53 protein-coding genes and 3 pseudogenes (1 of these 56 only partly in view) are annotated in these 57,171 nt (G+C 57.4%); 20 read left to right on the top strand and 36 right to left on the bottom strand.

Going from position 1 to position 57,171, the window contains the following annotated elements; translation table 11 throughout:
• The 7 genes from PH552_RS09115 to PH552_RS09085 all read right to left on the bottom strand — a co-directional run.
• A protein-coding gene (locus tag PH552_RS09115) for an ABC transporter permease (RefSeq protein WP_113249595.1) crosses the window boundary here: on the bottom strand, window positions 1-643 show its 5' portion. Its footprint begins 284 nt before the window's first position; the window shows 643 of its 927 coding nt (coding positions 1-643); its start codon is at window positions 641-643; its stop codon lies beyond the left edge, outside the window.
• Entirely contained in the window at window positions 640-1,686 is a 1,047-nt protein-coding gene (locus tag PH552_RS09110) for an ABC transporter permease (protein WP_432421998.1), read from the bottom strand. The genes PH552_RS09115 and PH552_RS09110 overlap by 4 nt, the downstream gene beginning before the upstream one ends.
• A gap of 42 nt (window positions 1,687-1,728) precedes the next feature.
• Window positions 1,729-3,369, bottom strand: a complete 1,641-nt coding sequence (locus tag PH552_RS09105) for an ABC transporter substrate-binding protein (RefSeq protein ID WP_183761596.1) — start codon at window positions 3,367-3,369, stop codon at window positions 1,729-1,731.
• A 48-nt stretch (window positions 3,370-3,417) separates the two neighbouring features.
• The gene (locus PH552_RS09100) at window positions 3,418-4,476 is read right to left on the bottom strand and encodes a dipeptidase (RefSeq protein ID WP_183761599.1); all 1,059 of its coding nucleotides are present in this window, start codon (window positions 4,474-4,476) and stop codon (window positions 3,418-3,420) included.
• A 187-nt stretch (window positions 4,477-4,663) separates the two neighbouring features.
• Window positions 4,664-5,689, bottom strand: coding sequence for an ABC transporter permease (locus PH552_RS09095; protein WP_113249592.1), 1,026 nt, complete (start codon window positions 5,687-5,689; stop codon window positions 4,664-4,666).
• Window positions 5,690-5,721: 32 nt separating this feature from the next.
• Window positions 5,722-7,263, bottom strand: a complete 1,542-nt coding sequence (locus PH552_RS09090; protein ID WP_113249591.1) for a sugar ABC transporter ATP-binding protein — start codon at window positions 7,261-7,263, stop codon at window positions 5,722-5,724.
• 73 nt (window positions 7,264-7,336) lie between these two features.
• Window positions 7,337-8,266, bottom strand: a complete 930-nt coding sequence (locus tag PH552_RS09085; protein WP_113249636.1) for a sugar ABC transporter substrate-binding protein — start codon at window positions 8,264-8,266, stop codon at window positions 7,337-7,339.
• Between the two features lie 374 nt (window positions 8,267-8,640).
• Between PH552_RS09085 and PH552_RS09080 the strand changes: the two genes are divergently transcribed.
• Window positions 8,641-9,147, top strand: a complete 507-nt coding sequence (locus PH552_RS09080) for a DUF1993 domain-containing protein (protein WP_112341625.1) — start codon at window positions 8,641-8,643, stop codon at window positions 9,145-9,147.
• 70 nt (window positions 9,148-9,217) lie between these two features.
• On the opposite strand, the gene PH552_RS09075 is transcribed toward PH552_RS09080, so the two are convergent.
• The 4 genes from PH552_RS09075 to traA all read right to left on the bottom strand — a co-directional run bounded on the left by PH552_RS09075 (window position 9,218) and on the right by traA (window position 17,361).
• On the bottom strand, window positions 9,218-10,786 hold the full coding sequence (locus PH552_RS09075; RefSeq protein ID WP_285165882.1) for an alkaline phosphatase family protein: 1,569 nt from the start codon (window positions 10,784-10,786) through the stop codon (window positions 9,218-9,220).
• On the bottom strand, window positions 10,764-11,747 hold the full coding sequence (gene galE, locus PH552_RS09070) for a UDP-glucose 4-epimerase GalE (protein WP_113231646.1): 984 nt from the start codon (window positions 11,745-11,747) through the stop codon (window positions 10,764-10,766). Before galE ends, PH552_RS09075 begins: the two co-directional genes overlap by 23 nt.
• A 150-nt stretch (window positions 11,748-11,897) precedes the next feature.
• Complete coding sequence (locus PH552_RS09065) at window positions 11,898-12,581, bottom strand: YoaK family protein (protein ID WP_183761606.1); 684 nt, start codon at window positions 12,579-12,581, stop codon at window positions 11,898-11,900.
• Between the two features lie 178 nt (window positions 12,582-12,759).
• Window positions 12,760-17,361: a Ti-type conjugative transfer relaxase TraA gene (gene traA / locus PH552_RS09060; RefSeq protein WP_285165879.1), complete on the bottom strand. Its 4,602-nt coding sequence runs from the start codon at window positions 17,359-17,361 to the stop codon at window positions 12,760-12,762.
• A gap of 192 nt (window positions 17,362-17,553) precedes the next feature.
• On the opposite strand from traA, the gene PH552_RS09055 reads away from it, so the two are divergent.
• Together PH552_RS09055 and PH552_RS09050 are read left to right on the top strand one after the other, a co-directional pair.
• The gene (locus PH552_RS09055; RefSeq protein WP_285165877.1) at window positions 17,554-17,778 is read left to right on the top strand and encodes a TraC family protein; all 225 of its coding nucleotides are present in this window, start codon (window positions 17,554-17,556) and stop codon (window positions 17,776-17,778) included.
• Window positions 17,779-17,827: 49 nt separating this feature from the next.
• On the top strand, window positions 17,828-18,055 hold the full coding sequence (locus tag PH552_RS09050; RefSeq protein ID WP_169645250.1) for a conjugal transfer protein TraD: 228 nt from the start codon (window positions 17,828-17,830) through the stop codon (window positions 18,053-18,055).
• 150 nt (window positions 18,056-18,205) lie between these two features.
• On the opposite strand, the gene PH552_RS09045 is transcribed toward PH552_RS09050, so the two are convergent.
• The gene (locus PH552_RS09045) at window positions 18,206-18,394 is read right to left on the bottom strand and encodes a hypothetical protein (protein WP_112341640.1); all 189 of its coding nucleotides are present in this window, start codon (window positions 18,392-18,394) and stop codon (window positions 18,206-18,208) included.
• A 261-nt stretch (window positions 18,395-18,655) separates the two neighbouring features.
• Here PH552_RS09045 and PH552_RS09040 point away from each other — a divergent pair, with 261 nt between their 5' ends.
• Window positions 18,656-19,942, top strand: coding sequence for a nucleotide sugar dehydrogenase (locus tag PH552_RS09040; protein ID WP_285165876.1), 1,287 nt, complete (start codon window positions 18,656-18,658; stop codon window positions 19,940-19,942).
• Window positions 19,943-19,957: 15 nt separating this feature from the next.
• Here the strand turns inward: PH552_RS09040 and PH552_RS09035 are convergent, their stop codons facing one another.
• A complete protein-coding gene (locus PH552_RS09035) occupies window positions 19,958-20,893 on the bottom strand; it encodes a UDP-glucose 4-epimerase family protein (protein ID WP_285165875.1) in 936 nt (311 codons plus the stop codon).
• A gap of 186 nt (window positions 20,894-21,079) precedes the next feature.
• Here PH552_RS09035 and PH552_RS09030 point away from each other — a divergent pair, with 186 nt between their 5' ends.
• The 3 genes from PH552_RS09030 to PH552_RS09020 all read left to right on the top strand — a co-directional run bounded on the left by PH552_RS09030 (window position 21,080) and on the right by PH552_RS09020 (window position 24,453).
• Window positions 21,080-21,655: a sugar transferase gene (locus PH552_RS09030; RefSeq protein ID WP_285165935.1), complete on the top strand. Its 576-nt coding sequence runs from the start codon at window positions 21,080-21,082 to the stop codon at window positions 21,653-21,655.
• A gap of 133 nt (window positions 21,656-21,788) precedes the next feature.
• Window positions 21,789-23,198: an O-antigen ligase family protein gene (locus PH552_RS09025; RefSeq protein ID WP_285165874.1), complete on the top strand. Its 1,410-nt coding sequence runs from the start codon at window positions 21,789-21,791 to the stop codon at window positions 23,196-23,198.
• Window positions 23,199-23,667: 469 nt separating this feature from the next.
• Window positions 23,668-24,453, top strand: coding sequence for a glycosyltransferase family 25 protein (locus PH552_RS09020; protein ID WP_285165873.1), 786 nt, complete (start codon window positions 23,668-23,670; stop codon window positions 24,451-24,453).
• Between the two features lie 89 nt (window positions 24,454-24,542).
• On the opposite strand, the gene PH552_RS09015 is transcribed toward PH552_RS09020, so the two are convergent.
• On the bottom strand, window positions 24,543-24,758 hold the full coding sequence (locus tag PH552_RS09015; protein ID WP_285165872.1) for a hypothetical protein: 216 nt from the start codon (window positions 24,756-24,758) through the stop codon (window positions 24,543-24,545).
• 115 nt (window positions 24,759-24,873) lie between these two features.
• On the opposite strand from PH552_RS09015, the pseudogene PH552_RS09010 reads away from it, so the two are divergent.
• Together PH552_RS09010 and PH552_RS09005 are read left to right on the top strand one after the other, a co-directional pair.
• Window positions 24,874-25,014 (top strand): annotated as a pseudogene (locus PH552_RS09010) (transposase domain-containing protein); the annotation flags it as partial.
• Between the two features lie 79 nt (window positions 25,015-25,093).
• Window positions 25,094-25,471 carry a hypothetical protein gene (locus PH552_RS09005; protein ID WP_152096692.1) on the top strand — a complete coding sequence of 126 codons (378 nt, stop codon included), beginning with the start codon at window positions 25,094-25,096 and terminating at the stop codon, window positions 25,469-25,471.
• 160 nt (window positions 25,472-25,631) lie between these two features.
• On the opposite strand, the gene virB11 is transcribed toward PH552_RS09005, so the two are convergent.
• From virB11 to PH552_RS08940, 13 genes are read right to left on the bottom strand one after another with little or no spacing between them, the layout of a single operon-like run.
• Window positions 25,632-26,621, bottom strand: a complete 990-nt coding sequence (virB11, locus tag PH552_RS09000) for a P-type DNA transfer ATPase VirB11 (protein WP_285165870.1) — start codon at window positions 26,619-26,621, stop codon at window positions 25,632-25,634.
• 8 nt (window positions 26,622-26,629) lie between these two features.
• Complete coding sequence (virB10, locus tag PH552_RS08995; RefSeq protein ID WP_285165869.1) at window positions 26,630-27,799, bottom strand: type IV secretion system protein VirB10; 1,170 nt, start codon at window positions 27,797-27,799, stop codon at window positions 26,630-26,632.
• Window positions 27,789-28,667 carry a P-type conjugative transfer protein VirB9 gene (gene virB9 / locus PH552_RS08990; protein WP_285165933.1) on the bottom strand — a complete coding sequence of 293 codons (879 nt, stop codon included), beginning with the start codon at window positions 28,665-28,667 and terminating at the stop codon, window positions 27,789-27,791. The genes virB10 and virB9 overlap by 11 nt, the downstream gene beginning before the upstream one ends.
• 5 nt (window positions 28,668-28,672) lie before the next feature.
• A complete protein-coding gene (locus PH552_RS08985; RefSeq protein ID WP_112341650.1) occupies window positions 28,673-29,344 on the bottom strand; it encodes a VirB8 family type IV secretion system protein in 672 nt (223 codons plus the stop codon).
• Window positions 29,344-29,631, bottom strand: a complete 288-nt coding sequence (locus PH552_RS08980) for a hypothetical protein (RefSeq protein WP_285165868.1) — start codon at window positions 29,629-29,631, stop codon at window positions 29,344-29,346. Before PH552_RS08980 ends, PH552_RS08985 begins: the two co-directional genes overlap by 1 nt.
• Before the next feature lie 35 nt (window positions 29,632-29,666).
• Window positions 29,667-30,599 (bottom strand): TrbL/VirB6 family protein, encoded by a 933-nt coding sequence (locus PH552_RS08975; RefSeq protein ID WP_285165867.1) that lies wholly within the window; start codon window positions 30,597-30,599, stop codon window positions 29,667-29,669.
• 3 nt (window positions 30,600-30,602) lie between these two features.
• Window positions 30,603-30,833, bottom strand: coding sequence for an EexN family lipoprotein (locus PH552_RS08970; protein ID WP_169646364.1), 231 nt, complete (start codon window positions 30,831-30,833; stop codon window positions 30,603-30,605).
• The gene (virB5, locus tag PH552_RS08965) at window positions 30,830-31,525 is read right to left on the bottom strand and encodes a P-type DNA transfer protein VirB5 (protein ID WP_285165866.1); all 696 of its coding nucleotides are present in this window, start codon (window positions 31,523-31,525) and stop codon (window positions 30,830-30,832) included. The genes PH552_RS08970 and virB5 overlap by 4 nt, the downstream gene beginning before the upstream one ends.
• The gene (locus tag PH552_RS08960) at window positions 31,525-33,891 is read right to left on the bottom strand and encodes a VirB4 family type IV secretion/conjugal transfer ATPase (protein WP_285165865.1); all 2,367 of its coding nucleotides are present in this window, start codon (window positions 33,889-33,891) and stop codon (window positions 31,525-31,527) included. The genes virB5 and PH552_RS08960 overlap by 1 nt, the downstream gene beginning before the upstream one ends.
• Window positions 33,884-34,222 (bottom strand): VirB3 family type IV secretion system protein, encoded by a 339-nt coding sequence (locus tag PH552_RS08955; RefSeq protein WP_112341654.1) that lies wholly within the window; start codon window positions 34,220-34,222, stop codon window positions 33,884-33,886. Before PH552_RS08955 ends, PH552_RS08960 begins: the two co-directional genes overlap by 8 nt.
• Window positions 34,223-34,226: 4 nt before the next feature.
• On the bottom strand, window positions 34,227-34,529 hold the full coding sequence (locus PH552_RS08950; protein WP_113251520.1) for a TrbC/VirB2 family type IV secretion system protein: 303 nt from the start codon (window positions 34,527-34,529) through the stop codon (window positions 34,227-34,229).
• Entirely contained in the window at window positions 34,526-35,194 is a 669-nt protein-coding gene (locus PH552_RS08945) for a lytic transglycosylase domain-containing protein (RefSeq protein ID WP_285165931.1), read from the bottom strand. The genes PH552_RS08950 and PH552_RS08945 overlap by 4 nt, the downstream gene beginning before the upstream one ends.
• Before the next feature lie 2 nt (window positions 35,195-35,196).
• Window positions 35,197-35,736 carry a hypothetical protein gene (locus PH552_RS08940; RefSeq protein ID WP_285165864.1) on the bottom strand — a complete coding sequence of 180 codons (540 nt, stop codon included), beginning with the start codon at window positions 35,734-35,736 and terminating at the stop codon, window positions 35,197-35,199.
• Between the two features lie 99 nt (window positions 35,737-35,835).
• On the opposite strand from PH552_RS08940, the gene PH552_RS08935 reads away from it, so the two are divergent.
• A complete protein-coding gene (locus PH552_RS08935) occupies window positions 35,836-36,189 on the top strand; it encodes a helix-turn-helix domain-containing protein (protein WP_095436095.1) in 354 nt (117 codons plus the stop codon).
• 74 nt (window positions 36,190-36,263) lie between these two features.
• Here the strand turns inward: PH552_RS08935 and PH552_RS08930 are convergent, their stop codons facing one another.
• From PH552_RS08930 to PH552_RS08910, 5 genes are all read right to left on the bottom strand, one after another.
• Window positions 36,264-37,079 carry a winged helix-turn-helix transcriptional regulator gene (locus tag PH552_RS08930; protein ID WP_285165862.1) on the bottom strand — a complete coding sequence of 272 codons (816 nt, stop codon included), beginning with the start codon at window positions 37,077-37,079 and terminating at the stop codon, window positions 36,264-36,266.
• A complete protein-coding gene (gene fabG, locus PH552_RS08925) occupies window positions 37,066-37,839 on the bottom strand; it encodes a 3-oxoacyl-ACP reductase FabG (protein ID WP_285165861.1) in 774 nt (257 codons plus the stop codon). The genes PH552_RS08930 and fabG overlap by 14 nt, the downstream gene beginning before the upstream one ends.
• Complete coding sequence (locus PH552_RS08920) at window positions 37,836-39,548, bottom strand: acetolactate synthase catalytic subunit (protein ID WP_285165860.1); 1,713 nt, start codon at window positions 39,546-39,548, stop codon at window positions 37,836-37,838. Before PH552_RS08920 ends, fabG begins: the two co-directional genes overlap by 4 nt.
• Entirely contained in the window at window positions 39,545-40,906 is a 1,362-nt protein-coding gene (locus PH552_RS08915; RefSeq protein WP_285165858.1) for an aspartate aminotransferase family protein, read from the bottom strand. Before PH552_RS08915 ends, PH552_RS08920 begins: the two co-directional genes overlap by 4 nt.
• A gap of 97 nt (window positions 40,907-41,003) precedes the next feature.
• Window positions 41,004-41,708 carry a GntR family transcriptional regulator gene (locus PH552_RS08910; RefSeq protein ID WP_112341660.1) on the bottom strand — a complete coding sequence of 235 codons (705 nt, stop codon included), beginning with the start codon at window positions 41,706-41,708 and terminating at the stop codon, window positions 41,004-41,006.
• A 229-nt stretch (window positions 41,709-41,937) separates the two neighbouring features.
• Between PH552_RS08910 and PH552_RS08905 the strand changes: the two genes are divergently transcribed.
• The 6 genes from PH552_RS08905 to PH552_RS33745 all read left to right on the top strand — a co-directional run bounded on the left by PH552_RS08905 (window position 41,938) and on the right by PH552_RS33745 (window position 48,001).
• Entirely contained in the window at window positions 41,938-43,044 is a 1,107-nt protein-coding gene (locus PH552_RS08905) for an ABC transporter ATP-binding protein (protein WP_285165857.1), read from the top strand.
• Between the two features lie 2 nt (window positions 43,045-43,046).
• Window positions 43,047-43,946 carry an ABC transporter permease gene (locus tag PH552_RS08900; protein ID WP_285165856.1) on the top strand — a complete coding sequence of 300 codons (900 nt, stop codon included), beginning with the start codon at window positions 43,047-43,049 and terminating at the stop codon, window positions 43,944-43,946.
• 97 nt (window positions 43,947-44,043) lie between these two features.
• Window positions 44,044-44,796 (top strand): ABC transporter permease, encoded by a 753-nt coding sequence (locus PH552_RS08895; protein ID WP_285165930.1) that lies wholly within the window; start codon window positions 44,044-44,046, stop codon window positions 44,794-44,796.
• A gap of 44 nt (window positions 44,797-44,840) precedes the next feature.
• Window positions 44,841-45,911, top strand: coding sequence for an extracellular solute-binding protein (locus PH552_RS08890; RefSeq protein WP_483315487.1), 1,071 nt, complete (start codon window positions 44,841-44,843; stop codon window positions 45,909-45,911).
• A gap of 669 nt (window positions 45,912-46,580) precedes the next feature.
• Window positions 46,581-47,480: a HEPN domain-containing protein gene (locus PH552_RS08885; RefSeq protein WP_285165855.1), complete on the top strand. Its 900-nt coding sequence runs from the start codon at window positions 46,581-46,583 to the stop codon at window positions 47,478-47,480.
• A gap of 86 nt (window positions 47,481-47,566) precedes the next feature.
• The gene (locus PH552_RS33745; RefSeq protein ID WP_350223712.1) at window positions 47,567-48,001 is read left to right on the top strand and encodes a transposase; all 435 of its coding nucleotides are present in this window, start codon (window positions 47,567-47,569) and stop codon (window positions 47,999-48,001) included.
• A gap of 110 nt (window positions 48,002-48,111) precedes the next feature.
• Here the strand turns inward: PH552_RS33745 and tnpA are convergent.
• The 3 genes and pseudogenes from tnpA to PH552_RS08865 form a co-directional block, all read right to left on the bottom strand.
• Window positions 48,112-48,553 (bottom strand): annotated as a pseudogene (gene tnpA / locus PH552_RS08875) (IS66-like element accessory protein TnpA).
• A 106-nt stretch (window positions 48,554-48,659) separates the two neighbouring features.
• Window positions 48,660-48,898, bottom strand: a pseudogene (locus PH552_RS08870) (IS66 family transposase); the annotation flags it as partial.
• Between the two features lie 202 nt (window positions 48,899-49,100).
• Complete coding sequence (locus PH552_RS08865) at window positions 49,101-50,459, bottom strand: class I SAM-dependent methyltransferase (RefSeq protein WP_285165852.1); 1,359 nt, start codon at window positions 50,457-50,459, stop codon at window positions 49,101-49,103.
• A 994-nt stretch (window positions 50,460-51,453) separates the two neighbouring features.
• Between PH552_RS08865 and PH552_RS08860 the strand changes: the two genes are divergently transcribed.
• The 4 genes from PH552_RS08860 (at window position 51,454) to traG (ending at window position 56,408) form a co-directional block, all read left to right on the top strand.
• The gene (locus PH552_RS08860; protein WP_285165851.1) at window positions 51,454-52,176 is read left to right on the top strand and encodes a winged helix-turn-helix transcriptional regulator; all 723 of its coding nucleotides are present in this window, start codon (window positions 51,454-51,456) and stop codon (window positions 52,174-52,176) included.
• 250 nt (window positions 52,177-52,426) lie between these two features.
• Window positions 52,427-53,686, top strand: a complete 1,260-nt coding sequence (locus PH552_RS08855; RefSeq protein WP_285165850.1) for an 8-amino-7-oxononanoate synthase family protein — start codon at window positions 52,427-52,429, stop codon at window positions 53,684-53,686.
• A gap of 75 nt (window positions 53,687-53,761) precedes the next feature.
• Window positions 53,762-54,214: an SMa0974 family conjugal transfer regulator gene (rctB, locus tag PH552_RS33830; RefSeq protein ID WP_483315486.1), complete on the top strand. Its 453-nt coding sequence runs from the start codon at window positions 53,762-53,764 to the stop codon at window positions 54,212-54,214.
• A 280-nt stretch (window positions 54,215-54,494) separates the two neighbouring features.
• Window positions 54,495-56,408 (top strand): Ti-type conjugative transfer system protein TraG, encoded by a 1,914-nt coding sequence (gene traG, locus PH552_RS08850; RefSeq protein ID WP_285165849.1) that lies wholly within the window; start codon window positions 54,495-54,497, stop codon window positions 56,406-56,408.
• A gap of 119 nt (window positions 56,409-56,527) precedes the next feature.
• Here the strand turns inward: traG and tnpC are convergent.
• On the bottom strand, window positions 56,528-57,171 hold a 644-nt coding region (gene tnpC, locus PH552_RS08845; protein WP_285165848.1), incomplete at its 5' end, for an IS66 family transposase.

The following is a 57,171-nucleotide window of genomic DNA, read 5'->3' as shown; positions in this document are numbered from 1 at the left end:
AGATGATGCGCAGCGGCGAAGCGCCCATGAGCTGCACGGCGGCGATATAGTCCGAACGCCGCACCGTCATCGTTTCGGCCCGCGCCAGGCGCGCATAGGGCGGCCAGGAGGTGATGGCGATAGCGATCACGGCGTTCTCGATGCCGGCGCCGAGCGCACCGGCAAAGGCAAGCGCCAGCACCAGCTTCGGAAAGGCAAGGAAGATATCGGTGATGCGCATCAGGATCACATCGACCCAGCCGCCCAGATAGCCCGACACCATGCCGATGATCAGCCCGATCGGCGCCGAGATGATCGCGACCAGGACGACGATATAGAGCGTCCAGCGCGACCCGTAGATGAGGCGCGAAAGGATATCGCGGCCGAGATCGTCGGTACCGAGAAGATAACCCGGCGTGCCGGGCGGTTTCAGATAGGCATTCGTGAGATCGCCAATGACGGGCGAATGCGGCGCGATCACATCGGCGAGCGCCGCCACAAGCACGAGCGCAACGATGATCAGCAGTCCGATGACGGCCAGGCGATTAGCGGAGAACTGCCGCCAGGTGACATAGGCGCGCCCTAGCCTCGCCTGCCGGCGCGACTGTGGCCGATCGGAGAGCAGCCAGTCCCTCAAGCTGGGTTGGGTGGTCTCGACAGTCATTTACGTCGGGTCCTTGGGTCGAGTGTCCGATACAGAAGATCGGAAATCAGATTGATGCCGATGAACACCGTGCCGACGACGATCGTGCCGCCGAGAACGGCATTCATGTCGGCATTGCGCAGCGAACTGGTGATATAGAAACCGATGCCTGGCCAGGAGAAGACGATCTCCGTCAGCACGGAGCCTTCGAGCAGCCCGGCGTAGGAGAGCGCAATCACCGTGATCAGCGGCACGGCGGCGCTGCGCAATGCATGGCCCCAGATCACCCGCGTCTCGGAAAGACCCTTGGCGCGAGCGGCCACGATATATTCCTGCCCCAGTTCGTTCAGCATGAAGCTGCGGGTCATACGGCTGATATAGGCGAGCGAAAAATAACCGAGCAGCGATGCCGGCAGGATGATGTGGCGGAACACGTCCCAGAAGACGTCCCATTGGCCCTGCATGGCGCTATCGAGCAGGAAGAAGCCCGTGACCGGCGTGAAACTATATTCATAGGCGATGTCGATGCGGCCGGGATAGGCGACCCAGTTCAGCTTCGCATAGAAGATGACGAGCGAGACCATGGCCAGCCAGAAGACCGGCACCGAATAGCCGACGAGGCCGATCACGCGGACGATCTGGTCGATCATGCTGTTGCGACGCACCGCGGCGAGCACACCGAAGGGAACCCCGAACAAGGCGCCGATGATCGTGCCAACGGTGGCGAGCTCCATCGTCGCGGGGAAGACGCGCCTGATGTCATCCATGACCGGATTGGTCGTCAGCACAGACGTCCCGAAATCGCCGCTGAGTGCGCTCAGCAGATAGTAATAGAACTGCAGATAAAGCGGTTCGTCGAGATGCATCTCGCGCCGCAGACGCTCCAGCACCTGCTGCGGCGCGTGATCGCCGGCGATCGCAAGCGCCGGATCGATCGGTATGACGCGCCCGATGAAAAAGGTGACGGCCAGAAGGCCGAGATAGGTGGTGACGGCCACGACAAGGAATCGCAGCAGACCCATGAAAAAGGGAGCGGCACGGCCCTTTTTGGGCCGCACCTGCATTTTCCGTTCGACAGTGCTCAAAGACCTAGTCCTGCCGGATCATCACTTGGAGATCGGCCAGACGAAGTTGTTGTCGAAGCTCGGACCGAGCTTGAAGTCCTTCACGTCCTTGCGATAGCCGGCGACTTCCGTCTGCTGATAGAGGATGATGAAGGGGCTTGCTTCCAGGAATTTCTTCTGGATGTCCTCATACATGGCGCCGCGCTTGGCCGCATCGCCTTCAAAGAGCGCCGCCTTGGCCTGCTTCTCCAGTTCGGGAGAGGTCCAGGTGTTGCGCCACACGAGCGTCTTGTTGCTGCTGGTATCGGAATTGTCGTCGTTGGTGGTGAAGGTATCGGCGTTGGAATGGGGATCCCAATAGTCCGGGCCCCAGTTGCCGAAGTAGATATCGTGGTTGCGGGCACGATATTTGGTCAGCTTCTGCTTACCGTCGCCGGGGATGATCTCCACCTTGATGCCTGCTTGGCCGAGCGTCTGTTGGATCGCGGTCGCGATGCCCGTATCCGGCTCGATGCTGCGCACGTCCATGGTGATCGAGAAGCCATTGGGCAGGCCTGCCTTGGCCAGCAATTCCTTGGCCTTGGCGACGTCAAGCTTGAACGGATTCTCATCCAGCGAGCCGAGCATGCCCTTCGGTTCGAAGGTCTGATGGATCTCGCCGATGCCCTTGATCAGCGTCTTGCCGATGGCATCATAATCGACCAGATATTTGAACGCCTGCTGCACTTCCGGCTTGGCCAGATTGGCGTTCTTCTGGTTGAGGCTCATATAGTAGATGGTGCCCTTCGGCGCGCTGGTCGAAGCAAGCTTCGGGTTCTTCTCGACAGCCTCGAGATCGGTCGGCGACAGGTTGCGGGCGATATCGATATCGCCGTTCTCCAGCGCAAGGCGCTGTGCGGAGCTTTCCTTCATGAAGCGATAGATGACGCGGTTCAGCTTGGTCTTTTCGCCGTAATAGTTGTCGTTGCGCTCCAGCACGACGGCCTCGTTGGCGCGCCATTCACGCAGCTTGAACGGACCGGAACCGGCAAATCCGGTCTTCAGCCAGCTGTTGCCGAAGTCGTTGTCGTATTTGTAATCGGCGGTCGGCGTTGCCGGCTTCACATGTTGCAGGACCAGCTTCTTGTCGACCACTTCGGCAACAGTTGCCGTCAGGCAGTTCAGCACGAAGCTCGGCGCATAGGGCTTGTCGACAGTGAAGGTGAAGGTGTTCGCGTCGGTTGCCTTGGCCTTTTCCGTCACGTTATCGCCGGTGATGCCGAACTGCGTGAGAATGAAGGCCGGGCTCTTGTTTAGCTTGACGACACGCTCGAAGGACCATGCAACGTCTTCAGCCGTGATCGGGTTACCGGACGCGAACTTCAGGCCGGGCTTCAGCTTGAACGTATAGGTCAGGTGATCGTCGGAAACCGTCCAGCTCTCGGCAAGGTCACCCTTGATCTTCGACGTATCGTTGATGTCGAGACGGACGAGCAGGCTATAGGTATTGCCGGTGATTTCGGCAGCCGACAGCTCATAGGCTTCGGCCGGATCCATGCTTAGAATATCGTCGAAGGCAAAGCCCTCGACCAGCGTGTCCTTGGGCGTCGCAGCATATGCGTTCGGCGTCGCCATCAACAGAAGCGAGAGAGCCACACCGGCAGACAGTGCGCGCAAACCGCGGTTCATCTTGGTCATCATCATTATTCTCATTCCCCTCTTAACAAACTTTACGCAATATCGGCACGCACTTTATCGGCTGCCTTCCTTCCAGGCGGACGCCAGGACGCGAAGCCAGTTCTCCCTGCACAGCTTTGCAAGATCGGCCTCACCATAACCAGCACTGCGAAGGGCTTCAATCAGCTTCTGGTTGCCCGCGGCATCGCCGATTTCAGCCGGAATCGTGGCGCCGTCGAAATCCGATCCGAGACCGACGCAGTCGATGCCGACGCGGCCGACCAGATGATCGACATGCCGCACCATCACCTCGAGCGGCGTATCGGCATCCGAGCGCGCATCGTCGCGCAGCATGGCCGTCGCATAATTGAGGCCGACGATGCCGCGGCTTTCCTTGATGGCGTCGAGCTGCTTGTCGGTGAGGTTGCGTGCGACGGGCGTCAGCGCATGCGCGTTGGAATGGCTCGCGACCAACGGCAGATCCGAGGTCTTTGCCACATCCCAGAAGCCTTTTTCGGTGATATGGGCGAGATCGACGAGGATGCCAAGCTGATTGCACGCGCGAACCAGCGCGAAGCCGGCCTCGGTCAGGCCGGGTCCGGTGTCGGGAGAGCTCGGATAAGCAAAGGGCACGCCATGAGCAAAGACGTTGTTGCGGCTCCAGACCGGGCCGAGTGAGCGCAGGCCGGCTGCATAGAAGGTTTCGAGCGCGACGAGATCGGCGTCGATCGCTTCGCAGCCTTCCATATGCATGACCGCAGCGAAAATGTTTTTCTCCATGCAATCACGGATATCTGCGGTGGAACGGCAGAGCTTCCAGGCGCCGGCACGGTCGAGCCGCAGCGCGATCGCCGCCATTTCGAGAGCAATATCGAGGGAAGGCGCACGCTCCAGCGGAACCGCCAAAGGCGTAGCATAATGGCCCTTGCTATCCGGATCGGCAAAGACGAGATCGCCCGACGGAATGTAAATGGCGCAAAGACCGCCGGCCAGGGCGCCGGCACGCGCACGCGGCGCATCGATATGGCCGCTAGACGTCCCGTCCTTGAATTCGGCGACCGGGTCGGCGCCATCGCGCGCGTGATGCCAGAGCCTCAAGAGAACGTCGTTATGACCATCGAATACGGCTTGCATTGTCTATCCCGGATGAAGCGCTCGAGTGAGCGAATGGAAAGCGGGCAGAATAGAAAAGCTGACAGGATTCGCCATACCCAAATGAAAAAAATTTGCATTTGCATGGAACCGTATATTCAAATGGAAAAAGGCGGGGCAAAAACCCCGCCTTGAGAGCATGATAGAACGCTGACGATGTTCGGGCGTTTCAGCGCTTGGCCCGCTTCTTCTGGCGGTAGACGTCGATGGCAACGGCCGCGACGATGATGAAGCCCTTGGCGATTTCCTGGTAATAGGCATCGACGTTGAGGAAGGTGAAGCCGGAGATCATCACGCCGAGAATGACGGTGCCGATCACCGTGCCGGCAATACGCCCGACGCCGCCCGTCAGCGACGTCCCGCCGATGACGGCAGCCGCGATCGCATCCAGCTCGTAGTTGACGCCCATGCCGGCCTGCGCCGTCTGCACCCGGGCGGCAGTAATGATGCCGGCGAGACCGGCGAGAAGCCCGGCAATCGCATAGACCTTGACCAGATGCGCCTCGACATTGATGCCCGATACGCGCGCCGCCTGCAGATTGGCGCCGATCGCATAGGTGAACTTGCCGTAGCGCGTGTAGCGCAGCACGATATGAAAGAGGACCGCGATGATGAGGAAGACGACGACGGGCCAGATGCCGGAGCCGATGAAATTGAACTGGTCGGTGAGGCCCGAGATCGGCTGGCCCTTGGTATAGAGCTTCGACAGGCCGCGGGCCGAAACCATCATGCCGAGGGTGGCGATGAAGGGCGGGATCTTGGTTTTCGTGATCAGCTGGCCGTTGATGTAGCCGGCGAGAAGCCCGATCAGCAGGCCGATGCCGATCGGCACGAAGAAGGGCATGTCGGTCAATGCCGGGTAGACGGCCCTTGCCCATGTCGACGACTGGGCAAAGCTAGCAGCGACCATCGCGGTGAGACCGACGACCGAGCCGGAGGAGAGATCGATACCACCTGTTATGATGACCTGCGTCACGCCGACCGAGATGATGCCGATGACCGAGACCTGCAGGATCATGATCTTCAGGCGCTGCAGGTTCATCAGGAAGCTCTGGCCGACGAAGATCCAGCCGAGAATCTCGCAGAGAAGCGCAATGCCGATCAGCACCAGGAAGATGCCGAGTTCGGGCGGCACACGGCGACGTCTTGGCCGGGTGACTGCCGGGGCGGCCGCCTCTGCAACTTTGCTAACCATGGTTCAATCCTCCCTTGCGATGATTGGCAGCGTCACTGCGCGGCCAGCTCCATCACCTTCACTTGAGTTGCTTCTGCGCGATCCAGGAATCCGGTGACCCGTCCTTCATGCATGACCATGATGCGGTCGCTCATGCCGAGCACCTCGGGCATTTCCGAGGAGATCATGATGACGGCGACGCCGTTGCGTGCCATTTCGGTAACGAGACGATGGATCTCGGCCTTGGCACCGACGTCGATGCCACGCGTCGGCTCGTCCAGGATCAGAATGCGGGGATTGGTGAGCATCCACCGGCCGATCAGTGCCTTCTGCTGATTGCCGCCGGACAGATTTTCGATGCGTTCGTCAAGGTTTGGCGTCTTGACGCGCAACTTCCTAGCCATCTCCTCGCAGGCCTCTTCGATCGCGCCTTCCTGCACGAAGCCGCCGCGCACGAACTTGTCGTGCAGCACGGCCACCTGCATGTTCTCGAGCACGCTGAGGATGAGAAGACAGCCCGTATCCTTGCGGTCCTCGGTCAGGAAGGCCATGCCATGACGAATAGCAGCGGCTGGAGAGGTGATTTCGGTCTTCTTGCCGAACAGCTCGATCGTGCCGGACGAGGCCGGCGTCACGCCGAAGATGGTCTCGGCGACATTGGACCGGCCCGATCCGACAAGCCCGGCCACGCCGAGGATCTCGCCGGCCCTAACGTCGAAGGACACATTGGAGAAGACGCCCTCGAGGCTCAGATCCTTGACCGACAGCACGGTCTCGCCGATCGGCACCTCCTCCTTCGGGAACATCTGCGTGATCTCGCGGCCGACCATCATGCGGATGATATCGTCGCGGGTCACGTCGGTGGAGGCGTGCGTGCCGATATATTTGCCGTCGCGGAAGACCGAAAACTCGTCGGCGATCTCGAACAGCTCGTTCATCTTGTGGGTGATGTAGACGATGCCGATGCCCTGGGCGCGCAAGTCGCGAATGATCTGGAAGAGGTGCGCAACCTCGCGCTCGGTCAGCGCCGAAGTCGGCTCATCCATGATCAGCACGTCGGAATTATAGGAAACCGCCTTGGCGATCTCGACCATTTGCCGGCTCGCGACGGAAAGCTCGCGCACCTGGATTTCCGGATCGATGGAAATGTTGAGGCGCTGGAAAAGCTCCTCGGTCTTGCGGCTCATCTCCGCATGGTCGACGAGGCCGAAGCGGTTTTTCGGCTCACGCCGGATCCAGATATTTTCCGCAACCGTCATGAAAGGCATCAGGTTCAGTTCCTGATGGATCATGGCAATGCCGTTTTCCAGCGCGTCGAGCGGTGACTTCAGCCGGATCTCGACACCCTTCAGCAGCACTTCGCCCTGGTCGGGGATATAAATGCCGGCAAGGATCTTCATCAACGTCGACTTGCCCGCACCGTTTTCGCCCATCAGCGCGTGCACCGTCCCGCGCTTCAGGCGGAAGGAAACGTCATCGAGGGCGAGCACGCCGGGAAACTCCTTGCGAATGCCTTCCGCGCTCAACAGGTAGGTGGCGTTGGGAACAACGCCGCTGGCGCGCACCGCCGCCATGGTGGATGGGCTCACAACCATTTTTCCCTCCCGGGCAGATCGGATTTCAAAGGATGCGGGCCTTTAAGCCCGCATCCGTCGATCATTTTCGTTCTCAGTTCTTCTTGACGAAGTCCTTGACGTTGGCCGGCGTGACGAGCTGGAAGGGAATGTAGACCTTCTTCTCGATCTTCTCGCCCTTGGCGAGCTTGAGCGCGGCATCGACTGCGCCCTTGCCCTGGCCGGCGGCATCCTGGAACACGGTGACCTTCAGGTCGCCGGCCTGCATGGCGGCAAGCGCGTCCTGCGTGGCATCGACGCCGGCAACCACGATCTTGTCCAGCGACTTGCCGGAAGCCTTCAGTGCCTGGATGGCGCCGATCGCCATTTCGTCGTTGTTGGAGATGACGGCATCGAATTCGAGGCCGCTGGAAAGCCAGTTGGTCATCAGATCGGCACCCTGGGTGCGCTGCCAGTTGGCGGTCTGCTCCTGAACGATCTGAATGCCCTTGCACTCGTCGGTCGCCACCACATCATGGACGTCCTTGGTGCGCATGCGGGCAGCCTGGTTGGAAAGCTCGCCCATCATGATGACGGCCTTGCCCTTGCCACCCAGCAACCGGCAGACTTCCTTGGCTTCCAGCGTGCCGGATTCCTGCTCGTTGGAGGCGACGAAGGCCTGTTTGTCCGGGAGGCTGTCGACGTTGGCCGGTTCGCGGTTGACGTAGACGAGCGGGATCTTGGCGTCGGCGGCGAGCTTGGAAATGGCAGCCGTCGCATCGGTGTCGACCGGATTTACGATGATGGCATCGACCTTACTGGCGATGAAATTCTGGATCTGGCTCTGCTGCTTGGCGATGTCGTTCTGAGCATCTTCCACCTGCAGCGTCACGCCGCTCATGCCCTTTGCATAGTCCTGCATGCCGTTGCGCAAGACGGTCAGAAAGTTGTCGTCGAAGAGCGCCATGGAAACGCCGATGGTTTCGGCATGGGCTGCGGTCGACAGCATAAGCGCCATCGCGGAGCCAAGGATAAATTTCTTCATGTTTTCCTCCCAGATACGGTGCCCGGCCACACCCTCCTGAATGCCGGGGCCCTCAGTCTCGACCGCAGGGCCTGTCGTCAATTCGGTCGTCACTCCCATGACGGCCACGTTGAAAAAAAACGGAACAAACAAACCGTAAAATTCTTTATGCGGAATATTCATTCCATTTTTCATCGCAAAGGTCAACACCAAATTCCGGCCGCGTTACGGGAACCCGCGAAGACGGATTTTATCGCCGGCACTGCTGCAAGACGCGAAGGCCGAACCTACATACGGACGCCCTGCGTGATGGAACGGTTATTCCATCAACGCCGGAACGGAATAGAATGTCGATAACCAACCTGCCCCAGCGCGGCAAGCAAGGGAGAACACGCATGCCTTCGATGTACAATTTCTCGGTTCCCATCTTTCAACGCGGCCTGCAAAACCTCTCCGCCTATCTCGACAAGATCGAAGCCCATGCCGCGGAGAAAGGCATTGCGGCGGAGGAACTCGTTTCCGCTCGCCTCATCGACGACATGCTGCCGCTCTCCGGCCAATATCAGCGCGCCTCCGATACGGCGAAGCTCACCATTGCGCGACTTACCGGCATCGATGCACCGCGTTTCGAAGACAACGAGACGACCGTCGCAGACCTGCGGGAACGCCTGAAGAAGACGCAGGATTTTCTGGCGACGATCACGCCGGCCACGATGGAAGGCAGCGACATGCGGGAGGTGACGATCACACCCGGAGGCAACAAGACCGTCTTCAAGGGTGAGGATTACCTGGCGAAATTCGCGTTGCCGAACTTCTTCTTCCACGTGACGACGGCGCACGACATCCTGCGCAGCCGTGGGCTGCCCGTCGGCAAGATGAACTATCTCGGCTCGTTCGCCTAACGAGCAATACCAGGAAAACTGCGCAGCGGTTTTTGTCCGGAATTGCGTAAAAGCAAATGACAGAAGCTGGTCAGGGCCGGAGCGATACCGGCCCTTTTTCCGTCAGCTCCGTATAGGCAAGCGTCTGGTCCAGATGCCGGGCGCGAAGGGAGAGAAGCTTTTCGGCATAGGCGAGCCTGATTGCCAGATAGGCGCCATCTTCAGCGACATTGGACAGCTCCGCCGGATCCTTCGCAAGATCGAAGAGCAGCGGCGGCAGCCCGGCGCAATGGACATATTTGAAGCGCTCGTCGCGCATAACAGCCAGATTGCAGGCATTGGACCGCAAGCCGAAATGCCGCTCGGGAATGCCCTCGGCAATATCGCGGAAATCGAACTCCCAGAAAGCCGTATCGCGCCAGTTTTCCGGTTTGGAACCGGAGAGGAACGGCAGCAGGCTTTCGCCGTCGACATGGTTTACCGGCGCGATCCCGAGCCGGTCGCACAGGCTTGGGAAAATATCCGCGGCACTGGTGAAATGCTCTACCTGCCGGCCATGCGTTGCGGGCTGGGAGGGATCGCGAATGACGAGCGGAACATGATAGCTGCCATCGAAGAAACCGCCCTTACCGAGCATCCAGTGGTCGCCCATCATCTCCGCATGGTCCGAGGTGAAAACGATGACGGTATCGTCCCAGTCGCCGGCATCCTTCAATGCCTGCCAGATCCGGCCAAGCTGCGCGTCGACTTCGGCGATCATGCCGTAATAGATGGCGCGGATCGCCGCAAAATCCTCAGGCGTCCACTCATCGATGGAGCCTTTGCCGCCATGTATGAAGCTGCCCTTGCCGATCAGCGGCAGGCCGAAGGCAAGCAGCGGATGCGCTGCCATCTCCGTCTCGCGATCGGCGGCGCGCGCGAAAGCCGGGCCGTCAGCCGTCGAGAACATGCGGTTATAGGGCTCTGGTACCGAGAAGGGCGGGTGCGGCCGGAGGAAAGAAACATGCGCGAACCAGGGCTGATCCTGCTCTCCAAGCCAGCGGATGAACTCGCCCGCCAGAAAGGCCGTCTGCGTCTCCTCCTTGGAATAGGCAGGCGCGTTGCTGGAAATCTCGCCGGGCTGGGCACCGACCGGAACATGGATATCGCGACTGACGGCATCGGCATGGCCGCGCGAGCGCAGCCAGGAGAGCCATTGCTTTTCGTGTTCGGGCAGAAGCTGCCGCGCCGTGAAGCCGGGCAGCACGCCCTCATAGGTCGTCAGATGCGGATCGTGGGAATCCCGGCCGCGCGGATCCGGCGCTGTGTCGGTATAGCCAAACAGCGTCGGGTCATAGCCTGCCCGCCGCGCTGCAAGCGCGACATTGTCGAAACGGGCATCCAGTGGCGAACCGTTGCGGCAGACACGATGGTTCATCTGGTAGAGGCCGGTATAAAGCGTCGCGCGCGCCGGCGAACAGGGGGCTGTTCCGGCATAGTGCCGCCCGAAGAGCACGCCTTCTCGCGCGAGCGCATCGACATTCGGCGTCCTGACGCATTCATGACCGACGGCGGAGAGACAATCTCCCCGCCATTGATCCGCCGAGATCAGCAGAACGTTCGGGCGTTTGCTCCCAACACCGGCGAAAGAACGCTGCTCAGTGCTGGTTGGACTTGGCATGCCAGTTCCAGGCGGATTGGATGATCTCGGTCAGATCATACTGTGGCGACCATCCGAGAATATCGCGAGCCTTGTCGTTGTTGGCGACCAGCGTCGTCGAATCGCCCTCGCGGCGGCCGACATATTCGACCGGGAACGGTCGGTTGGACACGGTCTCGATCGTTCCGAGCAACTCCTTCACCGTCGTTCCCGTGCCCGTGCCAAGGTTGAGCGCGACGGAATCGCCACCATCAAGCAGATATTCCACGGCGCGGACATGGGCGTCGGCGAGATCGAGCACATGGATATAATCGCGCACGCAGGTGCCGTCGCGCGTATCATAATCGCTGCCGAAGACCTTGAAGCCCTGGCGGCGGCCAAGGGCGGCATCGATGGCGAGCGGGATGGCATGGGTTTCCGGCGTATGCCACTCGCCGATGCGTCCCTCGAAATCGGCACCGGCAGCATTGAAATAGCGCAGAATGACGGAGCGCAGCCCCTTGTATTGGTCATAATCCGCCAGCGCCTGCTCGACGATATATTTCGTGCGGCCGTAAGGATTGATTGGCACCTGCTGGTGGCTTTCGTCGAGCGGCACGCTCTGCGGCAGACCGTAGGTCGCGCAGGTGGAGGAAAAGACGAAGGCTTTCACACCGGCCGCCTGGGCAGCCGAAAGCAAGGTCAGCGTGCCGATGACATTGTTTTCATAGAAGGAGACTGGATCCTTGACCGACTCGCCGACCTCGATCAGCGCGGCGAAATGCAGGATCGCGGCAGGCTTGTGCTTGGCCAGCACCTCGTCGAGACGGGCGCGATCACGAATATCGCCTTCCTCGGCCGGACCCCATTTGACGAATTCGCGATGCCCATTGGAGAAATTGTCGTAGACGACGGGTTTGAACCCCTTGTTCGCCAGATCCAGACAAGTGTGCGAACCGATATATCCGGCTCCGCCGACCACAAGCACCGTTTCTCCTGCCATGACCATCCCTTCTTAACTCACAAGGATTTGCCGCCCCAAGCGCGGCGGATCAGCTCGATCCGAGGCGTACACTTAGAGAGCTGTAGCCGACTTGCAAGGCGGGAGGAAGGTGCAAGATCGGCAAGATCAGGAATGGGCGGAGGCGAAAAGCTAAGCCGGCTTCGTGTCGGCTCTGCCGGTATGCATGAGAATTCCAGCCAGCGCCAGCACCGGCGGCAGCAGGAAACAAGCCATGCCGACGAACAGGAAAAGCGCCGCCGCCATCGCGCAGCCCAGCGCAAAGCCGCCGACGGCGGCACCCATGCGGGCAAGCCGTGCCGTCGTCGCCGCTTTCTCCTCGGGCGTGGCACCGCGTAGGAGATCGGCGATATCGATCATGATCTGTGTCGTCGTACCCGTCATCATTGTCGTGGGAGGCGTCGAGCCGAGGTGAATACGATGCGCCGTCGTCTGGATCGCCATCGCCGCAATGAGCACCATGCCGGTGACGGTCGGCTGCCAATCATCACCATCGGCAAAGGGTCCGAAGCGAATGGCGAAGATCGCTGCCAGTATCAACAGCAGGAGTTTCAGCGACAGCATGATCCGCAGCGTCGGCAAATTGCGCCGCGTCAGATCGCTCCCAACCAGGCGGGCAAGAACGACGACGACGCAGAAAACCGGCAAAGCCAGGAGCTTTGCCACCGCACCCGAGGCTCCAACCGCCAAGGTGGCGCCAAGGGTCACGAAATTGCCCGTGACATGGGCGGTGAACAACCCATGAAGCGCCAGAAACCCGGCGGTGTCGACATAACCGCCATTGATGCTCAAAAGGGTGGACAGGCTTGGCTTCATCGCTTTCTCGCTCGCTTTTATCGTCTCGGACCTTATCGCGTTGAATAACCTTCGATGTCGAGATATTTGCGCGCTCACAGAGCGAAACATCGCCATGCAACGCCGATCAGACCGCGCAGGCATGCCGACAGACCCCGATATGAGCCTGTCGTTCTCCCTTTAAAATCTCTGGATCGTCTCAGCGATCAACACCACGGGCACGGTTAATCGTTCGACGTTGGCGCTCAGCGATAATCTCTTCTGTCCTATCTATGGCCACGGCACGCTGGACTGTGCGCAATTGACCAAGGATGGCTTTGAAGACCGTTTGCTGAGACTTCGAGACCAATTTGGCAACATCGGTCTCGTTGCGCAAAATTGCACCCGGCCCGAAGCGAGCATCAAGTGCCTCGCTGACAAGAGAGAATTCCTGGCGGACATCTTGTGACAACGACCGGACCAATCGTGCCAGCTCGCGCGGGTTCTTCTCCGTCTCGGACGTGATGTGTCGCAGCTCATTTTGGGCAATTCTCGTCAACGCTGGAATAGGTATGGCCATCCGTCCGCGCTCTATCATGACCGCCGATTTTTCGTTTTCAAAAGCGCTCAAGTAATATCGACCAAGAGAGCGTATATTAGCACCAACTGCCTCAATCGCCTGCAGAGCTTCCCTGCGCTCGCGACCACCGGCGAGCAGCCTATCCATCGCCCTGCCGCTACCGCGCATAGGGCCATAGGCCGTTGGCTCTGTGGCAACAGCACGTGCAATACGCTCAGGGTCTATCTGCTTGCGCACCAGATCTTCGATCATCGTCACGGCAGCCGCGGGGTCGCGCCAGATTACGGACCCAGTCACAGCGAGTGCTGCTCTCAACTGTTTGTAATGCTCAGTCTCGGTCACGCGCATCCGCGCCTCCTCATCGAGGCTTGCCTTAAATTTCGTAACCGACGGCAACATCGCAGGTATGGTGTTGAGGTCGTCGGGGGTGGCCGGGGCAACGGTCCTGAGCCTATCCGGTTGCTCGGCGAGCTGCTGCTCGGCGGCAAAGCGTTTGACAGCAGTAAATATTGCGATCAACTCAGTCCGCTTCTCCTTGTCAATCGTTTCCGGTATGCCCATCGCGGTATCGCGATCTGCGAATTGATCAGTCTTTTCCGTGAAGGCATCCCGTCCGAATCGGCGGTTCAAGGCTTCACTCACCGCCTTGATTTCCTGAACAACGGAACGATCCTCCGCGGTAATACGAAATGCTGTGTGGTATGCCTCCTGCCCACCCCGCTGTCGGATTGCTTCCAACTCAGCGAGTCGCCCTCTTGCTCTGTCGGAAAGGCCTGGCACCGTGACCTCCATGAACAACCGACGCCTTCGTTCGCGATCGTCGAACCGATCCGCCTGCTTGCGAAACTCAGTTGCGTGCGCCCGTGCAAGAACCACCAGTTCGGATACCGCAGCCAAGGCGTCAGCCCTCGTAGCTCGATCATCCCGGCCATCGATCAGCGTGTTGCTGCCCCGCAACGCACCTAGGCTTTGCGGAGAGCGTGACAGCCGGTCCGCCATGATGCCTGGATCCAGCGCGAGGTTCGATGACTGTTCGTTCAGACGGGAAAGCGCTTTATCTGGCTCACGATAGATTCGCTCAAGCACCGGACGCAGGAGCGCTTCTCGTTCCTTCCATTGAGGAGATGCGAGTTGGGCGAGGCGCGCATCTTCCGCGATCGATCGGGTAAGGGATTTCACAGCGGGCAATAGACTGGAAGTATCTGCGACCGAAGCGGGCAACGCCTCTTTGTCGTCTGTCGCGTGAATAGCAGTATTTCGCCCCGGAGTTTCGATTGTGGCCCCGAAAGGCACGTTCGACCGTTGCCAGAGCTGCGCTACATGATGACGTTGTATGGCAAGCCAACTGGATAGACGCTCGACCTGTGCCTCGACGGCGTGACCATATTCCGCGATCGTGTCGATGCCGCGCTGCCTTGCGAAGTCGAAAACCACGGATTGGTAAGACGGCTCATTCTCGAAATCGAGCGTTGTCGTCTTTTCGCCGGGGCGTGACAGCCGTTCGACTAGTTGCGCAAAGAGCGTCGGTCGGTGATTGTCTGCGGCAAGTTGCTCCATCCGAGCCTCGGCCTTATCAACTGGATAGGCCGTCCAAATATTGCGTTCGACAACGCGATCCTCAAAGTGCCTCGCGCCCGTTTTCTCATCAATGACAGGCACTTTAACGGTAACTTTTTCAGTTCCGTCCTTACGCGCGGTCACTGTATCGCCGACCCCTACGCCGGCCTCCTCAAGCGCCTTAGGCAGACTGACGCCCCAAAGGCGATGCGTGGTTCCATCGTTCGTTCTGACGTCAACATAAGGGGAAGGACCAGCGTCGTCCCGCTCGCGAAACTTCGCAAGCCCAATTTCAACAAGTTCGCCTGTGATGCCAGCGGCATGTTCGACGCGCGCCGGCTTGCCCCATTCGAACTTTGGCTGAAAATCTCCCCTTGCCACATAAAGATCTGCACGCTCGCGATGACGCGTCATAGCAACATATGTCAGGTGTCGGTCTATCATGCCTGTTGCCAGCACGAAAGCGCGGTCGAAGGTCGATCCTTGGCTCTTGTGAATCGTTGCGGCGTAGCCGTGGTCGACATTGCGATAGGTGTCTTCGGAGAACATGACATCCCGACCACTGTCAAACCGAACGAAAAGGAAAGGTACCCCGCCTCGACCCGCTATCGATGTGACCGTTCCAAACATGCCGTTCTTGACGTGCTGAACAGTTAAGTGAGGAGCTTTGGGTTCGACGAACCGCGCATTTTCTAGGAAGATGATCCGGTCTCCCTCACTAAACTCACGTATGCCGCGCTCTGTACGAAACGACCTACTCTCCCCAAGCGCATCCTGTTGCAACATGACCGCACGGATCGCGTCGTTGAGGCGTCTCACATCGCTGTTGGTGTGGGCGAGAACCATCAACTCGTCGCCACGCAACTTACGACCTTCGACCTCCGCCTTGACAATGGCATCAAGGCGAGCGCTGGCCCAGTCGGAGACGATGCGTTGAATCGCATCATTGCGCGTGTCACTTTCGAGGAGATGGCCATGGGCGCTATAGGCACTCAAAGCTTCCTCAACATTTCCACGGGCCAACAGACGGGACGCCTCTCGCGCCCATTCGTGCCTCTGGCGGCGAACGCCGACCAATTCGGTGAAGCCGATGCGCTCGACGATGGCGCGGAAGGAAGCTCCCGCCTGGATCGGCTGAAGTTGCATCGCGTCGCCGACAAGAACTGCTTTCGCGCCGGCATCCTCGACGCGTTTGAGAAGACGCGCCATCTGTTCCGACGATACCATGCCAGCTTCGTCTAGAACCAGCACGTCGCCCTTCTGCAGTAGGTCATAGTCGTTTTTCCAGGCAAGCTCCCACGCAGCAATCGTACGCGAACGGATCCCGGAGCTGCCATTCAATGCCTCCACCGCCTTGCCGGCGAGCGCTGCTCCGAGGACGCGCCTGCCGTCTCGCTCCCAGGCGATACGTGCCACACTCAGCAGTGTCGATTTGCCAGCGCCGGCAATACCGACGACTGCGGCAATGCCACTATCGGCTGTGATATGCCGAACCGCATCGACCTGCTCAGCGTCGAGGCGAATGGCCTTGTTTGGCGCTGCCTCAATCTCAACTATCGCAGCATCAACTTGGGATGACGATACCGCGAAGCCACTGATGTTCGAGAGATTGAATGCCGACCGCGCCATGTGGAATTCGGTTCTGATCGTCGCGCGCGTCGTGAAGACTGCCGGCAGCTCGACCCCACCAGTTTCCGCACTCACCTGCTGCGGCCGCAGCATTACCAAATCGTCCGACGCCATCAGTTTCGCGCGGATATTGGCAAAGACGATTGGATCATCAACGTGGCGGTGCAGGGCACGGGCGATCTCGGCTTCATCGAAAGTCGAGCGCTCGTTGCTGAGTTGCCTAAGCAGTAGGCCGGGGTTGGCAGCGAGGCGATCGGCCGTCTCGTAACGCTGCGCCAATGCTGCAGGGGCGAAATAGACATCGGCACCTTTGCGTAGACGCGCCACGCGGGCGGGAGCGAGGTGGCGCTGCCCCATTCCCCGCAACCCCTGCTCCTCATAGGAGCGGCCGTCTATGCGGATATCGTGACCGGCAAGTGCCAGATGGTGCGTTACCGTTTGAGCCCATGCAAGCTTCCATTCCTCCAGCGTTGCCTTGTTGCCTGCCCACGGACGGTAAATGATTGCTCCTTTCGGCCTATCGGGGGTTTTGAGGCGCAGCGGCTCGCCCGTATCGTCGACGATAGCGACGTGCTTCGGCCCAAACCCTTCCGCGGTCAGTGGACGCGACGTGGTCATAACGTGGACGTGCGGATTTCCCTTCTTGTCGTGATAGACCCAGTCTGCAACCATTCCGCGCGACACGAAGTTTTCGCGAACGAAGTCGCGCACCAGCGCGATATTCTCCCTCCTGCTGAGCTCGTTTGGAAGCGCAAGGATGATCTCGCGGGCAAACCGTGCATCGCGGCGGGTCTCGAAACGATCGACAGCATTCCAAAGCGCTTCACTGGCGCCGGCAACCGATCGGCCGTCGATTAAAATTCGCAACCATGCCGGCGTATCCTCGGGCAGAGCGAGTTCCTCATGGACGAGTTCGTCTGCCCTTGCGGAGTAGCGGAACTTAGTCCCCACCTGCTCATCCTTCATCTTGGTACGATGCCGATAGGCGGCAGCCGAGACAACGCTCTGTCCCGCTCCGCGGCTGATCATTTTCGCTCTCAAAAACATGATAGCCATATTTGACTCTATCTTTTCCGGCACATCAGTACCGCGCAGATATTGAGATTCTTGGCAAAAATGCCTCGAAAGAGATCAATTTTTCCAAGACGAATTCCGCTTTCCTATATTATTTCAGCTGATTTGACTACTGCATTTAATGCAGTATAAAAGACGCCATCAGACTCGCCCCTGGTGAAAGAAAGGACAGATATGCGTGCAAGAACCACAGTCTCCGAGATCGACACACAGATCGAGCTGCTAAGGGAGAAACGCAAGAACATGGTCGCCAAGGCCAATGAACGTTTCGCTAGCGCGGCACGAAGGGCCGGTCTCGCCGAATTGGATATTTCCGACGCCGAGCTCAATGACGTTCTCGCCGAGATCGCAGCGCGATTTCGCGACGGCGAAAAAAGGACAGCGGGCGAATCCGCTTAAGAGGCTAGATCAGCGGATTATGCTTCTCGAACGAAGGCGGCAACGCGACATGACAAAAGATCGTAAGCGCGAAACGCGTGAAAGGATGATCTTCGGCGGATTGATCATCAAGGCTGGCTTGAGAAAAGCCGATCGCGCATTCCTGCTCGGCGCCCTGATCGAGGCAAGCCGGATTCCGTCAGATACCGCACAATACCGCGAGCTTCACAAGATTGGTATGGAGGCGTTCCGAGCCGATGCACGCATGACCAATTCGAAAAGCGAGGACCTAGCATGACGATAGAGTGCCCACGAGCCTAATGTTTCCAGGGATATTGTCAGCGGTCGTGATAGGTGAAGACGAAACTGGCAAGAATCGCCCTACGACTTTGCTATTTTGTAAGCGTCAGAATCGATCCGGACAGCTGGAAACCTGCCTCATGCAATCTTACTCGCCGCGCTCGGCCTCGAGAGTGGCAATCTCGTCGGAAATTTCCTCAATGCGTTGCCGGAGCTCCGCCTCAGTACCGTCGTCCACCTCGCCTTCGCCAAAACAATAGCGGGCTATGTGCAGCTCAAGCTTGGCTTCAAGCTGCTCGCGCTGTGTGCGGAGATGTTTGAGATAGCTGTTTCGCATTGCGAATACGCTTTCAAAGAAATGAAGTCTCACTCCCAATAAATAGGTTCGAAATCAGAAAGTTTCGATAGACGTCCCATCATCCCACCTGAAACTCTCGTCACGAGATGCCGCAATGCCGCCGATTTGCGCTTGTTGTAAAGCAACCGACCGATCATCACATTCATGCGACTGCGGCTGAAATGATCCCGAGGGCAAATATTAGGCGCTGACATCAGCTTCAAATTTGGGCTAATTCAGGCGGAGTGTTCGAGGTATGTTGTGTTGAACGAAAAAATTGCCGTCATTGGCCTCGGTTATGTTGGCCTGCCTGTCGCGATTGCGCTTGCCGAAAAATTCCATGATGTGGTCGGCTTCGACATCAAGGCCTCCCGCGTCGTTGCGCTGCAGGCCGGCGAGGACGATACCCGGGAGGTTTCTGCCGAGCGGCTCCGGTCGAGCGGACTGCGCATCAGTAGCGAGATCGAGGATCTTCGCGATCGCGATATCTTCATCGTCGCTGTGCCGACGCCGATCGACCGGAACCGCCAGCCCGACCTGCGGCCCATGATTTCCGCCTCGCGTACGGTGGGCAAGGTTTTGCGCAAAGGTTCGATCGTCGTCTATGAATCGACCGTCTATCCCGGCGTTACCGAAGAGGTCTGCGGCCCGGTGCTGGCGGAAGTTTCTGGGCTGCGCCAGGGCGAGGATTTCCATGTCGGCTATTCGCCGGAACGCATCAATCCCGGTGACAAGGAACACACCTTCGAGCGTATCGTGAAGGTCGTCGCCGGCGATGATGCGCAAACGCTGGAAAGGATCGCCGCAATCTATGGCGCCGTGGTCGAGGCTGGCATTCACCGCGCCCCCAGCATCAAGGTGGCCGAAGCCGCCAAGGTGATCGAGAATACGCAGCGCGACGTCAACATCGCACTGATGAACGAGCTTTCGATCATTTTCGAGAAAATGGATATTCGCACGGCCGACGTGCTGAAGGCGGCGCGGACGAAATGGAATTTCCTACCCTTCACCCCCGGCCTCGTCGGCGGCCACTGCATCGGCGTCGATCCCTATTATCTAACGGCCAAGGCGGAAGAGCTCGGTTATCACCCTGAAGTCATCCTCTCCGGCCGCCGCATCAATGACGGCATGGGCGCCTTCATTGCACAGAAACTCATCAAGATGCTGGTCGCGGCGAAAAAGCCGATCAACGGCGCGCGGATTGGTATATTCGGTCTCACCTTCAAGGAAGACGTGCCCGACCTGCGCAACAGCCGCGTTCCCGACATTATAAGCGAACTGCGTCAGTTCGGCCTGGAGCCGCTGGTGCACGATCCGATGGCGAGCACTTCGGAGGCTGAGGAAGAATACGGCATAAAGCTCAGGGAGTTGCGGGACTTCAGCAAGCTTGATGCCGTCGTGCTTGCCGTTCCCCACAAATCCTACCTGGTAGAAGGGGCAGCCGCTATCCTCGATCTCCTGAGCGAAAACGGTGTCGTCGTCGACGTGAAGGCGGCACTCGATCGAGCCAATCCTCTGTTGGAAGGTCATGCGGTCTGGAGCCTGTAAGCCTGAAAGGCCAGCTCAGCGCGCCTTCGTCCCCGCATCGGCGACCGTTGCCGCCAACCCTTCTTCGACCGAGTAAGGCGGCGACCAGCCGGTGACCGACCGCGTCTCGCCGATATCGACCTGAAGCGAACCAAGCAACCGCTGCGCGGCGGCTCGGCGCCCCAGCAACGCGGCAAATCCCTCGAGCAACGAAGGCGGCACCGGCAGCATCCAAGCCTTACGCCCCGCAGCCAGAGATAGTTTGGAGATCAGTTGGCCGATCGAAAGATCGTCGCCATCACTGATCAGGAATACGCGGTTACCGACGGACAAATGCGTCGCGCAGAGCAGCATGAAATCGACGAGATTGCCGACATAGACAAGCGACCTGCGGTTTCGAACCGCCCCGAACGGCCAGGGAAACGGCCGCGCAGCCCATTTCATCAAGCTTGCGAAATTCGCCTTGACGCCAGGACCATAGACGAGCGGCGGCCGAATGATGACGACTTCCATGCCCGTTTCCGCTGATATCGCCAGCAAGGCCGCCTCCGCCTCTAGTTTCGAGCGGCCATAGGCATCTTCTGGAAGTGGCACGTCCGAGGCCCTGAAGGGCTTACCCACCGACGTCCCTTCGCCGTTGACCTTGATCGAACTCAGGAAAATGAAGCGCTTCACGCCCGCACCCGCGGCCTGTCGCGCCAGGTTGACCGTTGCATCGACGTTGACGGCACGGAATGCTGCCAGCGGATCGGAGGCGCTCTCGTTCATAACATGGACGCGGGCCGCCAGATGCATGACGGTGTCGATGCCGGCAAGCGCCTCGGACCAGTCTGTCTGGCCATCGATCGCCCCGATGGCGGCGAAGCCTGGCCCGGAGTTGCGACTGACTGGCCGATAGTCCATCCGCCGGCGGGAAAGCTCCGCGCACAGAGCCTGTCCGACAAAACCCGTCGCACCCGTCACCAGGATCATCCGCGCACTGCCTCCGCTTTTCGCACCATGATTTGCTGAGACATGCTTTGCACGGGATATCCGCTCGGAACAAGGGAGGGGAATCTTGCCGAGGATGGTTGTGCTTGAAATCGCGATATGAGATGCACGGAGCAACGACGACCTTCATCACCCTTAGAACAAAGGGCGATGCAACGACAAGAGACGATGCTTTATACGATCGCCAAGCGCCTTTTCGATTTTCTCGCCGCTCTAGCCGCGACCATCGTTTTTTTCATTCCGATCCTGATCGTCGCATTCGCGGTACGGCTGACCTCGCCCGGTCCGATCCTCTATTGGTCGGATCGGGTCGGCCGGCGAAACCGGATCTTCCGCATGCCGAAATTCCGCAGCATGCGCACCGATACGCCGGCGGTGGCGACTCATCTACTGAAGGACCCGACCATTTATCTGACGCCCATCGGTTCCTTTCTGCGCAAATCGAGCCTCGACGAGCTGCCGCAGCTCTGGTGCATCCTGAGGGGAGAAATGAGCATCGTCGGCCCACGGCCTGCCCTTTTCAACCAGCACGACCTCGTCGCCCTGCGCACGGAACGCGGTGTCGACGCGCTGCTGCCGGGCTTGACCGGTTGGGCACAGGTCAACGGCCGCGACGAACTGCCGATCCCCGAGAAGGTTGCCTTGGACGAAGACTATCTGCACCGACGCTCCTTTCTTTTCGATCTGAAGATCATTTTCCTGACGGTATTGAAAGTGGTCCGGCGCGACGGAGTTGCTCATTGACAAACAATCGGCGAAATCGGCATCAGTGACATAACGGCGTGGGAAAATTGCCGTATTCCTGCCCCTTTGCGACCATACGGCCCGTCACGGGGCGAGGAATGCCGGATGATGAACCGATTCTGGACGAAGGCGGATGACGACATTGGACGACTCGCGCATCAACAAACCGCATGCTGACCTTGCAGCCGAACCGATCGGCGTCACGAAGGCAGGAAGCAACATGACGAAACCGCTCGCCATCATCGGCGGCATTCTCTGGCTGCTTGTCGCTTCGCCAACCGTCGTCGAGAGCGACGCCTATCGCTATGCCACCGCGCTCCTCTCTCTAATCGCCCTCTACTACTATATGAAGGCGCCCATACGGCCGCGCACCGACTGGATCGGCTGGCTCTGCATGGGCTGGGCCTTCTATGTCATGGCGCGTTTCTTCATCACCTTCTGGCTGACACCGCAGCACGATATCGGCGCCTCGGATTGGCTCTATGCCTTCCCCTTCTTCTTCCCCATTATGGGCGTCGCCTTCCTGCTCTACGAAGAGCTGATGGAAAAGATCATAGCTGCCTATTTCGCGATGGTCCTCATCATGCTGGTCGCCACCCAGCATCTGCGCGAGGTCTTTGCCGGCGAAACCATCCGGCCGCTGATCATGAACAACCAGATCCACGGCGCCGTCGCCTGCGGCATGATCGTGATCTTTACCTTGTTCTGGCTGCTGCACTACCTGACGGACAAATCGAGCGACCGCCGGATCGCCCGCTTCGCCTATTTCGTTTCGCCCTTCATCTTCGCGCTCTGTTTCATCGCCATCTACGGCGCCAAATCGAAAGGCGTCTGGCTCGCGCTCGGCACAACACTGCCTGTCCTGGCGCTCATTACGCTGACCTACCTACGCCTGAAAAGCGGCGTCATCATCATCATCGCCGTCGCGGCCCTGTTGATCGCCGGGATCTATGGCGTCAGGCACAATCTCGACAAGACGGCTGGCCCGACTGTGTCGGCAGCCCTTTCCATGGTCGAAAATGTGGCCAACGGCCATGAAATGGGGGGCGTGGTCTCGAACGCCATCAGCTCGAGCAATACGCCGGTGTCGATGGACGAACGCCTGCAGCTCTGGTCGAACAGTTGGGAGGTCTTCTCCTCCGCACCGATCTTCGGCTGGGGTAATCGGTGGCTCGAACGCTGGGCCGAGACGCGCTACTCGCATGTCCAGTACACGCTGCTGCACAACGGCTATCTGGAAATCCTAGTGCGCTACGGCCTGTTCGGTGCGGCAATCATGGGCTTCATGCTCGCCATCTTCATCCGCGCCGTCTGGCGCGCCCACAAGGCCGGCATTATTCCGCGCGCCGCATGGCACGCCTACATCGCTTGCCTTTTCTTTTTCTCATTGACGCTCCTCAGCAACTCCAACAACCGCCTAGCGATCGGCGAAAGCCTGGCCTTCGCAAGCTCCGCCTTTGCCTGCTGGTGCCATATGCGGCTGAAGGGGGAGTATTTGGCGGCGGGAAAGTCTGCGCCGAGAGCCGCGACAGCCGCCGTCTAAGTAATCACATATATCATTGAGAGCTAAACATTAAGGCGCCGGAGGTCTCATTGAGCCACCAAGAAGATAAGACTGACCACGATCTCTCACTCAGATCCGAAACGAGGTGACTGCCCTCAAGGAAATGGTCCCGAAAAATCACGAGAAATCTACCGACCATTTCGGAGTGCGGCGCATTTAGCTTCTAGACGCTGGCGTCGTTGCTTTGCTTGTTCTGTTTGGGATTTCTGTCGGATCGCTCATTGCTTGGGCGAGCGACACCGCTTCTGCGATTGTCCGCCATTGGCTGCTGCTTTGAGATTGGCGTGATCGTGAGCCTTTCGGCCGGTCACTATGTCATGGTTGACTGGTAGCGGCTGGAGTCAAGGATGAGAAGCGCGGCATAAGAGCTGGCTTTTATGTTGATGCGCAATCATATATGGCTTGGCGCTGGCTGTTTGCGCCTATGGAAATAATACAAGTGTGTTCGATGTCCGTAACTGCGCTCGCCGAAACTTCTTTTACACCGTCACAAACCGTGCCGGTCTATCTTATCGATATCGATCGGGCAGCCGAACGACTGGCGGAGATTCAGCGACAGAGCGACGTGTTCGGTTTTCGATTCGAGCGTATCCACGGTGTCGACGGCGCCCTCATCCCACGCGACGAATGGGTCGACGTAAATCACGATCGTTTCCAGCGGCGGCACGGTCGCACCATACTGCCCGGTGAATACGGCTGCTATCGCAGCCATCTGCTGGCGCTGCACCGGTTTTTGGCGGGCGACGACGCGATGGCTGTCATCATCGAGGACGATGTCGCGCTGGATATCGATTTCCTCGCACGCGCCGTGGCGGCGAAGAATGCTGCGCCCAATGCCGACCTGGTCAAGCTCGTCAATCACCGCTGGAACGGTTTTCGCACCACGGGCCTGAGCAGCAGAGGAGATATCGTTGGCCGCTGCCTCTTTGGTCCCCAGGGCTCGACGGCCTGCTATCTCGTCACGCGCAAAGGCGCCGAAAAGATCGTGAAATCGCTGGCCATCATGTCGCTGCCCTGGGATGTGGCTGTGGAGCGCGGCTGGGACATGAATGTATCTATCGTCAGTACGCGTGCGAATATCGCCGGTTTCAGCCAGCTGCAGCGAACGACGATGATCGGCTTGCGTCGCGATTATCGCGCAGCCAAGGCGCCTGCATGGCGGCGCATACCCGCATATATCTTCCGAACCGTGGATTTCTTTCGGCGCATCGCCTACGCGCTGACGACGCCGTAGGGTTCGAGGGCATGTAAAACACCCCTACAGGATGGACCTGACGAGTGGAAAATCAAAAGCAACGCGCATTCACGGCAGGCCGCGCCGTTTTACACTCCCATTGATACAAAACCACTTTTTTCCGCGTGAGCGGCTGGGCTTTGCAGCTTCGACATTAAACCGAGCTTCCCAAGCTGATGGCTCTCGAATGGCTGCTTCTCCCAAACGCCGAACAGTTCGCTGCGATAGCTGGCAACATACCGGAACGGGTTGTCGGTAGCCACTTTGGCAACCATGGTCAATTCGCCACTAAAGGTGACAGACATTGAATCCTTTGCCGGACTTGCGGCGAAGGCAGCGACGGGAGTTTAGGCATCCCTGTAGCGGTTAATACTGCGCCCGTGCAGTCGGCTCGGTCCATCGCCTTCGAAGGAGGTCACCATCGCCTCGCTCATCGAGACCTGCAAGCTCAATGCCGTTGATCCGCTTGCCTACCTGAGTGCCACGCTCACCGCCATAGTCAACGGTCACAGGCAGTCCCGAATTGAGGAACTCCTGCCGTGGAATTACTCGATGGTGTGATACGCGCTTAAAGGTTTCTATCGGACCATTGCGGACAGCCACGTTTTTAGAGCATTGTCAAAGCAGCTTGGGGTAGCTGGTGACAAAATTGCGTAGAAAACTCTTTGGCCGAGGATGGGAGCTTAGCGTCTTTGAGGATGACATTGGCTTGGTTCTCTCACTCCCGGTCGATTCAGGCTTTTTGACACATAGCTTTGAATTTTACATCAAGAAGCCCGATCTCGATGCCCTTCAGGGCAGTCAACTGCGGCACAAGGTATTGGAATTCATTTTGCATGAGCGCCTTCAATGTCGAATGAATGAAGGAGCCCTTCGGAGCGTTGAAGAAGAAATAGGCCCAGTGATCCAGGCAGTTCTGCATGGAAATATAGGTCAACTTATTGAGGCGGTATCAGCCTCTCCGAATTCAGAGTTTATTCGGTATCGACTGAACGGGGCCGGATTAACCCTGGACTGAACGGCAGCAAAATTGACGCACCGTTGCCCGTCCTCGTCATGGCTCCGGCCCTCGACACTGCAAAAACCATCTTGGTCAAGGTGCGAGCGAAACAACGCTTACGGAACCTCGGCTGAAGCGAACAAACCAAAATGCAGGGACTAATCATTTCTCCGCTCGATCACGGCTCAAAATAAATCTCGCTCACCCGAAACTGCCCGTCGATCCGCCTGCACTGGACAATGATATCGACCGCGACCTTCAGCAAACTACGAATATCGCTGCGCTCAAGGTCACGACCTCCCTCCGACTCCTTCACGAGTAACGTCAGTTGCTCAAATGCCAGCGCCGCAGAATCGGCATGCACCGTTGTGATCGATCCAGGGTGTCCTGAATTGATATTGCGGATATAGTAGAAGGCTGAGCCGTCGCGCAACTCCTGTAGAAGAATGCGATCGGGTCGCATCCTGAGGCACGATTCGAGCAGATCTTTCGCGCTGATTTTCGCTAGCCCCTGTCCTCCTTTCGAGTAGAAAAGCCTGACATGATTGGGTTGCGAGATGACCAGCTCCGGCGTATCCTCGATCGAGATTATCCGCTCATGCTCCGGGATATGCCGGATCAATGCCTTCGACAGGGTGGTCTTGCCCGATCCGGTCGCACCCGAGATGATGATGTTCTTGCGCGCAAGAACCGCCGCACGCAGAAACGTCGCGTAATTGCCTGCCTTAAGGATCTTGTCCAAACTCGTATCCGAGGATTCGACATCACGGTTCGACCAGGAGACATCGGAAAATAATCCACCCTTTTCGAGATCATCCAACGTCAGCGTCACCGACGACGGCTTTCTGATCGTGATGCTGACCGTGTCCTTGGCCGTTGCTGGCGGCACAACGATCTGAATCCGCTCTTCATCTGGCAAAGAGGCCGACAAGACCGGCCGGGCCTCATCGATTGCCTGGTTCGAATAGCTTGCAATGGCTCGGGCCAGACGCATGAGCTTCTCGAAGCTAAGATCCGGCAGTGCATGATGCTGCCATCCCTCGGCTCCCTCGGTCAGGACTTCACCCGGGCGGTTAACGACGATCTCATACAGCGACGTATCCTTCAGGAAGCGAGACAGTGGCAAAAGCAATTCACGCACCACACGAGCATCTGAAGCTTCCGCCATCTTCCGCCCTACTTCGTCACGAGCGTTGATCGAGGCCTGAAATCCCCCAATACCGCCCGATCGAGCATCCTGTTGCGGGGTTCGGTGACACGCAGGCTATAGACATCGGAAAAATCGAGATCTCGGGCCACGAAAATCGAGACGAGTTCGCCCTGATGCTTTGTCAATGTCGGCACAATATTGATGGATTGCTCGACGGCGATCGCTGCTGCCTGTTGGCCAGTGGTTGTCGTACTCTGCGCTTGAACGTCACTATCCTGCAGTCGGCTGCCGGCATAGGTCGTCGCGTCGCCAACGATGGAGAGCAGGATGGCGCTGCCGAAGCGCTCCCACCAATGCGTGTCAACATAGCCATCCATGCCCGCCCGCCCGAGTGCGTCGGTTGCGGGTGAGGCGAGTGTAATAATTACACCTTTTGGCGTCTTTGCCCGGTTCCAAAGCACGAATAGACGCTTCTGGCCCCGGTTCAAGCCGCCTCGATATTCTCCGACGATCTGGGTTCCTTTCTCCATCAGAACTACGCGGCCGTTGTCGGAAAGCACATCGCGGTTAATGATGCAGCTAGCGAAGCCTGGCTGGTCGGAGGCAAGCGCCGTCTCCAGCACGCACGGAATGGAAGTTCCCATCGCCACAATGAAGTCGCGATTGCCGAGCGTGCCGGCGCGTGATCCTTCCAGCTGAGTCGGCGTCAACATCCTGTTGAAGCGCTGGTCCTCGGTTTCAGGTTGGGCGCCCCCAAGGCCGCCAGGAACGGGCAGGTAATTGGAACCGGTGTCTTGCGACATGGCGGCCGCTGTGTCGCGGCGTTGCGATGAGGACTGCTGTCCATTATAGGCCATCACCGGCGCACGGCGGGCGGAGTCCAACAACGTGTCCTCAGCAGGTGTGACCTGCTCCTTTGACGCAGGCGTCGGTAGCAACACCTCAGGAAGGGGTGCCGCCGGCTTTACCTCTTCCTTCGCCGGCTCGAAGTCAGCCGTCTGGCGAATAACGACATGGTCGGGCTCTTTCGTCTCAGCCTTTTGCCGGTCACGCATCGACCACAACGAAAACCCAACAAAAGCGACCATCGCTAAAACCACGCCACCGCGCTTCAGGAATGGACGGCCCTCAGCTCGCGCATTGACATCCGTCTCGGCGCGCTCACCTGGGATACGGTCTTCCGTCTCATCCGCCATGGGCTCCTCCTGTTGCAGCGCTTGCCGCCCGCGCTTTCATGACGCGCTCTACGGAAGGCGATGTTGTACTGGTGTTGGGATCGATGCCCACCGGATCGTAGGCTTCGTTGAAGATGCAGAGCACGTCTCCTCCCCGCCGCAGAATAAATTTGCGACTGATCGCATGGACGAGCACGAGGTCACCGGAAACCGACTTAGGTACCAGGCTCTCGGTGCCGTCGGAGTTTTCCACATAGATTGCCGGCATTTCCTGATTGCCGGTGAAGGCGATCGTCGTGATCTTGCCGTTGTCATAAACAGCGTTCGGTTCCAACGCTCCTGAGCCCTGTGCCGAATAATGCCAATTGCGCGGTCCATATTGCTCATGCAAAGCCAGCACTGTGTCGGCTTGTCCAGCTTGGGCTGCCTGGGTTCGCGCGAGCGCCTCCTGACGACGGCGTTCCGCATCATCGGCCGGATAGCGATATTTGACATAGAAGTAAGTGTCCTGGCCGGCGGCAACCGGACCGTCTCGGACCGTCAACTCCATCTGGTAACTGCGCGTCGAACCATCACGACGTGTCGTGACCACGGAGATGTTCGTGACAGGCTGGTTCTCTCGCGCCTTCAGGAAGAGGATATTGCCGGCCGGCGCCACTTCCCAGGCGACCGTGTTGCCAAGCGCCACATGGGCGATTTCCTCGTCGGCGGCAAACTCCACCTGGACGGAGGAACGCAACGAGCCAACGATCCTGGTGATATTGTAAGGCTGATAGTCGACGAAGCGGACCCGACTGTCCTGGGATGCGCCGCGCGGCGTTTCCAACGCAAGGGTTGCCGATGGCCAGCTAGCGGTCAGGAGCAGTGCAATCAAACAATGATGTTTCAGATGTCTCAATTGATGGCCTCCGGATCGGAGCGATAGTCGCTGACGGCGAAGCCGAGCGGATTTATCAGCCGATCGGTCGAGGACATTGGAGCATTCACATAGGAGAAGGTAAGCGTTGCCACCCAATGGGTCGTATGCGTCTCATCACCGCGCGTGATGGTACGCATATAGCGAACAGACAGTACATTGGCGTTGATCAGCGAGATGGAAACGATGTTGATCCGCGATGTGGCGCCGCGACCGTAGATATTTTGCGGGGAATCCGGATTGCCGCCGCGATAAATCGCGGCAAAGCGGGTCTGTTCCGGCGCCGTCGAGAGCAGCGAAACCGTGCGAAAATTCTCCTCTGCCTCGCTCCAGACATAACCCTCACGGGCACGAACATAGCGGGCGGCGAAATATTTAGTCACTGCTTCGTCGTAGGTGCCAGCGGTCGACGTGAGTGCCGAAACGACATCGACAATACCGGTGGAATTGTCGACTCTCACGACAAAAGGCTCGACCGTCTTTAGCGGTGTCAGGCCTGCGATAGCGACGGTCGAAATCGTCGCAAGAATACCGGCCCCGATGGCTACGAACCAGGCAATTCGAGCCGAACGTTCCATCTGGATCATGCGATCCTGGTCGAAGCGCCGGGCCTTATCGAAATAATCCTTAAGACTGTCCGTCGTCACCATCACCGCGGCCCTCCGCATAGGCGATAGGAGTGGCCGACATCAAAATGCGCGAAGGCGGCGGGAGCGATATCCGGCTTTTCCTCGACGTAGGCAGGTGGCTTGCCGCCGGACTGCGCCGGTGAAGCGTGAGGGGGTTGCGGCGTGGACCGACTATCGCCATCCCATTGCCACATGGCGCGCTTGAGCGGCCGGCGCGAATAGCCGTCGCATTTGGGCAGGGGATAGGAATGTGACGCGCAGCCGCCGAGCGTTGATGCCACACAAAAAAGCACGAGTATTCGGATCATCGTGAACCATCTTGTTGCTTGCTTGAAGTTCCACATCAGCCGGTTCTTTCGAAACGAAAGCTGCGGCCAACGGCACGTGCACCCCGACCAGTCGCGCGCGTCATGTAGGTAGCACCTCGGGCAAGCGTGCCTTCATGGGCGTCGCGTGCCGCGCCATAGCCGTAGGTGAGCGACGCCCCGCCCGAGGCAAGTGCCGAGGCGATGCCTGGAAGCTGGTAAAAGACGTAGAGGGACGCAAGGCAAATGGCGCCGAGCGCAACGGGTCGCATGAGTACGTCGCTGTAGCTCTCGATCATTGTGAAGGTGGAATCGATACAAGTAATGAGTAGCGAGCCAACCGCCACGACCAGTACCTGCAGGATCACGAAGTTGGCGAGTTGTCCGATCCAGGCTTCGGTAAAGCGGCGCGTCGAGCGGAACATGGCGAGCGCCACGAAAATCGGGCCGATAGCGAGCACGATCGCCAGTGCGAGACGGGCATAGAGCGAGACGATATAACCGATCGCGGCAACCACGAAACTTGCCAAGATGACAAGCATGCCACCGAAGCCGGTAACGATGTCGACTCCCCATGAGGCGCGCGACCAGATCTCATGCGCGCATTTTTGACCTTTATCCAACAGGCTGTCGAAGGTCGAGGCGCTTGGTATCGTGCCGGAGTTCAACGCCTGCGAAATTTCCTTAGGCAATGTGTCGAAAAAGATACCGCCGACATAAGTCTGGTACTCGCCAGCATTCGTGACCAGCATCAGGATGATGGCAAGCTTCATTGCCCGAAAGGCGAAATCCATGATCGGTTCATGGACCGATCCACGCAGGATCAGGAAGCCATAGAGGATGACGTAAAGTGTCAAGGCCGCCGTCAATGGCCCTGTGACCCAGCTGGCGATATTCGAGGTACCTGATGATATGAAGTTCTCCAGCGGCGCCTTGAACTGCCCATCGACAAAGGCAAAGATCTGGTACATGCCTCAGCCTCCGAGTGCTTTGCCCATGCGTTCCAGGCGGGATTTCCAATCTGCCGCCTCGGCATTTACGCAGTTCGGCGTGGCTCGCAACTCACCGGGATTGCTTTTGCATTTGGCAATGAGATCTGACAGCAGCGTCTGGTTGGCCATCAGCTCGTCGACCGAATAGGTACGTTCGGGCTTCGAGCAGCCGAACAAGGAGACACCGAGTGTAAAGAGAACAAGTAACTTCATTGAAGGGCCGCTCCCATCGTATCCATGCGCTTGCGCCAATCCTCGGCCTTGCGCTGTTCATCGACTTGAACCTCGGCCTGCTGCACCATCTGCAACCCTTGCATCCTGAGCATATCGGTCTGGAGAAAGGCCGTTTCGGCCTGCAGCCGCGCCTGCAGATCGGCGATGTCCTTGGCGTCGCTCGCCGAAGAGATTTGCCGGCGTAACTGATCAATCCCGTCGATCCGCTTGGTCGCGGTATCGTAGATTTGCTGGGCTAGGCTCATCTGCCCCGCATTCTTGTTCTGAAGACGCGACAGTTCCTGAGCATAAAAGTCGTTAGCGCTCGTTTTGTAGGTCGAATTGTCGGTCAAGAACTTCGAGGCGGCATCGCCAAGCGTGCCTGAACCTGAGCCCTTGAGCAGGCTTTGGACGGCAGAGAAGTCTCCTGGCAAAGCCTTGCGAACCGCCGGATCGTTCAACAGACTGGCAACGTCGGCCATATTGGTCAGCTTGTTTAGCGAACCGTAGAGCTGCTGGGCCTGCTGGAGTTGCTGGTTTAGCGCATCGAGCTGCGATTTCAGTTGGGTTATGCTTTCGATCTGCTTGGCAATCGCCGTCTGGTCGATCACCGGGATACCCTGCGCGTCAGCGGCGTACGAAGAAAGGAACAGCACTATCGCTGTCATGGGAATCACCCTGCTCTGCACCATCAGCTTGCACTCCGTGTCTGTTGGAATATCCGCAACCATTCGTCCCGGTCATCGCCAAGCTCCGCTCGGATGGCCTCGGCAAGTTCCACGTTTGCCGTTCGCCCGGAGAGGATTGCGAGCTCATCGCCGAAACCGTTGAGATTGAGCTCGGCGACAACGCTGTTGTGACCCTGTTTAACGACAAAGCGCCGGCTTTCGGCGGAGAGCTCGCGGGCAACCAACTCGAATTCGCGTTCAGTGAGCTTGAAGCCACCGACATAGTCGTCTCGATCACCGCGGGAATTCGGCAGGAAAACCTGTGTTGGGCACTGCTCGATGATTGTATGCGCGATCGGTGAGTTGATGGCGTCTCGCGGGCTTTGCGTGGCAAACAGCATCAAGCCGTTCTGCTTGCGAATGGTCTTGAGCTTATTCTGGGCAAGATCAAGAAAGCTCTCGTCTTGCAATGCCTTCCAGAACTCGTCGATAACGATGATGATCCGTCGGCCATCGATCAACTGTTCGACACGATAGAAAAGATAAGCCATCAAGGGATTACGGATTTCCTCGTTGTCGAGAAAATCAGTCATGTCGTAGCCGAGAAATTTGGCGCCGATACCGATCTCATCGGTCTCGTTGTCGAAGACCCAACCAAGCGGCCCGCCCCTTTCCCACCGACGCAGGCGCGCGGCAATCCCTTCCGGATCGGTATTGTTGAGAAAGGTGCGCAAAGCGCCGATCGTGCGCTGCTCTTTCGGCAGATCGGCAAGACCATCGATCGCGAGCGCGATATCGCTAACATCGCTGACCGAAAAATCACGCGCCGCCTTGCCGGCTAGCTTGGCGATAAATCGTGCCAGGAAAATCTTATTTTCCGGTGTCAACTCTAAGGCTTTCAACGGTGCACATCCCGTCGGCAGCCCGTTCTTCAGCGGCAAATAGGTGCCACCGGCAGCCCGAACGAAGAGGTCGGCGCCACGATCCTTGTCGAAGAAGACCATGTGCGGGTCATGCTTTTCGAGTTGCGACAGCATGAAATTGAGAAGTACGGTCTTGCCAGCACCCGACGGACCGCAGACGAAGGTGTTACCGAGATCGCCATAGTGGAAATTGAAATAGAACGGCGAGCCCGACGCCGTCTTTAGCATGGCGACGGCCGGCCCCCATTCGTTGCCGTCCTTCTTACCCATAGGATAGGAATGAAACGGAGAAAGTGCTGCAAAATTCAGCGAGGTGACCGCACCGGAACGAGCCCGATACCGAAAATTACCGGGCAATTGTGCCCACCATGCAGCTTCGAGCCCCAGATCCTCGCGCGCTACGACAGCGCCACCATTGGTCAGATGCGCGCGCGCCTTCGCAAGATTGTCACCGAGGTCTTTGACAGATGAAGCGAAGATCCCGAGGGTCAGATGGTGTTCGCCAAGCACGAAACGGTTCGATTCCAGCTCGTCCATTGCCGCATCAAGCTCTTCAATCTGGGAGGCTGCCTTGTCGACCGCACTCACCATTTGGTTCTGCTTGCGGCCCATGATGGTGCGGGCATCGGTCTTGGACCTGAACGCGAAGGACTGAGTGAGGATCAGTTCGAAAGGTGCCGTCAGAATGCCGTCCAGCATACCGACACGGGTTCTCGCCGGATATTCCTTGAAGCCGAACATGCCCGCATAACGGCTTGTCCCTTCATCGCGGATCTCGACCGTCTCGCGCCCGAAGATCACACGATCGGAATAGATCGCCGAGGAGATCCTGCCTTCCGTCAATGGTATGGGCTCTCGCCGGCCGCCGATCAACTGATGCAGCACCTCGCTCGGTTCGGAAAACAGGATGCCGTTTTGATCGTAGAGAGACAGCACGCGCGGCGCGAAGCGTCTCAGTCCCGCAGTGACATCGGTCACCTTGTCCCGCAGATGTTTCAGGCTGTCCTCATCGAGCTCGCCTGCTGCTCGTTGGGCCTTGCGAAGCCGTGACAGCAAATTTGCAAGCCGTTCGGCCGGATCGTGTCCCGGATGCCAAAGCAGGGTGAGATAGAGATCGTTGCGAAACAGATCTTCGCTCACCATCCGCTCCCGATACTTGCCATTCAACGTTGCCGAGAAGGAATTGGTGAACTCGCCGTCGGGATAAGTGTTATCGCGCCGACGGATGAGGTGGGTCCAGATTGCCAGACGCTCGTCGGCAATGTTGCGGTAGAGCGTGTTGAGATCACGCTGCAGGCTGTTCAAATCGATAGCGTCGATTGTCTCGAACGATACGCCCTCCAAAGCGATCATCGCTAGCAATGCTCTGGAATCGAGTGCGATCACGGTCTCATCCACGTGCCGGACATAGGGGATGTACGTTTCCGGCTCGAGTTCACGGAATTTGAGACGGGACACTTTAGGCATGGCCAAGGTCCCTTTCGTCATAGTGTCGCACTAGTCTCAACGGCGTCAGCGAAGCACCCCTCCAATAGGCGCCGTTACGCGAACGACCACGGGTTTCGATCCAGGCCAGCAGAATACGGAACATGTTGTGGTCATGCTTGACGAGCGAGCGAAAAATGAAATGAAAGACCACACCGACAAGCCCATAGGCAATCGAGCCGGCAACAATGTAGAGGATCGTCGTCAGTATAATATTGACGCCCATGGCCTCCATTGTCACCCCGGCGATCATCGCTGGCCGGGTGCAAGCCAAGAACAGGGTATCTTCCTCAAGCGAAACCTTCTTCACCATGATTTCAGCCCCCGGAAATCGTGCTGACGATCTGAGAGGCGCCAAAGAGAATGCCGATGCCGAGCACGACATAGGCTGCCTTGCGAAGGTCGAGGTAACCAAACATCCAGGCGATGCCGACGATGATGACGGCGATCGTTGCCAGGAGTTTGGCAACGTTGCCCGTGAGCAAGGTGACGATATTCTGCAGAACCGTCTCGATCCCGCCGGCGCTCTGCGCGAAGGCTGGCTCGATCATGGCGATCGAAAGGACCGTTGCCACCGCAACGGTGACGCCAAATGCACGAATATTGATCCTCGACATCATTCAGACTGCTCCGGTTGATCATTTTGGAAGACCAGCGCAGATGATTGCCGCGCTGCGTGGAAGACATCCCAAGACGGTGGTTTCGCCGACCGTTCGGGCAAAGGCCCTTCCTCACGGTTCAAGGACGGATCACTGGTCTGGTATTCGGGAACTGTCGGCCGCCCCATGCTCTGCCCTATCGCTATGGCGAACAGCGTCTTCGAAAGCCGTTTGGCCTCGCTTTGGACCTGATCGTCATACTGGGCCATCTTTCCGACCGAAGGATCGGAGCGCCCGTAGTAGGATTGCAGCATCACGCGCTCAGCCTGCTGCGGCGCGGCGCCCGCGCGCACTGCCAGACGATAATAACCATCGAGCAATGTGGCCGTTGCCTTGAGGTTGAGGCATGGGTCGAAAGCATCCGCGATGCTGAGATCAAATTTGCGCAATTCGGCGATGCCAATGCCGCCAAGCCCTAGCTGGACATCCTTATGCTCCGCCATCAGCGCCGTTGCGGTTTCGATCGCCTCGGCCTTGCTCTTCGGCTGTTCATGAAGAGATGAACTCCCGCCCACACGAATATCAAAAGGCTGGAACTGGCTTTCGAGACTGACAACCGCCGCAAGCGTTTCGATCGCAATCGCCGGCGCACAGGTCTTGGCAAGATCGGTAAAGGAGACGGCCATGGTCAGTACCAAACCCGTTGGCTTCCAACACCATCGATGGTTACATCGACATAATGGGGCTCGGATCGCACATTCGGCCTTGCCGTCGGATAGCCCATGCACTGTACGTGCCGGCCATCCCGCTGCCAGCGCGCCGATATCACCAACCCATCGTCTCTGGCGCCGCCATCACGACCGGAGGCGCAATAGCCGCCGTCAACCTCGGAAAGGGTTCGCGAAACGCAGGTCTCCTGTTGGCCGCGCTCGCCATAGCGTGTCGTCAGGCGATAATTATCACTGCAGAAATAGGGCTCGTAACGAGGACGCGATGCCCGGAAGCCGACACCGCTGCAGGCGGGAAAGGAATGCCCCTTGGCAAGCTCCTGCCAGAGCTTGTTGATCGGGGGACGGCAGGCGACATATTGTGTGGGCCCACCCGGATTGGAAAGGCACAGGATAACCTGGCATCCCCAATCATCGGCGCGCGCATGCCGCTCGGAAATGAGATATAAAGGCATGCAGCCGGCAATGGCGAAGATTGTTCCAACCAGAAGGCGTTTCATCAGCATGATCCTTCGATGTGGCGATATCTGACGATCGGTCCGGCGACGAATCGGGCGTCTTTCGTAATTTATAGTGACTTATATAATGCAGTTAAAAAGATGACAAGTACCCTAACCACGCAGTGGCACAGTCTTTCGTTTGCCGCCTTCATCCTGCATGAGATCATGGATAATCCGCAGGAGGACGAGACACCGCAATCCCGGCTGAAACAGGTCGGCATGATGAGTGTTCTTTACATCATGAACCAAGCTCACCAAGCACTAACTATATCAAATATAGTCGAAATTACGAAGCTCACACGCATGGGCGTGACGGAGACAATCGAGCCGCTGGTGAAACGTGGCATCCTGACCGAGACGTTCGTGAAGAATTCCATGGGGCGCGGTAAGGCCCGTCAGTTTGAGATTGCGCCGGAGATTTTCGAGAAGCTACGGAGCTTTCAGGCGCGGTAATTGAGCATCTCAGTGGCCGAATCAAACTGAATTAAAAGAATCAATAAAAATCCAGATCCGTCCAAGCAAAGCGACTACGCTGATGTGCTTGACCCAGTCTTTCGCAAGCCCCGGGGTTTGAACACATAGCCAGCTGCATGGACGGTGCGAATGGCAGCACTACATCCGGGCAACACTCCCAGCGCCTTGCGCAAGCGGCCAATGTGAACGTCTACGGTTCGCGGCGTGACTTCGGCGGAAGCCGGCCAAGCCGAAGCAATCAGTTCGGAACGGCTGCAGAGCTGTCCCTCCCTCTTCATCAGATGACGTAGAATATTGAACTCGATGGGTGGCAGCGCAAAGTCGCAACCGTTGCAAAGTATTCGGCGACTGTCGACGTCGACTTCCAAGTCGGCAAAAGCCAGCGACGCAACCCTTTTTGAGTTGGCCGTTTCCATGGCCTGTCCCGCCGCCTGCCTGAGAGATGTCAGCAACTTCTCCGGTGAAAGCGGCCTGAACAGGCAATCATCAACACCGGCTTGCAGCAAGGCAAGATGAAGCGGTTGCGCTTGGCTTCGCAAGAGCGCAATCAGGCGGCCTTCCTTGTCATGTGTGGTGGATCGCCTGATTTCGCCACATATGGAAACGGCATCTTGGGTTTCGTGGGCGCAATCGAAAAGGACCGCGCACGGCAAGCGCTTCGTGCAGGAAGCCAAAACATCGTTGGCGCTGCAAGCCAAAGAGGGCATAAAGCCCTCCGTCTTCAGAATATAGCTAAACGGCAAGAACAGCTCTGCATCGGAGGTCCAGATAATGACTTCGTTGTGGGCCGCCACGTCGAGCTTCACAGTCGCATCGGAGCGCTTGAAGTTGAACGCCCCGGGCCGCGTGACGGCTCTAGGCTGGCGCATATTCGCCCCCGTTGATATCGAGGATAGCACCATTAACGAAGCCCGCTTCTTCCGACGCCAGAAAGGCAACGGCGGCGGCAATGTCCTCCGGAATTCCCAATCTGGCAGAAGGAATGCGTGCAACCGCGTCCTGATTGGCCGGCGTATTGGGATCGCCAGTCAAGGGTGTCAAGATCCTGCCCGGCGCCACGAGATTAACGGTTATGCCGAAAGGACCGCACGATCCGACAAGCGCGCGCATAAGGCCGGCCAGCGCTGCTTTGCTGGCGGCGTAAGCGCCACCGGCAATGCGAGGACGTGTGCGCCCAGCGAGCGATCCAATCAAAATGATGCGTCCGAATCCCGCCTGTCGCATTCCCCTGACGACCGCCTGACAACATAACATGGTGCCGGTCAGATTCACGGCCAGCACTTCGTTCCATTCCTCCAGCCCGATTTCCTCGAACCGCCGAGGACCAGCTAAGCCTTTGGGCGATATGCCGGCGTTGCAGACGAGAATTTCGGCATCTCCCCAGGTGGATGAAAGCTCTTCGAAGAAATTGGTAACAGCCACAGGATCCGACAGATCGACAACTCGGCCCAAGACGCGTCCAGATCCGAATTCCGCGGACAGCACGGCAGTTGCATCAGTGACAGTTTTAGCGCTGTGACTGAAGACGGCGACGCAATGCCCCGCCGCCAGTAGTTTTCGCGCCGTCGCCAATCCGATACCGCTCGTCCCTCCTGTCACGACGGCGATGCGAGACGGCTCTGGCATCATGCCGCCTCATCCAAGCCGGCAAATAAGGACAAAGCCGGATGAGCCTCTGGATCTGTCATGACCTCAATAAACAGCGGCCCCTTGCCTGTCAGTCCACCCCGTAGATGAGCCGTGAGCTCGGCTGGATCCTCAACGCGCACTGCCGGGCATCCGCAGGCTTGAGCGATCTGCATATGATCGACAGGCGCGAAATGGCACGCCGATGTGAAGCGCCCGAACTTTACTGTCTCGGCATCCCGCTGGAAACCGAGGATACCGTTGTTGAGAAGGATGATGGTTATGGGAAGATCGGAGCGAACCATGGTTTCCATCTCCGCCCAGCTATGGGCGAACCCGCCGTCGCCAACGATGGCGACCACCGGGTGCTCGGGTCTAGCTGCCTTTGCACCAAGAGCCAGAGGCAGACCCCACCCCAGCCCCGCAAGACCGCGCGGCGTCAGGAACCGCATTCCTGAAGCAAGCGATCGCAATTGGCCGACGACCCACATCGATGAATAGCTTGCATCCGCAACGACAGTCGTCTGCGGTGTCAATGACGCCTGCAGTTCTGCCATGATACGTTCCGGGCGAATCGGCGACGCAGTAGCATGCACGAGGTGATGCCGATCCTCATCGAACTGCCGCCAGCACTCGGCTACGCGGCTGGTAACAGCGGCCCGTTGGTCCCGACGTTGGGATAGATCTTGCGCGTTGAGGGCATGAACAAGTTCTCTGAGTGTCTCACGCGCATCCCCGACCAGGCGTAGCGCTTGATAATTGCGGCCGATTTCCTGAGGGTCGACATCGATGTGGATCACCTGAGCGCCAGCAGGAATTTGCCGCCAACTATCCGTGCCATTCTGATTGGTTCGCGTTCCAACCAGAATGACAAGGTCTGCGTCACCGACCAGAGCTGCCGTATGGCGCCCGAGTGACCGCGGACCCACGAGTGATCCTAAGACGCCGGCCGAAAGCGAGTGATATTCATTAACTGCACCCTTGCCCATGTTGGTGGTCAAAATTGGGAGTACAGCCAGATCCTGCAACATGGCCAGTTCATGGCAGGCATCGCTGCCGAGGACGCCGCCACCCGCGACTACTACGGGATTGTGGGCATTCGCGATCAACTCCGCTGCCCTTTGCAAAGTCGCGCGATCAGGGGATGACCGGTCAAGCGGCCAATGGCCAAGATTCAGAGATCGCGATGGCGTTTTGACACCAAGCTCCGAACGCAGCAGATCGGCAGGCAACAGCAACGCAACCGGCCCGGGTCGACCGGAGGCAGCAGCAGTGAAGGCGGCATCAACATAGTCCTCTATTCGCTCCGGGACCATGACCCTGCGCACCCATTTCGTGCAGGATTGGAAGAGCGCGATATGGTCAAGCTCCTGGAACGCGTTCCGATCCATCTGATCGCGCTCGACTTCCTGCACAAGTGCTACGATCGGAACGCTCGCTTTCAGCGCTTCGGCCATGGGCGGCACCAGCAGCGTGGCAGCCGGACCATTCTGGGCGGCCACCACGCCGATCTTTCCGGATCGTCGCGCATAGCCATCGGCCATGGCGCCGCCCATATTCTCCTGTCGGTAAGCGACCTGGCGAATGCCTGCCGCTTCGGCAGCCAGGATGAGCGCTGATGGTAGGCTCTGGGCAAATATATGAGTGACGTCATGGCGCACCAGCGAACGAGCCAGGCATTCAGCGACAGTTTCCAAGGACTTCGTGGTCATGCGTTTGCTCCAGCAAAATCGGCTTCGTAGGTTTCGAGGAAATCGCCGAAGACATCGACGATCAAATCAAGATCCGTGTTCGTCATTGCCGTGGACAGGCAGGCGGCGGCCCCAAAGGGCAGGAGGATATCGAGCTGACGGAAATGGCTTGTCAGATTGGTCATCCAACTGTTCTGTTCCGGTGTCGGGAAGGCCTGCCGATAGTCACGGGGCACCTGCCGCTTGGGGTGAATACGAAAAAGCGAAGCCGAACCGGTGACGATAAATGGCGCGTCATGACGCGCGATCGCGGCAGAGAGGCCGTCGCGCACACGCGTACCCATTTCATCAAGACGCTCGAAGCTTGCCGAAGTCAGTGCCTCCATGGCCACCCTTCCTGCGACCATTGAAACCGGGTTGGCCGAAAAAGTGCCGCCCTGTGGCACCGCTGGCCTTGCGCCCGAGCTTGCGAACACCGCCATCACCTCCTTGCGACCACCAACTGCGCCGACTGGAAAGCCCCCGCCGATAATCTTCCCGGCAGCAATAAGATCCGGCACGAGCCCGAAACGCGCCGATGCACCACGATATCCCTGACGCAGATTCAGCACTTCGTCGGCTATGACGAGAACGCCATATTGCCGCGCAAGATTGGAGATGGCTTCGATGAAGGCTGGCTCAGGGGCGAGCAAACCTGCCCTGCTCGGCATGGGATCCATCAGGATGCAGGCAAGATCGCCACCAGACACGGCCAGCCTCCGTTCCAGGCCTTCGACATCATTGAAGCGGATCACATCGACCTCTTCGGCAATGCTTTCCGGCGCGCCGGCATAAGAGGTCGTGGATGTGGGGGCGTCCGCGGGTCCCCAGGATGCAGGCGACGCGCCTTGGCTTACCTCGGCCCAATCATAGGCACCGTGATAGGCTCCTTCGACGCGGGCAATGCGCGACCGCCCGGTAAAGGCGCGAGCTGCCTTGATAGCGAACATGACAGCCTCGGTGCCGCTGTTGACGAAGCGAATCTGCTCGATCGCGGGAATGCGCTGTACGAGCAATTCCGCCAATCCCAACTCGTGCTCCGTTGGATTGGAAAAGCAGGTTCCTTTCTGCAGGAGATCTGCGATTGCGTCGGCAACGGGTAGGTAACCGTGACCATGGATCAGCGTTGTGAAATTGTTATTGAGGTCGAGGAGCCGATTGCCGTCGACATCGACCAGATAAGCACCCTCACCGCGGGAAATATACGTCGGCAGAGGATCACGTTCGACGGTGGCGCGCGTGGTTCCATCGGGAAATACGATCTGCCCTCGCTCGAAGAAATATTGCGATCGCGATCTGAGTGCTGCCCGTCGAAATGATGGAAAATCCTGATGAAGCATGCCTTGCCCTCTCCATGCAGAGATGCGCGTTCGCATCCCGTTCACATTTTTGTTGCAACAAAAAAACACGGAGAGAAGGAAAGTGCAACATAATTATTCAGCGACGAGAGAGATTCCTTTGATCGCGGTCTGCGCTCATTTTTTTCATCTGACGAAATCCATCACGAATGTCGCTCTCGATGGCTGCGCGTGCAGCATCGGCATCCTTTTCAACAAGCGCCTCTATCGCGTTACGGTGATTGCGAGCACCGTAGCGCGTCTCGGAAAATTCCGGGTAGAGGCCATTAAATGACGCACCAACCCGCAGCCACAGAGTCTCGATCACCTGTAAAAGATAGGGCATTCCGCTGAGACGATAGATCGCGAAATGGAACTCCTTATTATGCCAAAGGGTGTCAAAATAACGCTTTTCATCCAATGCGGCGTCAATTTTCGCCTGAAGTTGCTCAAGTTCATCGATCGTTGCCTCGCTTGCGGCCTTGACGGACAGCGCCGCCGCAAGCCCCTCTAGGGCCAGACGCATCTGCGTAATCTCCTGGAGATCCGACAATCTTAAGTGGGGAACGATAACGGTTTTCGGGCCAGAATAAATGAGCGCACCATCGATCACGAGGCGGTTAATGGCGTCACGAGCGGGCGTCGTGCTGACATCCAGCATTTCCGAAACCGCACGAATTGTGAGCTTATCTCCGGGGGAAAAAGCGCCTCGGATCAGTCGTTCCTTCATGTTGTGATATGCCATTTCGCCCAATCGATTGGGCTGATGCTGATGGTATCCTTCGTCTTCCGATACGTTTTCCATTGAAAATTCCTCTAATTTCCTTTGACAAATGTTCATTTTGTTGCAACAAAAATGAAAAGCGACGTGCTTGCAAACATTATGTGACATTAAAGTCATAGCACTTTCGCAAATTTCCGTCTTCCCAAAGTTCGACGCGGGAGCCGGATCAGAAGCCAAGCGATCGGTGAACAACTCGCGACGCCGTCGCAAACGAACACGTTTCACAACGACAACAATAAGGAGAGGAACTTTGATTGGTGAAGCACTTACGCTGCAAGCGCTTGAAAAACGATATGACACATCGCTTGCTGTGGATGGCATTTCACTGGCCATTCGGGCAGGTGAATTCCTGTCGATCCTTGGTCCTTCGGGCTCCGGCAAGACGACGCTACTCACGATGATCGCTGGCTTTGAGAGCCCGAGCAACGGCCAGATAATGATCGGCCGTCGCGACGTTACCTATATGGCGCCAAATAGGCGCAACATCGGTATGGTGTTCCAGCGCTATGCCCTTTTTCCGCATCTGACGGTGGCAGCCAACATCGCTTTTCCGTTGCGCATGCGCCGAATGGACAAAGATCTCATCAGCCGCAAGGTGGAGGCGGTACTGGCGCAGGTACATCTCGACGGCTATGGCGATCGATATCCCCATCAACTCTCTGGGGGTCAGCAGCAACGCGTCGCCGTCGCTCGGGCAATCGTCTTCGAGCCGCCCGTTCTCCTTATGGACGAACCACTTGGGGCCCTCGACAAGAAACTGCGCGAGGCGTTGCAATTGGAAATCAAGAGCTTGCAGCAACGGCTTGGGGCAACCGTCGTCTATGTGACGCATGATCAGGAGGAAGCACTCACCATGTCTGATCGCGTTGCGGTGGTGGCAGAAGGCCGGTTGGCTCAGGTGGGATCGCCGCTCGATCTCTACCGTTCGCCTGTCTCGGCCTTTGTCGGAGACTTCATTGGTCGCATGAACTTTCTCGACGGCGAATATCTCGGTCAAGATAACGGGAAGCACATGGTACGGCCAAAAGGGGGCAACGTCGTTGCTACGGCGGCTGCCGAAGACGGAGCCAGTCCATTTGCCTCTCGCCAAGCTGTCAATATCGCGGTTCGCCCCGAACGGTTGTCGTTAGCGCCGCATGGTCGCGACCGCGGCGCCATTCTGACGGGCACCATAGACGCAACCGTTTTCGCCGGTTCGTTTTTCCTCTTCTTCGTGCGAACCCGGAACAGCGATGACCGTTTGCTCCAGATCCAGATGCCCGTTGGGCATGTGGCGGCAGGCCTTCATCAGGGAGACTTGGTTGACGTTATCCCAGAGGCGAACGCCTTACGGCTGTTTGCAAAAGCGGGGGTCTAATCATGGCGTCATCCTTCGCGAGACAATCGACCGGCACTTTCCGCCGCGGGATCCTCACAGGGTCGGTCCAACATTATTCGCCACTATTGGCCATCTTGCTGATCCTGCCGCTGCTCCTCCTCTTGGCGGGAGGCTTCGTCTACCCGGTGGCCAGACTTATCGGCATCAGCCTTTCCGGAGAAGCTCCGCTTGCCCCCTACCAGCGTGTCTTCGACAGTCCACTTTATATTCAGGTCCTACTTAGAACCTTCCGCATCGCGGCGATCGTAACCGTTGCCTGTTTTGCAATCGGTTATCCGACCGCCTATGCAATCGCGCGCATGCGCGGCAAGTTGGTAAAGCTCGGAACGGCATGCTTATTCATTCCGCTATGGACCTCGGTGCTTGTCCGCTCCTATGCCTGGATCGTGCTGCTAGGGCGCAACGGCATCATCAACGACGGGCTGATCCAGCTCGGTGTTATCTCGACACCGCTGAAAATGCTCTATACGGAGGGCGCTGTCATTCTCGCGATGACGCATGTGCTGATGCCCTTCATGATCCTGCCGATCCATTCTGCCCTGCGTTCTGTGCCGAGCGCGTATGAGCAGGCGGCACGAAATCTCGGTGCCAGCCGGATCGCCGCCTTTTGGCGCGTGACCTTTCCACTTAGCCTATCCGGCGTCTTCGCCGGCTGTGTGATCTGCTTCATTCTCGCCATCGGCTTCTACATCACCCCCGCCCTAGTCGGTGGACCCGGCGCGCTGATGATGGCAACCCTCATCGGCCAGCAGACAATCGTCCTTCTGGATTGGCCGTTTGCGGCCGCCCTGTCAGTCATCCTGCTCAGCACGACATTACTGCTGGTGCTGCTCTTTCGCCGCGCGCTCTCTTTCAGCAAAGGTTTGAACAGTGTCCATTGAATCTCAACCCTTGACGCAGCGATTGACAACATCGTCATCCGACGCCCGGCGGTTTCGCCCGATCTGGTCACGAGTGGCACGACACGCATCCAATCTGATGATTGCGGCGGTGCTGTTCTTTCTCGTCCTTCCGACGCTGCTGGTGATACCACTGGCACTCAGCAACGCCTCCTATATCACGTTCCCGCCGCAGGGGCTGACCCTGCGCTGGTTCAAAGCGTATTTGTCCGATCCCGACTGGCTGCGCTCGACCATTTTCAGCCTACAGATCGCCGCAGTAACCACAGTGGTAGCGACGACCATCGGGACGATGGCAGCGGTTGCTCTCGTACGTGGTAATCTACCGGGCAAGGCACTGCTGCAGGCCCTCTGCCTCGGGCCGATGATCGTGCCGGCAATCGTCTTCGGCGTGGCGCTCTATCTGGTCTTCTCACCTTTACAAATGACAGGAAATCTGACCGGATTCGTCCTTGCCCATTCGGTGCTAGCGGTACCTTTTGTCGTTATCATCGTTTCCGCAGCGTTGGAGAGAATGGACCCGTTGCTGGAACTGGCGGCCTTGAGCTGCGGAGCGGGGCGGCTGAGAGCCTTCTTTGCCGTGACACTTCCCAATCTCGCGCCGGCCGTGGCAACGGCCGCGGTCTTTGCTTTCCTGACCTCCTTCGACGAAGCGACGGTGGCATTCTTCATCTCTGATACCGGCGGGAAGACGATCAGCAGGAAAATGTTCGAGGACATCGATTTCAACCTGACGCCTGTCATTGCCGCCGTCTCGGTCATCATTGTTGCCGTTTCGCTGCTTTTGATGGGCTCCATACATCTCCTGAACAGCCGCCGGGAGCAGCAATAGCGGCAAAACACCGCTGTAGGCGGGACAACAAGAGGGAAAAATTGATGACAATAAAAGCAGCCATCCGGCTGAGCGGCATTGCTATGTTTTGCGCAGCCATTCTTCTGGGAGAAACTCCCAATCCAGCACTTGCCAGTGAGCAGGTCGTGATCGCCACGACCGGCGGCGCCTATGATGCGGCGTTACGCAAATGGTGGTTCGAGCCGTTCACCGCTAAGACTGGTATCCAGGTCGTTTCGGTAGCGGCAACCAACGCGGAGATGCGCGCCAAGGCGACCGCGATGGTGAAAACCGGCAATGTCAGCTGGGATCTCTATCCGGATGGAGAAATCCAGGTAAGCTCAAAGGATCATCTCGCGATTTCCGAACCGCTTGACAGTTTTTGCACCCAGTTTAGGGACCGTCAGGATCTCGTTCCCGATGCCTGCATCCCGGCCGGCGTGCGGCTGTTTTCGACAGCCACATTGATGGCCTACGATCCGCAAGCCTTCAAAGGCAACCAGCCGGTCACCTGGGCGGACATGTGGGACACTTCAAAGTTCCCGGGCGGACGCTCGTTTCCGAATTTCGACGATCCGTGGCGAGTCATGGCGGCTGCCCTCTTGGCAGATGGGGTCAAGCGCGAGAACCTGTTTCCGCTCGACGTCGATCGCGCCCTCAAGAAGCTTGACGCATTGCGGCCGTCCATCGCGCTCTGGTGGAAAACCGGGGATCAGAGCGTCCAGGGGTTCCGTGAGAGCGATTACAGCATCGGACAAATCTGGCTAACGAGGGCAAGCGCGCTTAAGGCGGAAGGCCGTTCAATCGCCTGGTCGAACAAGGCTGCGTTTCTGGTAGGCGATCGTCTGACGGTTATTAAAGGGGCGCCCAATCGCGACAATGCTCTGAAACTCATCGCCTTCTGGTTGGATTCCCCGGATATCCAGGCCAAGGTGTGCGAGGCATTATTGTGCACGCCACCTAGCAGCGCGGCGATTATGATGATGCCGCAAGCAGTTCGCGACCAGATGCCGAGCGCCGAAGACGTGCGCGACAGTATCGTCATTCCAGATGCCAAATGGATCAACGATCATGCCGCGGAGTTACTGGAGCGATGGAACAACTGGGTTCGCTAAAGCAGGATGGCGACGTGAAAACATAGTGCATGATCATACGGTGCCACGACCTTTAGAAGATGAGTGTTCAGCGATCGTTCATTGAATGAACGCTTGACGCCCACGCACCCCAATACATCTCCGCAGGAGGTCCGCCTGCGAGCAGTAACGCTCGAAGCTGGGCGGGCCTCTCTTGGCTAATGAGGTGGAAGATTGGAATTTCGCTGATGATAGCCTCGACCGCAGTGACCGCGCCTGCGGTCCTAGTGTTGAATCCCACGCCAAATGCCTCGGCCTGCAAAAGCGTCGAGACAATTCACGGCTGGATGCCCAAAAGACTCCGGTGAACGGACATTTCGCAAACACATAAGCGCCTGCAGTCTTTGAGGAGACAACGTCCGCAAGCTATTTGGTCTTTAGGTGCGGCATTTAAAGATGAACCACCACCTTCATGCTCAGAAGTCAAACTTGACTTCTCATTTGCTATATAAGAACATAAAGAGAACATTCGAAGCGTACCTGACCTACACAGAGCAAGCCATTGAACAGAGACCCTCGAAACGAGAATTCGATCGAAGGTTGAAAGATCTCTTCCGCTACGTTATCCGGCTGGCGTAGAATCAATATCGGACTGGCATTGTAAACGGATCGTACCTAGAACTGGAATCATCAGAAAGGGTTCTGCTCTCCATGAAGTTCAGCCTCGATCATCTGCCGGAACGCAAACGACTGGAATTGTCGCGAATTGTCGAGATCGTGCATGAGGAATTCGAGGATGCGCTGAAGGAAGGTACGGCCGATTTCAAGAAGAGGGGGCGTATCCTCAAGATCATTCTTTTTGGCTCCTATGCTCGTGGCGATTGGGTCGATGAAGAGCATACCGGCAAAGGCTATAAGTCCGACTACGATCTGCTGGTGATCGTCAACAATCGCAAGCTGACCGACTTCGGTTCATACTGGCGCAAGGCGGCCGACCGTTTTCCCCGTATCGTCAAGCCGCCAGTCAGCCTCAACGTGCATTCGCTCCGCGAAGTCAACACTGCATTGAAGCTGGGCAAATATTTCTTTAGCGAGATCCGTCGCGACGGCATCGTTCTTTATGAACTCGATGACGAAGAACTCGCTGAACCGAAGCCGCTCACTCCAGCAGACGAGTATCGCGCCGCCCAGGAGCATTTTGAAAACTGGGGCCCGGGTGCGTCGAATTTTCTCCATCTCTCGAGAATGGCCATTGACGGCGGCATGCTCAAAGAAGGTGCGTTCCTACTTCACCAAGCCATCGAGCGCACCTACTCCACGTTGTTGTTGACACTGACCAGCTACAGCCCAGCCTCGCACAACCTCAACCACCTGAAGACGCTTGCCGAGGGCCGCGATCAGCGACTTGTAGAGATCTGGCCACAAGATCGGCAACGCTATACTGCCTGGTTCAACATCATCAACCAAGCCTACGTGAAAGCCCGCTATTCCGAGCATTTCAAGATCACCGAAGAAGCGCTCGTCTGGCTTGGCGAACGTACGGACGCGCTGCAGCAGCTGGTAAAAGCGATTTGTGAGGAGCATATCGAAAAGCTGCGGAAAAAGCTTTGAGCGCTGCGGGCGTTCGCTGACCGACCTTCTTACCGCCGGTCGCGTGTCGCTATCTTTCACAAGCGGACAGGCCTTTCCACGTAGCGATGGAGCGAGATCGCTCATTTCGCCATGAGACATGCGGAGAATCCTATGAGCGGCATTGTGAATCAGACCCCGGGGCTTTTGAGGTTTTGACGGCTAAATCAGTCCAGACGCGACGCAAACCAAGACACTGGCCGGACGAAGAGAAGGCTCGTCTGGTTGCCGGGACCATGCTGCCGGGAGCGAATCTATCAGCGATTGCCCGTGGTGAGGAGCTAGATCCTTTCCAGCTTTACAACCGGCGTCGCAAAGCGGTCGCCTCGGGATCGATTGCTCCGCTCTCGAAGTCAGTTCATGTGCAGGTGCGGTTTGCACAGGTCGACGCGGTTGCACGTCCACCGGTGGAAATCGTTGTACGCGACGTGGTGGTACGTGTGATCGGAGATGCCGAACCGGATCACCTGACAAGGATCATCTCGGCGGTCCGGATGGCTTAGATTGCCGTCCTCCAAGCACTCCGAACATATGCCGCTCAACCGGCAGGCGCGCATCTCCGTATGCCCCGTCGAAAGCCAGACCTTGGCCCCTGTTCCCATCGGAAACGGATTCACCGCAGTGCCTCCAGTCCGCGCAGGATACGAAGCAGCGCTTCAACGTCGACATCGCGTCCCACGATCACACGGCGACCATTGGCGCTGACAACCTCCATAAGCCCACTTTGTGCCGTCGAAGAATTGGTCGGCGCAACAACCGGCTTGGCTGGCTCCGGAACCAACAGTGCAGGAATAAACCCTTCACTCCCTCGGCCATTGCCCAGCCGTCCCTCGCGAGCTGCTTTACGCCAATCGTTCAACTGAAAGCGTGTGATCCCATGTCGGCGAGCTGTTGCCGTGACGCGGGGCGGAATAACTCTCCGCAACGATCGCAAGCTTCGCCTCGTTGCTGAAACGGCGACGCCGCCCGCTATCCACAATCTCCATACGGCTCACTTGCGGCCGTTTCTCTATCGGCAAATCCACGCTTCTCACACTGGCTATATTGACGTCCATATAGAAAGATCATCAAATTCCGCTCACTTCTCAGCAAGGCGGTCTTCCCCGGATGCGTACCGCTTACCCGTGCATGCACCCAATAATAGGCGAGCTGAATGTCGGGACCCACGCAATCGGCGGGTGTCGAACGGCCGAGATCGATACCCTGTCGGCTCATGATCTGGGCACGCCGGTACAGCGGCAGTGGCCGGCTTACTTGGACACCAGCATATGCACGACGTCGCTTCTGTCGGCAACCCGGCTTGGATCAATCGAGCCGGTGCCGGCGCTTAGGTAGTGCCGTCGGTGCAGGCACGGCACGCATATTTTGGGACGGCGCGTGATGACCCGAAATGCGCAGGGAGGCGAGTATGCCCTTGAAATCCTTGACGGGTTCAACGGGACAATCCAAGCGGATGCCTGCGGTGGTTACTCTCACCTCACCACGTCGGACCTGATAGGTGGCGATCCCTTAAAGCCGGCCTTCTGTTGCGCGCAGGGGGCGTTTCCGAGGCATTTTTCGCGTTGCGTTGGTATCACAAAATGATCAATTGAGAAAACATTCCTATTCGGTAGGCGTTCCCAAACACAAATGTTGCAGAATAGCCTTATAAGAGCATTCGAAGTCGAGCTGTTCATAAACTAGTTTAAGGTCACTTCTGTCAAACATTACATCGTATTCAGCAATCTCAAACTGTTGCTCATTAAATCCATTCATTAATTCGCTTATGTAAGTCGGATCATCAGGCGAATATTTAGCGGGCTCGCGCAGAAGAACTATTGCCCCCCCGGGCCTCAACAAGCCGGACATAATCTCAAGCGCTTCAACAATGTCTGCAAAATGATGCAAGGCGGCACTGATGACAATAACATCAAAGCTCCTAGGCCTAAGTGGAAGATCGAACATATCTGCGGCGATAAATACACTATTTTCGAATGCTATTTTGTTGATCTTCTCGAACATCAACGCGCCAAGCTGCACCTGTGGAAACGCAAGATCGCAGGCCACGACATGTGTATTGGGACGATAATAGCGCAAACTTATCGGCTCATGTCCGCAAGCCACCTCTAGGATTTCCACACTGCGACCTTCGTCCCGCAAATGTTCGAAGGCCATATTAACTGCGTCACTGAAGACCTTGCCGCTGCGTCGAATGTCCTCCTGAAAATCATAATATCCATTATGTGGTGGGGTTACTAGACCAGCTCGCGACGAGCCAGGCTCCTTTACGGTTATCCTCTTGGAAACAAGAGCCTGCTCTTCCCAAGCAACAAACTCCTGAACCAATTTGACTTCCATCTCGTATTCCCCGGGCTGGCTCGGGACCGCGATCCTCAGTGGTACTGTTAAGTCGTGACCGGGGCGTAACGGAATAGGGAAGCGAGATCGGGCACCTTCGATCAAAGTCCCGTCTGTGGCGCGGAGCCAGTAAGACAAATGAAATGGAGTTTGACCTGCCGTTTCGATAATCTCGTCAGATTGATTGCGGACCCTTATCGAGCGATGGGAATCCTGCCCCGCCTCAAAAACCGGATTGAAATAGTCAGTGAGCTTTTTCAGCCTCGATCCAGATTGCGGCAGTCGCACTTCAGAGCGCACACCCTCACCGGCCGCGAGCACGCCCGAGTAACGTTCTAGAATTCCACTAAACTCACCACGAAGTGTGGCATCCTTTAGACAATACCTTAATGCAGTCGCAAATACCTTCTCGACCGCAGATGGATCTATATTATCCAAATGCTTCGATATGATTTCCGCAGTATCGACAAACACGCTCTTTTTCAGAAACAATATTGCATTATTGCTAATAGGAAAGTCCGTTTCGCAACTATTACACCGGATGAAATCGGCACCAGCCGTAAAATTCAACCCAGCGCATTCAACACATTTCAGGCGGTCAAATAGCCAATTCGGCGTTTGCATAGTCAAATGCCTCCCACAAGGTATCCGCATGTGTAAGATGTAATCCCGCCAATGTCGAGGCAAATGGGATTTAGTTAAAGCTGATCAACCTTCTTTACCGCAGCCAGCTGTGTCGCCGTCTTTATCAAGTCAGTCGGCATTTATTAGATCACCATCCCATGCCGCTCCTCTATGTTCGGAAACTTCTTCTATCCGCAATCTCGCCGCTTAGCGTCCAGCTGATATCCGAGCGGCGAGGCGTTACCGAGAGGTATGAAGATATATCGGTTCTGCCCGACCATTTATGGCCACAGGAAATCTAATGCAGTTTTCCCTCTGCGTTTACAGAGTCCGCGCCACTCGAAAAGCCTGTCGCCGGCGTTTCGCCGGCACGTAGCAGGCAAAATACCTCGAACCAGAATTGGGCGTCAGTAGCACGTCCATCCACCTTCGCGCCTAGGGCGCACCAAGCCACAGCAAGCGTGGCATCGGCACCATATGCCGTCTTTGCGACCAAGACCGCGACCGCCGGATCCCTGCCAGACCAAATAGAGATGTCATCATCCGAGGACGGCGCCTCGCGATATTTTGATGTATCCGTAAAAGCCATAGGAAGCTCTCCCGTGAATGTCCGGCACGGGACGAAAGTTGGCCGGACTTTGTTCTCACAAGTGAGTCACGACCGCGGATGCCGCATATGCCGTGTGATCCATGGCCACTTCCTATTTTTATCTCAACATACACCAACGTTGAATCTTGGACGAGCTGAACGAACTCGTTTGCGAAGCGCCTCCTTTTTGATGCAACAAAATTGTGATTGAACAAATACCATTTTCTCTCTTTACGTGCAATGCGAATTTGTGACAGGTAAAATACAGCGCTTTTCAGCGAAAGCAGGCAAGATCGCAATTAGTAGGTGTATTTTTGTTGCGTCAAAATACCGAAAGGTTATGCGGAATCTTTGCCCCTCTCATCGTCCGCGTGCTGCGGCCCACTGATCGAAAGGTTATTATCAATGAAGCCACTCATCCTCATTTGTTCCAAGGATTACGAATTCTACCTTCTGCTCGCCCAGATCCTCAACATGACAGGTTTTGAACCTTCACTGGTGGAAGGAGCGGAGGAAGCTCTCGCTGGTGTGAAATCCCATGATTTGGTGGCCTTGATAATAGACTATCATAGCGACGCCTTCCGTATTGGCGATCTTGTTAGCCAGATCAAGGAGGCACTGGCCGACAAAACACCACCGATCGCGGTCTTCGTGGGAGCAGGCAATCAGCAACTTTATCTCGAAGTGCTCAAAACTGGCGTAAGCGAGATTTTCATGCGCCCCTTCAACCCAGACCGTTTTCTATCTTATCTGTCAGACTTATCGCCAGACGAGAGTGCGAAATCTTGCATGAAAAGAACCTCCGGCAATACGCTTATTTATGCGGAAATCACGATGCACCTCGATAGCATGCGCGTGGATTGCGATGGCATGGACGTCCAACTCAGTCCAATCGAATTTCGCCTTCTTCAGCATTTTCTACAAAAACCAGGCTACGTCTTCAGCCGAGACGCTCTCATCGAGGCTGCATGGCCGCAAGGTACCTTTGTGGAGCCCCGCACCGTCGACGTTCATGTCGGGCGCCTTCGGCGGGGCATGCGGCGCGTGCTAGGTCGCGATATTATCCGCACGGTGCGGGCCACCGGTTATGCGCTCGATGAGCGTCAGAATGCAGAGCGGGCTTCGTAAGAACTGAGATCACCGAGAAACTCCGTTGAGCATCAATGTGACATTCCGCCTGCTGTGTTTATCAAGCCTTTCGTTTTCGAAATATTGGCGTCACAGAACCTTCAGACAATATTACCGAAACGATCGTTGTTCGCGGACCCATTCCACGGCAATAAAATAGCATCGCGTCGCCAATGAGATGCGATGTGCTGCAGCAGATGTCCATTGTCTGCTGTGTCGCTGTTCCGCTACCAACAATTTGGATACTCCCATGAGCGATGATCATCATTCGCCCACCGCTACGGCTGTGTCGCGATCCTACCGCAATACACTCAGCGTGATCGTTTCTGCCGATCAAAACCTTGCTGCGGCCGAACAGGAGGGAGTGATGGCGCTCTACGCGGACCCGGATAAGGATCGTTCGGTCCTGTTGCCCACTGTGCGTCAGAAGAGAAAAGTGATTGACTTCGTTCGCTGCTCCTATTTGGGCCTCGACAATCATCCGCTTATCCTCGAAGGCGCAATAGAGGCCGTGCAGCGATGCAAGGCACTCCATTGGTCCTGCGCAAGAACGAGGCTTAATTTCAGCCTGTTAGGCGAACTGGAAGAAGCTCTCTCCGACTTATTTGCGGCACGGGTTATAACCTACACGACCGTCCTCGCCGCCAATATGGGAGCTCTACCGCTCCTCGCCTCCGGATATCTCACTGATAATAAAAGACCGACGGTCGTTTTTGACCGATTAGCGCATGCGACGCTTGCGTTTCACAAGCCGGTAGTCGCCAATGAAACACCGGTAGAAACGATTGCTCATAACGATCTGAACGCACTTGAGGATATTTGTCGACGCAATGATCGCGTAGCCTATGTGTGCGATGGCGTTTATTCCATGGGCGGCAGCGCTCCTATTGCAGACCTCCTAGCACTCCAGGATCGGTATGGCCTGTTTCTTTATATCGACGATGCCCATGGCATTTCCTTGTTCGGGAAGTCTGGGGAGGGCTTTGTACGATCACAGGTCGGCGCAGCCCTAGGCGAGCGTACAATTGTTGCCGCATCGCTCGGCAAAGGCTTTGGAGCATCGGGCGGTTTGCTGATGCTCGGTACTCCTCGGCAGGAAGAATTGTTCCGGCGCTTCTCGATCGCCTACGCCTTTTCCGCGTCGCTCAATTTAGCGGCAATCGGCGCTGCTATGGCGTCTCAAGCGCTGCACCGCACTAATGAGCTCAAATTACGCCAGGATGCACTTGCGGATCGGTTAGCTCTTTTCGACAGGATGGTTGCCAGCGAGCAAGCCGGCTCAAAGCTACCAATCCGCACCATAGAGTTCGGCCACGAAAGACAGTCCATTCGTGCCGCGGCCCATATTCTCAACAAAGGCTTCTATACCTCCGCGATCTTCTTCCCCACCGTCGCAAAGGGCAAGGCCGGTTTGCGGGTCTGCCCTACCGCCAGCCACGGCATTCGGGAAATTGAAGAATTGGGACATGCGATCAACGAGGCGCTCGCCGAACGAGGAACAAATCCATGATCGACCCAATCGGCGTCATTCTGACTGACACCAGAAGTTAGCCGCACCGCCAGCTTAGAGGCCGACGAGATCGATATGCTGAAATATTTCGCCGAAACCTACGTTACCTTACCCGATTCCGATATATGGCTTGACCAGATTTGCCATCACGCTGCCGAGCTATGCCCTTCAATAATCTTCAAAGGGCGAGGAAAAAGGTTCGAATGCGAGGAAGGACACGCGATTGTCAGCACTAAGGATATTTTTGCTAAGAGGGCGTGCTCGCAAACTCGGTGTGGTAGCCGATCTACAGTCACCGAAGGAGCCGACAGGTTTCTAGACTTTGGCGACGGTTGCGCCATCATACGGCCAACCAACGATGGTTTATTTGTTCACATTCTCGCCCGAGACCTAGTCATTTTCTACGGAATTCGAACGCTTCTGGAAGGTAGTTTTTCGAAACTGGCGGCTATCTCCAATGAGGCAATCGAGTGGTTCCCTGCAGGTCTTGAACCGCCGCACGTGCCGTCACATGGTAGGGAGCATTAGGCCAGAGATATCGCTGGAGTTAGCAATTGGATTAGTGCCATTCCGGCTCGGCAACCTCGCCGCCCTCGGTTCCTTGGCGCAAACCAGCGGCATCAATTCCGTCACCATGGTCGCGATGTTGCGCGCCTCGCGCGCCGCGCGGCCATCAACCAGAAGATCGAAACCACGCAGACGCCCGAACTGGTCTGGCACAGTGAGTAGATCGTCGGCAGACCAGAAGGACAGTAGTCAAAGTGCCTTATCACGAACCGGAAACACTACCGCCCGAGAAGGCTTCTTCATGGCGCTGAAAGACAGACTACATCCGAGCTCACTTTTCATTTTAGTGCCGATCGCAGTGACAACCCTGACACTCTATATCACTGGATGGAAGTGGCAGGATTTAGCGATCGGCATGCCAACCCGAATCGCCTATTGGTTCTTGCGAGCAGGTCCTCTTCCCAATCTCCTTCTCGGACCCATCGCGTCACTTCTGACGGTTTTGGCATTGCCGCTGCACCTCCGTCCGCCGATCGCTTTTGCGAGCCTTCTTTGCTTTTTATGCGTGACCGGCTTTTACACCCTGCGGGAATATGCCCGTCTAGTTCCATGGGTGGAGAATGGCGTCGCCATATGGAGCGAGGCGCTCACTTATCTCGACGCCTTCGCGGTTACAGGGACCATTCTTGGATTTGGTATTGTCGCACTCTCCGGACGCCTCTCGATTGCAGTTTCCGATCCGATCAAGCGCGCCAAGCGCGGAATTTTCGGCGATGCCGATTGGCTGTCCATGCCGGAACTGGCTAAGCTCTTCCCCTCGGACGGAGAGATCGTCATCGGCGAGCGCTACCGCGTCGACCGTGATCGCGTGCATAAGTTACCTTTTGATCCGAACGATCACGGGACTTGGGGGCAAGGTGGCAAGGCACCACTCATGACCTTCGGTCAGAATTTCGATTCCACTCATATGTTATTCTTCGCGGGCTCCGGCGGCTTCAAGACGACCAGCAATGTCATCCCGACGGCGCTACGCTACAGGGGGCCGCTGATCTGTCTCGATCCATCGACGGAGGTCGCGCCGATGGTTCTCGAGCATCGCGCCCATACGCTCGGCCGCGAAGTTATGGTACTCGATCCCACCAATCCAATTATGGGCTTCAACGTTCTTGATGGAATCGAGAGATCGACGCGCAAGGAAGAGGACATCGTTGGTATCGCCCATATGCTTTTGTCGGAAAGCCTACGCTTCGACACCTCGACAGGCTCCTATTTCCAGAACCAGGCGCACAATCTGCTAACTGGGCTTCTGGCCCACGTGATGCTATCGCCCGATTATGCCGGCCGCCGCAACTTGCGTAGCCTGCGCTTGATCGTTTCCGAGCCAGAACCGTCGGTGCTTGCCATGCTGCGCGACATCCAGGAAAATTCCGAGTCCGCCTTTATCCGCGAAACGCTCGGTGTCTTTACCAATATGACGGAGCAGACCTTCTCCGGGGTATATTCGACCGCATCCAAGGATACGCAATGGCTGTCGCTCGACAATTATGCTACGCTCGTCTGCGGTAATGCATTCAAGTCGAGCGACATCGCTTCCGGACAGAAGGATGTCTTCCTCAACATCCCTGCATCGATCCTGCGCTCCTACCCCGGCATTGGCCGAGTGATCAGCGGCTCGCTGATCAATGCCATGGTCCGGGCCGACGGCGACTTCCGCCATCGGGCGCTCTTCATGCTCGACGAGGTCGATCTGCTGGGTTACATGCGTATTCTTGAAGAAGCACGCGACCGCGGGCGCAAGTATGGCATCACACTGATGCTGATGTACCAATCCGTCGGCCAGCTCGAGCGTCATTTCGGAAAAGATGGAGCGACCTCCTGGATCGAAGGCTGCGCCTTCACATCCTACGCCGCGATCAAGGCGCTCGATACAGCACGCAATGTCTCCGCCCAATGCGGAGAGATGACCGTTGAAGTCCAGGGACGTTCACACAATGTCGGCTGGAGCAATTCCAATAACAGCGCCCGCAAATCCGAAAGCATCAGCCTCCAGCATCGACCGCTGATCATGCCGCACGAAATCACTCAGTCGATGCGCAAGGACGAACAAATCATCCTTGTCCAAGGCCACAGTCCCATTCGCTGCGGACGAGCGATCTATTTCCGTCGCAAAGAGATGGATAAGGCAGCAAAGATCAATCGTTTTGCGAAATTCTAGGCTTTGGGGACAAAGCTGAAGCCGTTGACGAATTCTGCCAAGCAGGGAAAATTCGATGGCCGGTATTTGAGATTTGCGGGCCAATCTGGCAACAACTGTAAGCGCCAAGGCGAGGCCGTTCAGGGCGTGTAGTTCCACGGCATGAGCGAGTGTATTTCGCTGCTGGGCCACCCGTTGGCTATGCGCTCGAGTGTCTGGGTAAGCCAGGCTTGCGGATCGACGTTGTTCATCCTGGCCGTCTGCAGGAGCGTGGCGATTGTCGCCCAGGTCGTGCCACCGCCGTCGCTACCGGCGAATAGGCTGTTCTTTCTCGTAATTGTCTGGGGCCTGATCGCGCGCTCGACGATGTTGGAGTCGAGCTCGATGCGGCCATCGGTCAGGAAGCGTTCGAAGATGACGCGACGCGAGGTGGCATAGCGGATCGCCTCGGCGAGCTTCGATTTGCCAGAGACCCGCGGCAGGGTCTTCTGCCAAAGGTCGAAGAGCTCGGTAACGACAGCGGCGGATGTCTGCTGACGCGCGTCGACACGGGCGTCAGGGCTTTGCCCTCGGGCTGTTTCTTCGACCTGCCAGAGCTTTGCCATCAGCTCCACCGTCTCGGTGGCGATCTTTGAGCTTTCCGAGGCGTGGAGCTCGTAGAACTTGCGCCTGCTGTGGGACCAGCAGCCGGCCAATACCATACCGTCATTGCCGCCGTCAGATCGAGCGAGCTTGTTGTAGGCACCATACCCGTCAACTTGAAGAATACCGCGATAGCCACTCA

The sequence above is a fragment of the Rhizobium aureum genome (assembly GCF_030182495.1).
Classification (GTDB): Bacteria; Pseudomonadota; Alphaproteobacteria; order Rhizobiales; family Rhizobiaceae; genus Rhizobium; species Rhizobium tropici_C.
The sequence above is the reverse complement of the archived record's forward strand: the minus strand, read 5'-3'. Positions and strand labels throughout refer to the sequence as shown.

Excerpts from the sequence above, each read along its gene's own strand:
- PH552_RS08945 (WP_285165931.1), bottom strand. The coding sequence starts at position 35,194 with ATGGCCGTCTCCTTTACCGATCTTGCCAAGACCTGTGCGCCGGCGATT.
- PH552_RS08960 (WP_285165865.1), bottom strand. The coding sequence starts at position 33,891 with ATGCCTAAAGTGTCCCGTCTCAAATTCCGTGAACTCGAGCCGGAAACG.
- PH552_RS08975 (WP_285165867.1), bottom strand. The coding sequence starts at position 30,599 with ATGTACCAGATCTTTGCCTTTGTCGATGGGCAGTTCAAGGCGCCGCTG.
- fabG (WP_285165861.1), bottom strand. The coding sequence starts at position 37,839 with ATGATGCCAGAGCCGTCTCGCATCGCCGTCGTGACAGGAGGGACGAGC.
- PH552_RS08890 (WP_483315487.1), top strand. The coding sequence starts at position 44,841 with ATGACAATAAAAGCAGCCATCCGGCTGAGCGGCATTGCTATGTTTTGC.
- PH552_RS09110 (WP_432421998.1), bottom strand. The coding sequence starts at position 1,686 with ATGCAGGTGCGGCCCAAAAAGGGCCGTGCCGCTCCCTTTTTCATGGGT.
- traG (WP_285165849.1), top strand. The coding sequence starts at position 54,495 with ATGGCGCTGAAAGACAGACTACATCCGAGCTCACTTTTCATTTTAGTG.
- PH552_RS08940 (WP_285165864.1), bottom strand. The coding sequence starts at position 35,736 with ATGAAACGCCTTCTGGTTGGAACAATCTTCGCCATTGCCGGCTGCATG.
- PH552_RS08980 (WP_285165868.1), bottom strand. The coding sequence starts at position 29,631 with ATGATCCGAATACTCGTGCTTTTTTGTGTGGCATCAACGCTCGGCGGC.
- PH552_RS08935 (WP_095436095.1), top strand. The coding sequence starts at position 35,836 with ATGACAAGTACCCTAACCACGCAGTGGCACAGTCTTTCGTTTGCCGCC.
- PH552_RS09090 (WP_113249591.1), bottom strand. The coding sequence starts at position 7,263 with ATGGTTGTGAGCCCATCCACCATGGCGGCGGTGCGCGCCAGCGGCGTT.
- galE (WP_113231646.1), bottom strand. The coding sequence starts at position 11,747 with ATGGCAGGAGAAACGGTGCTTGTGGTCGGCGGAGCCGGATATATCGGT.
- PH552_RS09035 (WP_285165875.1), bottom strand. The coding sequence starts at position 20,893 with ATGATCCTGGTGACGGGTGCGACGGGTTTTGTCGGACAGGCTCTGTGC.
- PH552_RS09045 (WP_112341640.1), bottom strand. The coding sequence starts at position 18,394 with ATGCGAAACAGCTATCTCAAACATCTCCGCACACAGCGCGAGCAGCTT.
- PH552_RS08920 (WP_285165860.1), bottom strand. The coding sequence starts at position 39,548 with ATGACCACGAAGTCCTTGGAAACTGTCGCTGAATGCCTGGCTCGTTCG.
- PH552_RS09085 (WP_113249636.1), bottom strand. The coding sequence starts at position 8,266 with ATGAAGAAATTTATCCTTGGCTCCGCGATGGCGCTTATGCTGTCGACC.
- PH552_RS08855 (WP_285165850.1), top strand. The coding sequence starts at position 52,427 with ATGAGCGATGATCATCATTCGCCCACCGCTACGGCTGTGTCGCGATCC.
- PH552_RS09095 (WP_113249592.1), bottom strand. The coding sequence starts at position 5,689 with ATGGTTAGCAAAGTTGCAGAGGCGGCCGCCCCGGCAGTCACCCGGCCA.
- PH552_RS33745 (WP_350223712.1), top strand. The coding sequence starts at position 47,567 with ATGGAGCGAGATCGCTCATTTCGCCATGAGACATGCGGAGAATCCTAT.
- PH552_RS08900 (WP_285165856.1), top strand. The coding sequence starts at position 43,047 with ATGGCGTCATCCTTCGCGAGACAATCGACCGGCACTTTCCGCCGCGGG.
- PH552_RS08860 (WP_285165851.1), top strand. The coding sequence starts at position 51,454 with ATGAAGCCACTCATCCTCATTTGTTCCAAGGATTACGAATTCTACCTT.
- PH552_RS09065 (WP_183761606.1), bottom strand. The coding sequence starts at position 12,581 with ATGAAGCCAAGCCTGTCCACCCTTTTGAGCATCAATGGCGGTTATGTC.
- PH552_RS08955 (WP_112341654.1), bottom strand. The coding sequence starts at position 34,222 with ATGGTGAAGAAGGTTTCGCTTGAGGAAGATACCCTGTTCTTGGCTTGC.
- PH552_RS09050 (WP_169645250.1), top strand. The coding sequence starts at position 17,828 with ATGACAAAAGATCGTAAGCGCGAAACGCGTGAAAGGATGATCTTCGGC.
- PH552_RS08950 (WP_113251520.1), bottom strand. The coding sequence starts at position 34,529 with ATGATGTCGAGGATCAATATTCGTGCATTTGGCGTCACCGTTGCGGTG.
- PH552_RS09015 (WP_285165872.1), bottom strand. The coding sequence starts at position 24,758 with ATGTCTGTCACCTTTAGTGGCGAATTGACCATGGTTGCCAAAGTGGCT.
- PH552_RS08985 (WP_112341650.1), bottom strand. The coding sequence starts at position 29,344 with ATGGTGACGACGGACAGTCTTAAGGATTATTTCGATAAGGCCCGGCGC.
- rctB (WP_483315486.1), top strand. The coding sequence starts at position 53,762 with ATGCTGAAATATTTCGCCGAAACCTACGTTACCTTACCCGATTCCGAT.
- PH552_RS09025 (WP_285165874.1), top strand. The coding sequence starts at position 21,789 with ATGACGACATTGGACGACTCGCGCATCAACAAACCGCATGCTGACCTT.
- PH552_RS09055 (WP_285165877.1), top strand. The coding sequence starts at position 17,554 with ATGCGTGCAAGAACCACAGTCTCCGAGATCGACACACAGATCGAGCTG.
- virB11 (WP_285165870.1), bottom strand. The coding sequence starts at position 26,621 with ATGGCGGAAGCTTCAGATGCTCGTGTGGTGCGTGAATTGCTTTTGCCA.
- PH552_RS08930 (WP_285165862.1), bottom strand. The coding sequence starts at position 37,079 with ATGCGCCAGCCTAGAGCCGTCACGCGGCCCGGGGCGTTCAACTTCAAG.
- virB10 (WP_285165869.1), bottom strand. The coding sequence starts at position 27,799 with ATGGCGGATGAGACGGAAGACCGTATCCCAGGTGAGCGCGCCGAGACG.
- virB5 (WP_285165866.1), bottom strand. The coding sequence starts at position 31,525 with ATGGTGCAGAGCAGGGTGATTCCCATGACAGCGATAGTGCTGTTCCTT.
- PH552_RS08915 (WP_285165858.1), bottom strand. The coding sequence starts at position 40,906 with ATGCTTCATCAGGATTTTCCATCATTTCGACGGGCAGCACTCAGATCG.
- PH552_RS08895 (WP_285165930.1), top strand. The coding sequence starts at position 44,044 with ATGATTGCGGCGGTGCTGTTCTTTCTCGTCCTTCCGACGCTGCTGGTG.
- PH552_RS09100 (WP_183761599.1), bottom strand. The coding sequence starts at position 4,476 with ATGCAAGCCGTATTCGATGGTCATAACGACGTTCTCTTGAGGCTCTGG.
- PH552_RS09075 (WP_285165882.1), bottom strand. The coding sequence starts at position 10,786 with ATGCCAAGTCCAACCAGCACTGAGCAGCGTTCTTTCGCCGGTGTTGGG.
- PH552_RS09080 (WP_112341625.1), top strand. The coding sequence starts at position 8,641 with ATGCCTTCGATGTACAATTTCTCGGTTCCCATCTTTCAACGCGGCCTG.
- PH552_RS08910 (WP_112341660.1), bottom strand. The coding sequence starts at position 41,708 with ATGGAAAACGTATCGGAAGACGAAGGATACCATCAGCATCAGCCCAAT.
- PH552_RS08885 (WP_285165855.1), top strand. The coding sequence starts at position 46,581 with ATGAAGTTCAGCCTCGATCATCTGCCGGAACGCAAACGACTGGAATTG.
- PH552_RS09105 (WP_183761596.1), bottom strand. The coding sequence starts at position 3,369 with ATGATGATGACCAAGATGAACCGCGGTTTGCGCGCACTGTCTGCCGGT.
- PH552_RS08970 (WP_169646364.1), bottom strand. The coding sequence starts at position 30,833 with ATGAAGTTACTTGTTCTCTTTACACTCGGTGTCTCCTTGTTCGGCTGC.
- PH552_RS09030 (WP_285165935.1), top strand. The coding sequence starts at position 21,080 with ATGCTTTATACGATCGCCAAGCGCCTTTTCGATTTTCTCGCCGCTCTA.
- traA (WP_285165879.1), bottom strand. The coding sequence starts at position 17,361 with ATGGCTATCATGTTTTTGAGAGCGAAAATGATCAGCCGCGGAGCGGGA.
- PH552_RS09020 (WP_285165873.1), top strand. The coding sequence starts at position 23,668 with ATGTCCGTAACTGCGCTCGCCGAAACTTCTTTTACACCGTCACAAACC.
- PH552_RS08865 (WP_285165852.1), bottom strand. The coding sequence starts at position 50,459 with ATGCAAACGCCGAATTGGCTATTTGACCGCCTGAAATGTGTTGAATGC.